Raw genomic sequence first — 57,671 nt, forward strand, 5'->3', positions numbered from 1 at the left:
GCGCCCTACGGCGGCATCGCCGGCTTCAAGGCCCTGGTCCGCCGGTACGAGCAGGCGTACGAGCAGGAGACCCTGGCCATCGCGCGGGTCATGCTGGACCAGTACGAACACACGCTCTACGAGCAGGCGCAGCGCTACCAGACCACCACCGCCGACACGCAACTGCACCGGGCGGTCGCGGTGACCGGGGCACGGCAGCACTACGAGGAAGCCGAGCGCGAGGCACGCACCAGCATGGCGTACGGCGGCTCCGTGCCCGAGAGCCCCACCATGGACGACCTCGCGCTCGAGCACGCGTCGCGTTCGGCGACGGCACACCAGCAAGGCGAGACAGCGGTCCGCAGCATCGCGGGCACCCACCCCCTGGTCGCCAACGCCGACTTCGACCGGGAACGGCTCGCGCGGGCGGAGCCGGGCGAGGCCGGGCCGATGATGCGCGAGTACATCGCCGCGCGCCGCCGCGACATCGCCGAGACCCGGCGCAACCTCGCCGACCGGCCCACCCTGATCTACCAGCTCGACGCGCTGATGACGGCGTCGTACCAGTCCCAGCGCATCGCCCCGGACTCGGTCTACGACCTGATCATCCGCGACCACGCCCGGGACGTGGCCATCCGCGAGGCCATCCCCGACATCGTGCTGGCGGTCGTCGCGATCGCGGCCGGACTGCTGTCCGGCGGCACCGGCACGGTCGCGGTCGCGGCGGCCGGTACCGCGCTGGGCATCGGCGCGTACCAGGCGGTGGAGGAGTTCCGCCGCTACGAGACGCGCTCGGAGGCGCACGGCGCCCAACTGCTGTCCGACGACCCGACCTTCGCGTGGGTCGTCGTGGCACTGATCGGCGTCGGCCTGGACGCCGCGGCGGTGGCGTCGCTGCTGCGCGGCGGCGGCGCGATGCGCCCGGCCGTCGAGGCGTTCAACCAGACCGGCGATGTGGCAGCGTTCCGCCGACAACTGCTCGCCAACCCCGCGCTGGAGGAGAGCATCCGTACCGCCGCCACCCGGGCCGCCGAGGCGGAGGCGGAGGCGCGGGCCGCCTGGCGGAGCATCCTCCGGCCGACGCAGGACGTGCTGTACGCGGTGCCGATCCCTGGCACAGTGGAGTTCGGCAAGCTCGTCTACGCGGTGTATCTCAGCATCCGCCGGGGCATCCGCGAGTTCGAACTGTTCCTGCACACTAGGCAGGCGGCCGAACTGGGCCTCGACGCGGCACGGTTCGCCGCGCCGGAGATGGCCCAGGACCTGGCGACACTGAAGAACTCCTACCTGCGCGCCATCGCCGACATGGACACCGTCCGAGCGCACGCCCAGACGCTGGGGCTCGGCGAGCGGGAGACCAACGCGTTCCTGCGGATGTGGGGCGAGCGCCCGACGCCGATGACTGCCGAACAGGTGGCCCAGGAGATGGACGCCTGGAACACTATGCGGCAGCAGGGCTTGCCGTCCACAATGTCCTCCGCCGAGGAAACCGCTCCGGTGACGCTGAAGGCCAGCGTCCTGCCGCACTACTCCTCGAAGCCGGCGTTCATGGAGGCCATGCGCAGACGACTGCTGGCCCAACGGGCCTCGGGAAAGCCGTCACTGCTCGACTTCCTGCTCGACGCGGACGGTCAGTGGCAGAAGGGTTCGTTCGTCGCCCGCTCCGGCCGGCCGATGCGCGGCCGCTACGCGCTGTCCGATCCCAACCGGCAGATCGTCCAGGCGGGGCACATGCAGTCGGACTGGTACGCCAAGGTCATGTCGAGGCGGGAGTACCTGATGCTTGAGGACGCGGACCTGAACTGGATGACCGGGTCCGCCGAGGCGGCCGGGTCGGTGACGAGCAAGCCCGCGGTGCTCATCGAGAACTATCCGGTGGACATCCCCACGGCCCGGCTGTGGGAGGCCCACGGCAAACTGCCGGCGGGCACGGTGTCGGCCGCACCCGTCGTCGAGCCTCCTGCCTTCTGAAGTGGCCCAGTCCGTGAGTCGGGAAAGGGCAATCGACCCACCGTCCCGACTCCTCGCTACCGCAAATGTCGGAAGCAGATCGGTCACGGTCATGGGACGCCGGCGTGCCCGCCCCTGATGAGTGCGGTCGGCGCCTCCCGCTCGGACAGCACCCCTGCGTCGGCGACCGCGATGCCCAAGCGGGCACGGAGGGAGGTCACTTCCTCGCCCGCGTCGTCCGGGGAGCCGGGAGGAACCGCCGGTGGGCCCCGTGGACACCACAGGGTCCAGGGGCCACCGAGGTGCGCGGGATCAGCTGATGCAGACCAGCCCGAGCAGGCAGAGCCCTGACGGCGAGGAGGAGTCGGACGGTGAGGTGGTCGCCGACGAGGTGTCCGTGCTTGAGGTGCCGGTGCCATCGGTGGCCGAGGGCGTGGGCGAGGCCGTCGTCTCCGTAACGGTCTCCGCGGCATCGGACACCGTGGAGGCGGCCTGCGACTCGGCAGAGGACGCCGCCGTCGCCAGGGGAGTCGTGCCGCCGGCCCGCTGGATCGCCTGGGTCGTCGGCGTGGCCTGGGGCGCTGCGGAGGACTGCTCGCGCGGTGCGTTCGCCGTGGAGGAGCGCGTGGCGGACGACGTGCGCTGGGACCGACGCGTGTCGGTCGGCGTCGATGGGGCCGGAGTGGGCTCTGTGGCCTGCTCCTCCGCGATCCCCATGGCCTCCCTGTCAGGCGCGGATGCAGCCTGCGTCCGATCCGTGGACTGCCGCTCCATCGAGGAGACGGTCAGGCCGCCGCCGACCAGGGCGACCGCGGTGGCCACCAGGGCTCTGCGCTGAGTCTTCCTCCAGCGCTCCCGCTGGCGACGCCGTGCCGCCCGGCCCATCGGCGTCGGGGAGGGGGAGTCAGGGCCGTCGTACGGGTACTCCTGCGGTGCCTCGCCGAATTCCTCGGCGCCGGGCTCCGCGTCGTGCCACAGGTGGGACGGGGCCTGCCACGCCGCTGCGCCCGGCGCGGGCGTTCCGTCGGCGAGGGGAGCGATGTCCGGGGCGTAGGCGCCGCAACCGGGGCACACCAGGGCGCCGTTGAGATGCCGGCGGCACGTGGAGCAGTAGTCCATCTGCGATCTTCCTGTGTTCACTTTCGCACGGGGGAGCGAGTCGCGAGCAAAGGTAGCGAGGCTTTCGAATGGGTGTGTGCAGCCTGTGTGACACTCCTGCGCAGATGTGTCCCGGGCGTGGCCGCTGGCCGACGCATCCGCGCGCCATATCCGTCGGTTGCACGACTTTGGCCCGCTTCTCGGTCGGACCGGTGCTGTTCAACAGATGTGCGGCCACGGTGGGCGGCGGGACCGGAAAACTGTGCCGTCAGCGGGGTTCGGGAAAGCCGGGCAGGCGCAGTGGGACGGGGGCGGGCTCGGCGTCGGTTGCGGCGGAGAGGCGGAGAAGCCGGAAGTGTTCTCCGTAGGCGGGCCGAACGATCAGCCGCTTGCCGTCGGCCTGTCCGGCGTTGAGGGCTTTGAGGATCTGGTCGCTGTTCTCGGCGACGACGCGAGGTTGGAAGAGCACCACTGGGCCGAGGTCGAGGCGGCGCTCGTCGACGGCGAGGGCGAACTCCTGGCACACGCCGCGGACGGGACGTGGCCCGCCGGCCAGGAGGGCTCGCAGGGAGGGGGAGTCCTGGCCGTTCAGGGTGCAGCTGATGCGGGGCAGGAACCGGGAGACCGCGCAGTGTCGTCCGGGGACTTCGTGCCCGCGCTGGAGTAGTTACTCGGCTCGGCGGCGGCGGTGCAGCCACGGGACGCACCCCGGGGTTCTTCCCGGGTGCATCGTGTACTCCATCGGCCTAACGTGGAGATGTAGGTGGCACGGGGTTGACACTGCAGCAAGCTGCCCAAGGACGGGCACTTCGCCGCCTGGGAGCAGCCGGAACTCCTCGTGGAAGAGTTGCGCACGGCCTTCCGCTCCCTCCGGTAGACCGTGCCCGACCGACGACACATGCCCTCACGCGGCGGGGCGTCAATACCGAGCCGCTCGGCCGCCCAGAGCTGCGCGGTCACGTCGTCCTCATGGATTTCTGGGCATCGGGCGCAGGAGAACGATATGAGCACTCAAGAGCAGGGCGGCGCACAGAGCGGCGTCAAAGAGCCGACCGTGGATATGAAGATCGAGGTCCACATTATCCCCGTCGCTGACGTCGACCGTGCCCTGCGTTTCTACCAGAGCCTGGGATGGCGGCTCGATGCGGACTTCGAGGCCGGCCCAGAATTCCGGATCGTTCAGTTGACGCCGCCTGGGTCGGAGTGCTCGATCATCTTCGGCCGCGGGGTCAGCTCCGCGGCGCCTGGATCCGCAGAGGGCTACCTCGTGGTCTTCGACCTCGACAAAGCCCGCGCCGACCTCGCCAGCCGCGGTGCTGAGGTAAGCAAGATCTTCCACAAGGTCTACGACACCGGCGCTGAAGTACGGGTCGACGGCCGCGATCCAGACGGCCGCAGTTACTCCTCCTACGCCTCGTTCAGCGACCCGGACGGAAACGGGTGGGTACTGCAAGAGGTGCAGGAGCGACTACCTGGACGGTGACGACTCAGGAGGCTTTTGCCGTGGACGTAGCCGAGTTGACAGAACTTCTGCACGAGACGGAGGAGCACCATGGCCCGTACGAGGCATCCGCCCCCGAGCACCACTGGTGGGACTGGTATGCCGCGTATATGGTCGCCCGCGAGAACGGCCGGACACCCGATGAGGCGTCCGACGACGCCGCGCGCCACATGGAAGCACTATTGCAATAGGGTGCGGCTCTCCTGCAGGGACGTTCCTGATCAGGCCGTGAGGCCGTAGTTGTGCTGTTCGGGGGTGGAGTAGAGGCGTTCATGCTTGCGGGCGAGGTGAAACGCCCGGTAGATGTTGAAGTCGCTGTTGTGGTTCAAAGCCAGGAGTTTGAGGACGCCCTTGGCGCCCTTGAGGCCTCAGCGACTGCCGGTGCCCACCGGCGCCCACCTGTTGTGGCGGGTGTCCGCGAACCGGGTCCTGGCCATGCAGGACCGACTGCCTGATGGTTCCTGGCTCAGCCGTCTGCATGCAGGCACCGACGGCCCGTCGGCACCCAGGCGCCCCGGGCGGCGAACAGCCCTGGCTCCAACTCCGCGATCCAGTCCCGTTCCACCAGCCGTTTCAGCTTCGAACGGAACCCCTCCACCGTGCTCTTGTCGGTCGGCAGCCCGAGCGCGGCGCACAGATGGTGCGCCCGCCTCGGATGCACCGCGTCACCAAGGACCTCCACGGTGTCCCGGTAAGAGGACGGCAACATCCCCGCGTCCAACTCCGTCGACCAGGTCGGCACCAGCCGCACCCCCACCGGCGACCCCGCCCCGGCCAACGGCCCGTCCGCCGGCTCCGCCGCACCGCCATCATCGGTCCCGGGACCGGTCACCGGCCTGTCTGCGGACAGGATCTCGCTCATGGTCTCCCGCGTGATCTTCAACCGGGACGCCACTCCTTCAGGCTCGACCAGAAGGGCCGTCAACTCCTCGATCTGCCCGCGCAGTTCAGCGATCCGATCCCGTTCAGCAGCCTCCCGCCGCTCCAGTTCCTCCAGCCACGACACCATCGCAGCCTCCCAGCCCCGAACCCTGGACACGACGATCCGGCAAACGATCCGCGGCAGCAACAACCCACCAGGACGATCTCACTCAGGGAGAGCTACGCCCTTCTGAATTCAGGGCACCGATAGGCTGATCAACATGGAGACCGAGACGGCCGGAGGGCCGGTTGGAGTGGTGTGTCCGGGTTGCGGCGGCGCCGAGGTGCGGACGGTTGAGCAGGCGCGCGGCGGTAAGGGCGCGATGCGTGAAGACTTGTACGGCCGGTTGGCACCCGGACCGGACAAGACCGGCGACGGATGTATGCATTTCGCGGAGGGCATGGTCCTGACCGGTATCGGTATCGCCCTCACGTACACGGGCGTCCACCAGGACAAGCCGCTGTACACGATCGGCGGTGTGCTGCTCGCTCTGGTCTGCTTCGCTGGGACCTTCGCGGTCGTGCGCGGTGACGGGCGCGAGAAGACCGCCGCCGAGGCCGGGGCTTCGGGTGCGGAGCGCCTGTGGCGGCCGGCGCGCTACTGCTCCGGCTGCGCCTCGGTGTTCTGCCCGGGGGGCACCCCGTGGCAGGGAGTCCTTACCCCGGAGCAGTTCAAGAAGTTGGTGTGGACCGAGGCCGGCTACGCCGACCAGCTCCTGGCGGGGGACAAGGCGAGGGATGCGGAGATACCGGCGGACGTGCTGCCAGAACGGTTGTAGGACCCCGGTTGGCCAGGGAGGCCTTCACGGGGTTCTTGCAGTGATCACCCGGAGCCGCCATGGAACGTTACTGAAGCAGGATCATCTTGCGGAGTGGTGTCGGCGTACTGGCTCATCTGCAGAGCGAAGTACTGGCTCATCTTGTCAGGCCACATTCGGGTGTACGCCGACAGGCCGGGCCACATCCTGGTTCTCACCCCCGCTTCGATCAACTCGGCGGCGGCGAACCGCACATGCTCACGGCGGGGCCCCGTTCCTCAGTAGTACGCCCACGGCCATCGGGATACCTCACACCTCCGGCATAGTGCCCCCGTCAACCGTCACCAGGCCGAGAACCCCACCATCAGTGACCTCTAGCTGTAGCGCTCAGTCCGCCAACTCAAGAGCTCACCCGCCAAGTGAAGGTTCTGACCGCGCCTCAGCGGGGTCTCGTGTCAGGTACGTAGTGCGAGCGGGCCGATGTCCGTCGCCATCAAGGCATCGCGGTCACAACCAAGTAGCACGCTCAGTTGCGCGAACAGCGTGGTAAGTCCTGTCGCCCTGCCGATGAGTACCCGTACTCATGCCTGAGCGTGCTCCCCGGTCCATCGTGGAGAGCACAACCCGGACCGACTTGAAGGAATCCGCGATGCCGAGTGCCTCCCACCCGCGCCGCCTCCCGCGCCTACGCCGGCTCCTTGCGCTCGCCACGGACAACTGGCTGGCCCGGGGATATCTGGCTGTCCTCGCCGCCTCCGTCGCGGTCATGTTCCTCTTCCCGGAGAGCGGCTTCGCCTCGAGCCCTCTGATGCTCACGGCGCCCCTGTCCTTCCTGGGTGTGGTCCTCCCCTTCGGTCCCGGCACCGAGGGTGGTGGGGCAGTCGAGGTGCTGGCCATCGGCTTCTGGGCTGTATGGCTTCTCCTGTGCGCCTTCGTGAACGCCGCCGTGCTCGGCGCCCTCGTCGCGAGGTCCGCGACCGCCGCATCGCCCGGCGCGCGTGAGCCCCGCTCGCGTGTCTCGGACCCCTCTGAACAGGAGGGAACCGCCATGGCGCGTCCTGCGAGCCCCCGCCGCCAAAGGACTCGGGCTCTGCTGGCGCCCGCGGTGGACAACTGGCTCGCGCGTGGGTATCTCGCCGTGGTCGCGGCGTCGCTGGGGTTCTTCCTGTGCGCCGTGTACGTGTTGCCGGACCCGGGGTTCGCCGGGATCTGGCCCCTGATGGCCACGGCGCCGCTCAGCATCCTCGCCCTCCTGGTGCCGACACCCGCGCAGGACTCCTCGCTCACCTGGCTGACCCCGTTGATCTTCTCCGCCGGTACAGTCCTGTGCGGGCTGTTCAACGCTGTGCTGCTCGGCCGGCTCGCACACAGGCTGCGGGCGCCGGAACCACGCCCGACCACCTGACCACCTGAGGAAGCCGCCGATCAGCCGACCGGATCCAGGACGTGACGGCTGGGCACCCCCTTGCCGTCCGTAGCCCCTGGACCTGATCAGACGCAGACCGTGCCGCTGGGCCTCCGGACGACAGTCGTGCCGGCCATCCACCAACCGGCACCAGGTGGGTGGAGACCTCGTACTCGGATCAACGAGCGGCGAGTGCGCCCGCGCACGCCGATGAGAATGTTGCCGCTCCAGGCGGACCCTACGAGCTACTGGATGCTCCAGCGGTGCGGATGGCCGGGATCGGTGGGGCAAGCGAAGACGTTGAGCTCGCCGGAGCGGCCCACGGTGCTCGGTGGGGGTTGCGGACCGAAAGGCGGGCAGGTCTCGGTCCTAGCGGCCGGCCGTCGGCGTGGCCGTCGGGTGCCACTCGCGGCGGAGGAGGCCGAAAACCCAGGAGTCGGAGACATCCCCGTTGACGACGCAGTCCTCTCGGAGGGTGCCTTCGCGGACGAAGCCGAGCTTCTCCAGGATCCGGGCGGACGCCACGTTGCGGGTGTCGGTCTCGGCCTGGACGCGGTTCAGGTCCAGGGTGTCGAACGCCCACCGCACGACGGCGTGCGCGGTCTCCGTGGCGTAGCCGTGGCCCCACGCGGCGGCGTCGAAGACGTAGCCCAGCGACGCGCTGCGGAAGTCCGGGTTCCAGTTGGTCAGGCCGCACCAGCCGATGAACGCGCCGTCGGAGACGCGGTCGACGGCCACCCGCGCTCCCGTGCCTTCCTCCTCGATCGTCCGGCAGGTCGCGATGAAGCGCTGGGCGCGGGCCGGTTCGGTCCACGGCGGGGAGTCCCAGTAACGCAGCACGTGGGCGCTGCTGTGCAGCGCGTAGAGCGGCGCCGCGTCGGCGTCGGTGAACGGCCGCAGTCGCAGGCGGGCGGTGTGCAGCTCGGGGGCGGGCAATGTCATGCGGAGCATCCTGCCGCGTCACGCTCGCCCCCGACCATCCGTTTATCCGGACGGACGGGGGCGCGTACGTCCCCGGTGACGCCGGACGCGCCGCATGGGCGGTGAGTCCGCAGTACCGTGCCGGTATGGCGAGCAAACGGCGGCCGTACTGGCGCACCCTCGGGACGCCGACCTTCTTTGTCGGGGACCAGTTGGACGCTGCTGTGCGCCTAGATGCGGGCTTCGCTGAAGCGGCGCTCCCAAGCGGCGGGCGTATCGCTGCCCGCCGCCGGATCCTCCGGTCTGTGAAGGACGACCTTTTCCAGAGCCACGAAGCCGTCGTTCAACTTGTTGGCCAGCGCCTCCTTCTGGTCCTCGCTTCGGATGCGGCGGCTGTCTTTCAGCGACGCGCGGTTCAGGTACACGCCGCCCAGGCCGACGGCGGCACCAATCCAGGCGACGCCGAGGGCGGTGATGTAGGAGAGGTTCATGACGGCCAGTCTGGCCATACGAACGGGTCCAGCGACACCGGCTCAACACCACGACGCCGTGGGCCGTAGTAGCGAAGGGCTGCGGCGTGCGGTTGAACGACGATTGGATCCGAACGCTCGGCCTTGCTGACAGCACGAGACTCCGGGCCTCAATGGGTCCGGGGTTCGGCGAGGCGGGGAGTGGTCAGAGGATGTCCCAATCCTCGTCCAGCCATGAGCTTCATAAATTTTCGTGGCGCTGCTCACCATAAGTGCGCCCGATGTGACAAAGGTGCAGGTCAGGGAGGGCTTTGAGTTGCAGGCGATGGAGCGAGGTCTGGCAGCCGCCCTGTTCGCAGTCGCCGAACGATGGGTTTGGCGTGGCGGCTTCTGACGGACCGGTTTTCATTTGCCTGCGCCCGCATCCCGAGCGCCAGTGCTGAACAGGTCACAGCAGGACTGGACATGTCCACGGAGCGTCCGTGTTGGGACGACAGTCGGAGAAGCCACTTTTCGCGTATGGCAGCTCTGTGTCAGATCATCCCCTTCAATTCCGCAGCGGCCCGAATCCGGGACCCATGGGCGGAAATGTGGGGCACACTCTGCGAGCTCTTCCGAGGCGCGCACGCTGTGACCGCAGGCGGTAGGTGTCGGGGCTGCCAGCAGATTCTTAATCTGCTGGCGGTACAGCCCTGGCATAGCCCTGACCGGCGCGAATGCGTCGGCTATCGGGCCTGCGCAAACGGCGAGGCGACGGTCGGCTGCTCGATGGCCTCGTCCAGCCGCGCGCGGCGGGCATCGGTGCTGAGCAGGGTGTCGAAGGCCTCGTCGAAAGCCGACTGCACGCCGTGCCGGTCTGGACGTTTCCTCGCCAGGCCGTCGTACTGCTGGCCGCCCTGCGCCCGTTCATGGGCTCGCTGGGCACGGCACCGGTGAGTGCCATTACGGAGCCGTCCGAGCAGCGGTGCGCAGGCGGGCGACGGCGTCGGCGAGCATGCGGCGGCAGAACGCGAGGTGCGCGGGGCCGAAGCCGCGGGGCCCGCACTCGACGACAAGCAGCAGGTCTAGGCAGAGCTGGTAGAGGCCAGCATCGACGGCGTCGGCGAGGAACCGCGCCGAGGGCGGGGCCCCGCAGGGACCCCGCCCTGACTGTCGGGTTCAGGCCGGGTACGGCAGACCGGCCTCCGAGGTGCCGGCGGGCCAGGTGTACACGGTTGCGTTCGGGCCGCCGATCCGCAGCTGCCACGGGTGCGGGCTGTCGGTGGTCACGTGCAGGCGACCGCCCCGGCGGCGCAGGTGGAAGTGGGCCGTCTCACCGGGGCCGTCGGTGCGGGGGATCACCACGGTGTGCTCGGCGCCGTCGGCGAAGGCGTGCACCCGCAATTCGACGCCGTCCGCCCATGCGGAGACCGGGTGCTGATCGTCGGCGGCCATCGGGATGACCGAGTCCGGGCGGGCCAGCAGCGGCAGGGTGTGGAAGCCGTGCTGCTCACGGGCCCAGCGCGGACCGGTGACCTGAGCACCCGTCAGCACATTCGTCCATGTGCCTTCCGGCACGTAGTACTCGACTGTGCCGTCGTCGGTGAAGACCGGGGCGACGAGCAGGTCGTCACCGAGCATGTACTGCCGGTCGAGGGTGGCGGCGGTCGGGTCGTCGGGGAACTCCAGCACCATGGCGCGCATCACCGGGACACCGGTGGTGCGCGCCTGCTGCGCGGCGCGCTGGAGGTACGGGGCGAGGCGGTGCTTGAGCAGGGTGAACTCGCGCGTGACGTCGACGGCCTCCTCGCCGTAGTCCCACGGCACGCGGTACGACTTGCTGCCGTGCAGGCGGCTGTGCGAGGAGAGCAGCCCGAACTGCACCCAGCGCTTGAACACGGCCGGGGTCGGGGTGCCCTCGAAGCCGCCGATGTCATGGCTCCAGAAACCGAAGCCGGACAGGCCGAGGGAGAGTCCGCCGCGCAGTGACTCGGCCATGGCGCCGAAGTGGGACTCGCAGTCGCCGCCCCAGTGCACCGGGTACTGCTGACCGCCCGCCGTGGCCGAGCGGGCGAACAGCAGCGCCTCGCCCTCGCCACGCTCTTCCCGCAGCAGCTCGAAGACCGCCTGGTTGAACAGGTGGGTGTAGTAGTTGTGCATCCGCTCGGGGTCGGAGCCGTCGTGCCAGACGACGTCGGTGGGGATGCGCTCGCCGAAGTCGGTCTTGAAGCAGTCCACGCCCTGGCCGAGCAGCGTCTTCAGTTTGCCGGTGTACCAGTCGCGCGCGGCCGGGTTGGTGAAGTCCACCAGGGCCATGCCTGCCTGCCACAGGTCCCACTGCCATACGCTGCCGTCGGGGCGGCGTACGAGATGACCCTCGCGCATGCCCTCCTCGAACAGCGGGGACTTCTGCGCGATGTACGGGTTGATCCAGGCGGAGATCCTGAGGCCCCGCTCCTTGAGCCGCGCCAGCATGCCTTCGGGGTCGGGGAAGGTCTCGGAGTCCCAGTCGAAGTCGCACCACTGGTAGCCGCGCATCCAGAAGCAGTCGAAGTGGAAGACGCTCAGCGGGATGCCGCGCTCGGCCATGCCGTCGACGAAGCGGTTGACGGTGGCCTCGTCGTAGTCGGTGGTGAAGGAGGTGGTCAGCCACAGGCCGAGCGCCCAGGCCGGAGGCAGAGCGGGACGGCCGGTGAGCGCGGTGTAGCGCGCCAGGATCTCCTTCGGGGTCGGGCCGTACACGACGAAGAACTCCAGTGACTGGTCCTCGACGCTGAACTGGACCTGCCCGACCGACTCGGAGCCGACCTCGTAACTGACCTTGCCGGGGTGGTTGACGAAGACGCCGTAGCCGCGGTTGGTCAGGTGGAAGGGGATGTTCTTGTAGGCCTGTTCGCTGCTGGTGCCGCCGTCGGCCTGCCAGATGTCCACGGTCTGCCCGTTCTTGACGAACGGGGTGAACCGCTCACCCAGTCCGTACACCGACTCTCCTACGCCCAGGGAGAGTTGCCCGAGCATGAAGTGCCGGCCGGTGGCGTCGGTGACGAAGCCGGTGCCGCGCTCCTCCACGGAGGTCAGCTTCCGCCCGCCGGCGGTGAACTCCAGGTGCCACGGCTGGGAGGTGTCCACCCGCAGCGACAGCTCACCCGCACTGAGCTCGACCACCGCGCCGTCCCGGCGAACCTTTCCCGCGTCCGGTTGCGCGCCGGGCAGCGCGAACTCCGGCGCCCGGCGTACCGAACCTGCGTGGTGGGTGGCACGTACCCCGATCACGCCCTCGGCGGGCGACCAGCACTCGACCGTCAGCAGCGCGCTGTTGAGGATGCCGGCGCGGCGGTCGACGTGCTTCACCGGCGCGTAGAGGGTCATCCGGTGCTCGTCGGCCCGGACGTCCGCGACCTCGGTGGCGTAGCGCGCGGTGACGCCCGGACGCATCAGCCAGTAGCCGTCGGTGAACTTCATGGGGTGGTTTCCTCCGTCCGCGCGCGATGCGCGGTGATCAGGCCCCGGTACCAGTGGTAGCTGTCCTTGGGCGTTCGGGTCAGCGTGTCGTAGTCGACGTGGACGAGGCCGAAGCGCTGGTCATAGCCGCGCGCCCACTCGAAGTTGTCCAGCAGCGACCAGGCGTAGTAGCCACGCACGTCCACCCCGGCGGCGACAGCGGCGGCGACGGCGGCGAGGTGGTCTCTGAGGTAGTCGATCCGCTCGGTGTCGTGGACCCGGCCGTCGGGACCGACGGTGTCGGTCTCGGCTGAGCCGTTCTCGGTGATCCAGACCGGCGGAAGGTGCGGGTAGCGAGCGCGGAGTCCGCAGAGCAGCTCGGTGAGCGCCTCCGGGACGACGGGCCAGCCCATGGTGGTGTGCCGGGTCCCGTACGGGTCCAGCTCGGTGACACCGATGTCCACGGCGGTGCGCACTTCGGGGTCGGCCTCGCGGTGAGGGGCGGCGGCGACCGTCACGGGGCGGTAGAAGTTGACGCCGAGGAAGTCCAGCGGGCCGCCGATCAGTTCCAGGTCGCCGGGCAACCGCCAGGCACCGGCGGCGAGGCCGCCCCAGGTCTCGTCCTCGTGCTCCGGGTAGCGTCCGGCGAGGAGCGGCTCGGCCCAGACCTCGTTGTGGAGGACCTCGGCCCGGCGCAGGGCGGCCCGGTCCTCGGGGAGGTCGGAGGCGGCGTGGATGCGGTCGAGGTTGAGGGTGACTCCGATCTCGCGGGCACCCGCGGCGCGCAGCGCACGTACCGCGAGGCCGTGGCTTACCAGCAAGTGGTGGGCGGCGGCCAGCGCGCCGCGGCCCTCTTCGGCGCCGGGTGCATGCCGCCCCTCGGCGTAGCCGACGAAGGCGGAGCAGTACGGCTCGTTGAGGGTGATCCAGCGCTCCACCCGGTCCCCGTAGCGCTCGGCCGCGAGGGCCGCGTACTGCGCGAACGCCTCGGCGGTCTCTCTGACGCGCCAGCCACCGCGGTCCTCCAGGGCCTGGGGCAGGTCCCAGTGGTAGAGCGTGACGGCGGGGGTGACACCGGCGGCCAGCAGATCGTCGATCAGCCGGTCGTAGAAGTCCAGGCCCTTGACGTTGACCGGCCCGGTGCCCTGGGGCAGCAGCCGGGGCCAGGCGATCGAGAACCGGTAGCCGTCGACGCCGAGCCCGCGCAGCAGGCCGATGTCCTCGCGGTAGCGGTGGTAGTGGTCGCAGGCGGTGTCACCCGTGGCGCCGCCGAGGGTGTGGCCAGGGGTGTGGCTGAAGGTGTCCCAGATGGACGGGCCGCGGCCGTCCTCATCGTGGGCGCCCTCGATCTGGTAGGCGGCGGTCGCGGCTCCGAAGCGGAACCCGGCGGGCAGTTCGGGGAATGGGCGCACGGCGGGACCGGATGTGTCGGACAGGGTGTTCAGAGCTCCAGCGCCGGGCCGCGCCGGTGCGGCCAGGCAAGTCGGGCGGGCGGGTTGGTGACCCATGAGGAACCCATGGGAGGGACACCTCAACGAGCAGGAGGGACATCAGTAGGTGAAGCGCTTCGACGCTGTCACCACCCAAGATGTGATGTCAATGCCCAGCGAGGAAGAGGGTTCCATTGTCTATTGCCCCTTGCTTCGCCAGAAATTCCTCATTAACTTGCGTGATCAGGTGAAGCGCTTCGACGATCGATGAGGGGGCGGCGCCGCCCTCACCCATCACGTGACCAAGTCCGGTACGTCCGTGACCGGTTCGACCTCCGGACACCCACCACCTCCCGTCCCGGCCGCCGGGATCCACGACCGGATTCCGGCGGCCGGGACCCTTCCGTCTCCTTGAGGGCTTCGCATGACTGATCTGCCCGCGCGCGTCCTGTTCGGCGCCGCCTACTACCACGAGTACCAGCCGTACGAGCGGCTCAAGACCGACCTCGATCTCATGGCGGAGGCGAAGTTCACCGTCATCCGCGTCGGCGAGTCGGTCTGGTCCACGTGGGAACCGGAGAACGGCCGGTTCGAGCTCGACTGGCTGCAACCCGTCCTGGACGGAGCCCACGAGCGCGGCATCTCCGTCGTCCTCGGCACTCCCACCTACGCGGTGCCGCCGTGGCTGGCCCGGCAGTACCCGGAGATCGCCGCCGAGGACGCCACCGGGCGCCGCGCCGCGTGGGGCGCCCGGCAGGAGGTCGACTTCACGCACCCGGCTTTCCGTTTCCACGCGGAGCGGGTGATCCGCGCGATCGCGGCCCGTTACGCCGACCATCCCGCGGTCATCGGTTTCCAGGTCGACAACGAGCCGGGCCCGCGACTGCCGCACAACCACGGAGTCTTCCAGCGCTTCGTGGACGACCTGCGGCAGCGCTACGGCGACGTGGAGACCCTCAACCGGGAGTGGGGGCTGGTGTACTGGTCGCACCGGCTGTCCACCTGGGCCGACCTGTGGAAGCCGGATGGCAACGCGCAGCCGCAGTACGACCTGGCCTGGCGGGCGTTCCAGGCCCGGCAGACCACCGAGTTCATCGCCTGGCAGGCGGGCATAGTGCGCGAGTACGCGCGGCCCGGCCAGTTCGTCACCACGTGCCTCGCCTACGGGTCTCCCGGCCTGGAGGACGACGAGCTCACCGACAGCCTGGACATCACCGCGGGCAATCCGTACTACGACATGCAGGACAGCCTCACGATGCCCGAGCCGCCGCGCGAGAAGCTGCCGCAGCAGTGGATGGCGTACGGGGCGTGGGCGCTGCACCAGAGCGCCGACCGGATCTACTCCTCGCGCCAGGAGCCGTTCCTGATCACGGAGACCAACGCCCAGGCCATCGGCGGCACTTCGGACAACCGGCCCGCCTTCGACGGGCAGTGGCGGCAGGCCGCGTGGGCGCTGGTCGCGCGCGGGGCCCGCATGATCGAGTACTGGCACTGGCACACGCTGCACTTCGGCGCCGAGACGTACTGGGGCGGGATCCTCCCGCACAGCGGACGACCGGGCCGCGCCTATGGTGAACTCGCCCGTCTGGGGGCGGAGTTCGAGCGGGCCGGGGACCTGGTCGCCGGGATCACGCCGGACGCGGACATCGCGATGGTGTACTCGGCGCCGAGCAGATGGCTGATGCAGAAGTATCCGCCGCTCGCGGGCCCCGACGGCGGTCCGGACGGGGGTGCGTACGAGGGCATCTTCGAGCCGTTCTACCGGGGCGCGTTCGAGGCGGGGCGCCAGGTACGGATCCTGCACGCCCGTCAGTTGCACGACCCGCGCGGCGAACGCCCGGGGCTGACACCGGAGTCGGCGGCCGAGCTGCACCCCGTGCTCATCGCTCCCGCGCTGTACGTGGCGGACGACGGGATGCTCGACTGGCTCGGCGCCTACGCGGAGGCGGGCGGCCATCTCGTCCTCGGTCCCCGCACCGGCTACGGCGACCATGAGGCGCGGGCACGCCACGAGGTGACACCGGCGCGACTGGTCCGGGCCGCGGGCGTCCGGTACGACGAGTTCAGCAACCTGCACGCCGACCTGCCGCTGCGCACCGCGCCGGACAGCCCGCTCCAGCTGCCTGCCGACGCGGTGGCCACCCGTTGGGTGGAGGGTCTGGCCGTCGAGGACGCCGACGTCCTGGCCGAGTACGACCACCCGCACTTCGGGCGCTGGCCCGCCGTCACCACCCGCCGCCACGGCGCGGGCCGCGTCACCTGTGTGGGCACCGTGCCCGGCCGTGATCTGGCCCGCGCGCTTGCCACGTGGCTCGCGCCCTCCCCGGGCAGCGGCTGGCAGGGCCTGCCGGACTCGGTCACCGTCGCCACGGGTACCGCCCCCGACGGCCGGCGCGTCCATGTCGTCCACAACTGGAGCTGGCAGCCGGCCACCGCCCAGGCCCCGGTGGACCTGACCGACGCCCTGGACGGCAGCGTGGTCCCGGCCGGTACGCCCGTGCGGCTCGGTGCCTGGGACGTCCGCGTCCTCGCCGCCGCACCGGGGTCTGTCGCGGCGGTCGAGTAGAACGCGGGCCAGAAGAGGCCGAGTCCGGCACCGAAGCCTTCCGGTGCCGGACTCCCGTGCACATGGACGGGGTCGATGCGGACCTCAGACGGAGAAGGCGACGCGCGCGAGCCGCACCGTGCCACGCAGCCCGAGGCGGACGTCGTGCACACCGGCCGGCACGGCAACGGGGGCGCTCACCGTGGCGTAGTCGTAGGGCCCGGCCGTACCCGGGGACAGCGTGAGCTCTGCCAGTACCGGACCGTCACCCAGCGAGAGTTCGACCGTGCCCTCACCCGCGGCCTCCACCGTGATCCCGGCAGCCCCCTTTCCGAAGTCACAGTCGCGGAGTACCAGTTCGCCCCTCCGGCCGGCCACAGGGGCGACCGAGTCACCCGACGTCTTCGCGCGGTCCACGATCTCCGTGTCGCTCTGTTCGTCGAAGTTCACCGCGTCCAGGCCGCCCACCATGACCGGCCGGGGGACGGACGGTTCGCCGTCGAGGTCGACGGTCCGGGCCAGGCGGATGTCCTCGCTGGACGCTCCGACGAGGATCTCGTGGAGGCCCGGTGCCACCCGCTGACGTCCCTGAGCCACGTCCCAGAACGCGAACGCCGACACAGGCACCCGGAAGGCGATCTCCGTGACCTCGCCGGGCGCGAGCGTCAGGCGCTGGTGCGCGGCCAGTTCCCTGCGGGGCCGTGGCACCGACGACTCCATGGCCCGGGTGTAGACCTGGACGACCTCGTCCGCGGTGACGTCACCGGTGTTGCCGACCGTGAAGGACACGTGCAGTGTCCCGTCCTCGACGCGAGTCGTGAGGTCGTCGTAGAAGAAGGACGCGTACGACAGGCCGTGGCCGAACGGGAAGAGAGGCGTGCCCTCGAAGTAGAGGTACGTCTGGCGGCTGCCGATGACGTCGTAGTCGAGGAGGTCGGGCAGGTCCTCGTCGGCGGCGTACCAGGTCTGCGGGAGGCGGCCGGCGGGGGAGACGTCGCCGGCCAGGATCCGGGCGAGTGCGGTTCCCGCGGCCTGGCCGCCGTGTGCTGTCCAGAGGACGGCGGGGAGGTCTGAGGGGTCCACCGTGTACGGGTATGCGGAGACCAGCGCCAGCACCGTGTTCGGGTTGGCCGTGCGTGCCGCGTGCAGGAGGCGCTCCTGGTGGGCGGGGAGGGCCAGGGTCGTACGGTCCTCGGTCTCGCGTCCGTTGATGTGCGGATCGTTGCCCGCGACCACCAGGACCACGTCCGCCTGCGAGGCGACCCTGTTCACCGCGTCCTCGCCGCGTTCGACGACGACGACCTCGAAGATCTCTCCGTTCCCGTCGGACACCTTGAGGCCGTCGGGGGCGGTGGAGAGGGGGCGACCCGTACCGATGTGCCGAAGAATGTGCCCGTTCTCGTGCGGTTCGAGGCGGAAGGTCTCCTGGACGACCCAGCCTCCGGGCTGGTCGGCGGAGGCGCGGACATGGCCGTCCTCGGCGACCGAGAGATAGCGGCCGTCGGGGGCGCGCAGGGTCAGCACGCCCTCGCCCCAGTCGACGAGGGAGAGTTCGGTGCCGGTCGCGTCGGTGGTGAGCGGGGGCAGGTCGGTGCGGCCCGCGAGCAGGGCGGGGTCGAGGGCGCCCTCGGCGCCGCGCACCTCGTCGTCGGCGTCCGCCTCGGGGACGTGCAGGAAGGTTCCGGCCGATGTCTTCAGCCGGATCCGGTCCACGCCCTCCGCGAACTGCACGTGCTCGGCGCCGAAACGCTCGCGCAGGCCCTCCAGCGGGGTGGAGCGGTGCAGGAGCGTGCCGCTGTACCAGTCGCGCTTGCACTCGTCGGCGAGCAGGCCGACCACGGCGACACGGGTGCCGGGCGCGAGCGGCAGCAGGTCATCGCTGTTCTTGAGGAGGACGATCGCCTGCTCGGCGGCCTCCTGGGCGAGGGCCCGGTGGGCCGGGGTGTCGAAGTCGTCGGTGGTGGCGTACGGGTCGTGCTGCGGGTCGAACTCGCCGAGCCGGAAGCGGACCGAGAGCTGGCGGCGGACCGCCGCGTCGATGTCGGCCTCGGTCAGCAGGCCCTGTTTCAGGGCGCCTTGGATGCGTGCGGTTATTTTCGAGCTGTCGGTGCCGTGGTCGGTGAAGCTGTCGACGCCGGCGAGGATCGCGGCCGCGGTGGCCTCCTCGTGGGTGTCGAAGTAGTGCTCGGAGTCGACCAGGTTGGAGGGGGCGCCGGCGTCCGAGCAGACCAGCAGTTCCTGGTCGGTCCAGGTGCGCAGGTGCTCGCGCAGGTACGGGGAGACGTGGTTGGGGCGGCCGTTGACCAGGTTGTAGGCCGGCATCACGCCGGCCACCGTGCCCGCCTCGACCGTCTCGCGGAAGGCGCGCAGGTCGTACTCGTGCAGCACGCGCGGGCGGACCGAGGAGGAGGTGACGTCCCGGCCCGTCTCGTTGTTGTGGGCCAGCCAGTGCTTGAGGACGGGGGCGGTGCGCCAGTACGTCGGGTGGTCGCCGCGCAGGCCCCGGGTGTAGGCGGTGGCGATGGCGGAGGTCAGCTTCGGGTCCTCCGAGTAGCCCTCCTCGTTCCGGCCCCACAGCGGGTGGCGCAGCAGGTTCACCGTCGGGGCCCAGACGTTGAGGCCGACGCGGTCGTCGCGGGCGCGCATCGCGCGGACCTCCTTGGACACCGCCTCGCCGACCCGTCGTACGAGATCCGTGTTCCAGGTCGCACCCAGGCCCACCGCCTGCGGGAACACGGTCGCCGGACCCATCCAGGCCACCCCGTGCAGCGCCTCCTGTCCGGTGCGGAAGGCGGCGATGCCCAGACGCTCCACGGCGGGCGCAAACTGGTGCAGCCATCCCATCTTTTCGTCGAGCGTGAGCCGCGACAGCAGGTCGTCGACGCGTTTCGCGAACGGCAGTTGCTGATCGCGGAAAGGCGGTGGAGTGTGCGGCGTGCGTGCGGACACGTGGGATCCCCTTGATGTGGAGCGGTGAGTGCTTTCGAAGCGCTTCGATGCTGATCAACACCGGGGTGAGTGTCAAGAGATCAAGACCGTTACATCAAGCGGGGTATACAGAAAGCCTCCCCCCTGCACCTTGGATGAATCTTGGTAGCGACCCTTGTGCGTCCATAGGCGTTCACTTAACCTCACTGCAACATCGAAGCGCTTCGACTGCGAATCACGTCGCAGTGATTGGATGTCCGCTTCAGTTCAGCCAGTTCCACTCGTGACACACGGCCCACCGCCGGGTGTCCAGGTGCGCCTTGAAGGGTTGACGCAATGACGCTGAATGCCGCCTCCTCCGGACCTAGTCGGAGAAGCTTTCTCGCCTCCACGGCGGTCGCCACCGCAGCGGTGGCCGGGGGAATGCCACTGCTCACTGCCTGCGGCGGTTCGGACAGCGGGAAGCGAGAGGGTGCCACGTCAGGCAAGGCCGCCGACAAGCTGATCCCGACATACGTCCCCAGCACGGTCGCCAAGCCGGACATTCCGTCAAAGAACGGCTCGTCGGCCGGCTACACCGGCAAGATCGCCCTCGCGGCCCTCGCCACCTCGGTCCCGGACAAGCTCGGCACCGGCGCCCCCCTCAAGATCATGTCCCCCCTCTGGGGCACCCCGCCCAAGCCCGGGTGTGCGTACTACAAGGCACTCGACGCGGCGGCGGGCACCAAGGTCACCTGGCAGAACCAGGACGGCAACACCTACGGCCAGAAGCTCGGCGCCATCCTGGCCTCCAGCTCCATACCCGACATGGTGGTCGTGCCCAACTGGGAACTGGTCGGCAAGATCGGGAACGCGGTCACCGCGAAGTTCATGGACCTCGGCCCCTACCTGCAGGGCGACAAGGTCAAGAAGTACCCGAACCTGGCAGCGATCCCCTCCGACTCCTGGCGCATGGGTATCTTCGGCGGCGCGCTGCGTGGCATTCCGATGCCCGCCGCCCCCGCGAGCTTCGTCATGCCCTACTACCGCAAGGACATCTTCGACAAGAAGGGCTACTCCGTACCCAAGTCGGCCGATGAGTTCCTCAGCTGGGCCAAGGACGCCACCAGCGCCAAGGCCAAGGTGTGGGCCTGCGGTGACATGGCCTGGGTCTCGGGGAGCATCTTCGGCAACTTCGCCGGCTGGAACATCTGTGACGACGGCAAGCTGAGGTACGGCATCGAGCAGCCCGAGTACCTCGAAGCCCTGGAGTGGACCCGCAAGCTGTTCGACGCCGGTGTGGTCCATCCCGATGACAGGGCACGCTCCGGTGACGCGGGCCAGCGCTTCACCGCCGGACAGATCCTGACCTGGGTCAGCGACTCCTCCGCCTGGTATGTGAAGACCGCCGAACAGGCCAAGGCCAACCCGGACTTCCAGATCGAGGCCATGGACATCTTCGGCGCCGACGGCGGCAACCCGACGCTGTACGCGTCCTCGCCCGCCAACATCTGGTCGATGATCCGCAAGGGCACCTCGAAGGAGACCGTGCAGAACGCGCTGGCCGCGGCCGACTTCGCGGCAGCCCCCTACGGCACCAAGGAGCGGATGCTCGTCGACTACGGCGTCGAGGGAACCCACTACACGGTCAAGGGCGGCGTCCCGGTCAAGACCGACCAGGGCAACTCCGAGGTGATCAACGCCTGGACGATGCTGGCGGCCCCGGCTCCCTACTTCGCCCACCCCGACTTCCCCGATGTCGCCCGCAAGCAGGCCGAGTGGCAGCAGCGGATGGGCGCCTTCATGAAGAAGACGTCCACCTACGGCATGAAGATCATCGAGCCGACCCGCTACGCCAACCTCGCCAGCCAGCACGAGCAACTGCAGATCGACTACGTGCGAGGCAACAAGAAGCTGTCCGACGTGCAGGCCGCCATCTCCACCTGGAGGTCCTCCGGCGGCGACAAGCTGCGCGACTGGTACAAGGAACTGCTCGACAAGAACGGCAGCGGCAACTGATGTCTCTCACGGCCGGGAGAAGGCCCGACGGGACTCGTCCCCCCGCGGCCGTCGAGGAGCCGACGGCCGCGGTCGCCACCGCGGGGACGAAGGTGCGGGCGCCGCGCAGGACGAGCAAGGCCGGCAAGGTTGCGTTCCGGATCCGGCTGCGCCGTGACCGCGCCCTCATCTTGATGACGCTGCCCGTCATCGTGCTGCTGTTGATCTTCAACTACATCCCGCTGCTCGGCAACGTCGTCGCCTTCCAGGACTACGACCCGTACGTCTCCAGTAACGGCATCACGGCGATCTTCCACAGCCCGTGGGTGGGCGTGGATCAGTTCTCGCGGGTGATCGACGACCCGCTGTTCTGGAGTGCCGCGAAGAACACCATCGTGCTGTTCGTGCTCCAACTGGTGCTGTACTTCCCGATCCCCATCGTCCTCGCGCTGGTCATCAACAGCGTGATCAGGCCCCGGGTGCGGGCCGTGGCGCAGGCGATCATGTATCTGCCGCACTTCTTCTCGTGGGTCCTCGTGGTCACCGTGTTCCAGCAGATCTTCGGCGGCGCGGGCATCATCGCCCAGACCCTTGAGGACCACGGGTGGAACGGCTTCGACCTGATGACCAACGCGAGCCTGTTCAAGTACCTGGTCACCGCACAGGCCGTGTGGAAGGACGCCGGCTGGGGGATCATCGTCTTCCTCGCCGCGCTGGCCGCCGTCAGCACCGACCTGTACGAGGCCGCCGCCATGGACGGCGCGGGGCGCTGGCGACGCATGTGGCATGTGACGCTGCCCGCGCTGCGCCCGGTGATCGCCCTGCTGCTGGTGCTCAGGGTGGGCGACGCACTCAGCGTCGGATTCGAGCAGTTCCTGCTCCAGCGTGACGCGGTCGGCGTGGGAGCCAGCGAGGTCCTCGACACATACGTGTGGAACATGGGTATCCAGAACGGCGACTTCAGCTACGCGGCCGCGGTCGGCCTGGCCAAGGGACTCATCGGAGTCGGTCTCGTCCTGGGCGCGAACAAGTTCGCGCACCTGCTGGGCGAGCAGGGGGTGTACAAGAAGTGAGCCTCAACACGCAGCTGATCCGCAGCCTCAAGGCGCCCGCCCGCCCCGTGTGGGAGGAGCCGCCGAACAAGGCAGGACTCACCGCCAAGAGCGGCCTCCTCCTGCTCTGCTGCCTGGGCGTGCTCGGTCCGCTGTGGATCGTGATCGTCACCAGCCTCTCTCCCAAACCGGTGATCGACAAGGCCGGCGGCCTCGTCGTGATCCCTCAGGGCATCACCTTCATCAACTACACCGAACTGCTCGGCGGTGGCCAGGTCAGCCGGGCGATCATGGTCTCGGTGGGTGTCACGCTCTTCGGCACGTTGTTCTCGATGACGGTGTCGGTGCTGGCGGCCTACGGCCTCTCGCGGCCGGGGAGTCTGGGCCATCGGGTCTTCCTGATGACCATGATGGGGACCATGTTCTTCGGGGCCGGGCTCATCCCGACGTACCTTCTGGTGCAGTCGCTGGGCCTCACCGACACCTATCTGTCGCTGATCCTTCCGAGCGCGGTCAGCGTCTTCAACATCCTCGTCCTGCGGGCCTTCTTCATGGGGATCTCACCCGAACTCACCGAGTCCGCCCGCATCGACGGGGCCAGTGACCTGCGCATTCTGCTGACCATCATCATGCCGCTGTCGCGCGCGGTGCTGGCCGTCATCTCGCTGTTCTACGCGGTCGGCTACTGGAGTGCCTGGTTCAACGCCTCCATCTACCTCACCGACCAGCAGATGATGCCGCTGCAGAACGTGCTCATCCAGCTTGTGCAGAAGAACACCGAGGCGCCGACCGGCCTCCAGCAGGCGGTCCGCACCGGCCAACTCTCCTCGCTGGGGCTGCAGATGGCCGTCATGGTCCTCGCGCTGATCCCCGTCGCGATCGCCTCCCCCTTCGTCCAGCAGCACTTCAAGAAGGGCATGCTCACCGGAGCCATCAAGGGCTGAAGCCCTTTGGTCCGAGTCCCGCCGAAGTGCCTTCCGCCGTATGTCCGCGGCTCCGCCCGAGTGATCGCGCCCACGTGGCGGTGCCGCAGCCAGGACTTCTTCCGGTGACGCGCAGCCGATCGATTTCGTCGCCGGAGAGGACCACGTCCTCAGTCAGGAGCGTGGTAACACCCCCACAATTCCCCCCACCCGTGGAAGGGACACCATGGTAAATAGCGCGATACGCAAGGTCAGCATGGCGGTGCTGGCGCCGGCGATGGCTCTCGGAGCCACCGTCGGCCTCGCCTCCGCCCCTGCCTCCGCCGCCGTCTGGAGCACGTGCGACCAGTACGGCAGCACGAACCTGAACGGCTACACGCTCTACAACAACATCTGGGGCTCCGGCGCCGGCAGTCAGTGCTTGTGGGCCAACTCCGGGACCGGCTGGGGTGTCTGGGCCAACCATCCCAACACCGGCGGCATCAAGTCCTACGCCAACTCAACGAAGTCGATCAACAAGTCGATCGACTCCCTCGGCTGGCTCACCAGCAACTACGACGTCAGCGTCCCGTCGTCCGGCGCGTACAACACGTCGTACGACATCTGGGACAACCACCACCAGTACGAGATCATGCTCTGGGTCAACTACAACGGATCCGTCGGCCCGATCGGCACCTACCAGGCCAATGTCACGCTCGGCGGCCACAACTGGAACGTCTACAAGGGCACCAACGGGTCGAACCAGGTGTTCTCGTTCCTGCGGACGTCCGACTCCAACTCCGGCACCGTGGACGTCAAGCCGGTCCTCAACTGGATCGCGTACACCAAGGGCTGGATGCCCGGCAGCGAGGTCATCGGCGATGTGCAGTTCGGCTATGAGATCACTTCGTCGTCCGGCGGTCTCAACTTCAACACCAACAACCTGACCGTCAGCGGCGGCTGACCCGACAGCAGTGACATGAGGGCCGAGGTCGGTCCGCGTCCCTTCTCAGGCGCGGTCGACCTCGGCCCTCAGTGCGTTGCAGTCCGCGAAGATGTGGTTTCGACGTCGGCCTTGGGCGGGCGGTGGGATCAGTGTCGGGCGAACTGGACCTGAGTGGGTTGCACGACGTTCGGCCGCACCGCGAGTCCGTTGACGGTCAACCGTTCGCCGTAGATGTCGGTGAGTCTGATCGCGCTGCCGCACCCGCTGCCGTCTGCGGAGATGAAGTAGTTGAAGGAGGTGCGGGGCAGTCGCCGCCAGCCGCCTGTGGTGCGGACCTCAAGCCTGGCGACCGGGTTGCGGTGGCCGATCGCCTGGATGCCGCACCAGTAGCGGCTGGAGCCGGTCTTGTACCGGATGGAGATCTTGTTGGAGATGCTGGGGCTCACCAGGCTCCAGGTGATGGGGATCCGGCCGACCTTGAGGTCGGCCAGTTTGGCGAACGCCTGTTGGCTGAGGTCGAGTTGCCCGGGTGCACAGGGCAGGGGGCATTCGTTGGTGATGCGTACCGTGATGGATTTGCCGTTGGCCGCGTGTACGAGCACGTAGGCGCCGCACGCCCTGGACGTCTCGTAGTCGGTGGTGTTCATGGCCGCGATCATGAGGTCGGGGCTGGGGCCGAACAGACAGGCGCCGTTTCCGTCCGCGGCCTCGTAGGCGGTGGCGACGCCCCGGTAGCTGGTGTGCGGCTGAATCCGTCCTGCCTGCGCAGTTGTTGTAGCGGGCTTTTGCTTGGGCTCCGGGGTGTCAGTGGGTGACGGTCGCGCCGACTTGGTGGTCGCGGTACCCGTCGGGGTGGGGGAGCCTGTCGGGCTGGGCGAGCCGGTCGGGCTCGCCGTCGCGGCCGGGGTGGCCCTCTCGCCGCCGGCGGCGGTGGCTTTCACCTGGGTGCTGGCGAGGGGGGTGGCTGCGGCAGGCCCTGCGTCGACGTTGCGGTCGGGGACCAACGCCATGACCAGGTAGACGAGAACGCCCGCGGCGATCAGTGCCGATGTGCCGCCCAGCATGAGCCTGCGTCTTTGTCTGCGCTGCCGCGCGGCCTGCCTCGATGTGTTCATTTCCCGTCCGTTCGCAAGATCGAGCCGATGGTGCACTACTGAGTGGCCACAGGAAGCGCAAAGGTTGCCAACGATTTCTCACCGGAAGTGGCTCACGTACGAGCACGGGTGTGCCGCGGCGCCGCAGAGACGTCGATGCCCTGGTTGCCCGGGAGGTGGGCAACCAGGGCGAGGGTCGGTCGGTCAGGATTCGGTGACAGCCGTACCGGTGACGGAGTCCCCGGACTTCGTGACCTTGTACTTCACCTTGGCGCCGCTGTGGAAGTGGAAGGTCAGCGTCGCCGCTTCGCCGTCACGCAGTGCCTTCAGGAAATCGGGGGTCAGGATGATCGTGCCGTTCGGGTAGTCCGGCGAGAAGGCCGCGTTGAACTCCTGGTACGGAGTCCAGCTGGTCTGGCCGGCGTTGCTGCCGTCGGCGTACGTGGACTCCATGGTCGCCAGCAGGTCGCCCTGGTACTTCGTGGGAAGGGTGAACGAATCGGGTGTGCCCGTGGCGTTCGAGAGCACCGGGGTGTCGTAGGTGACCACGTCGATCTTCCAGGGCAGGCCGCGGGAGAACCGGGCCTGGAGCGTCGCGTTGACCCCGTAGTCCCGCTCGCCGGTCAGCCGGGTCAGCGCCTGCGCCGTGAGGGTGAGCCGATCCTTGAAGACGGTGTAGTCCTTGCCCGAGACAAGCTTGGTGTCGCCGTTCCACAGACCCTGGAACTTGGTGCCGTTCAGGTTCAGTGTGAGCGACTGGGCCGTGATCCGGCTCGACTTCGCCACGAAGACCTTGTCGAAGGAGGCGGTTCCCGAGCGGGTGGTCCAGCTCGACTTGATCCAGGCGAACAGGGCGGGGTCCTGCCACTTCAGGGTGTCCCGGTTCAGGTAGGCGAAGGTTCCGGGGTCCCACAGGGCGGTGGTGACGCCGGCCTGGCGCGCCGTGTATCCGAGCTGCTCGAAGTACTTCAGTGCCTCACCTCGCTCGACGCGGTCGGGATGGTTGTGGTCGGGCCAGGCCAACAGGCCGTACTCGCCGAGGTAGACGGGGATGCCCCTGGCGATGAAGGTGTCGTGCATGCGGGCGAAGGCGTCGGTCAGGTCGTTCTGGGCGGCGGCGTCGTACCGGGTGCCGCCCGCGATGTTCACGCTGAACGGGTAATAGCTGTAGTAGTGCACCGTGGCGACCAGGTTGCTGTCGTGCAGCGCGCTGATCGTCGTGTACAGGTCGTCCATGAGGTCCTGTGAGGGGGTGCCGCCTTGTGTGGTCAGGACGAGCAAGCGGCCCTTGTTCGCGCCGCCCGAAGAGCGGACGATCTTGTGGAACGAGGTGTTCAGCTCGTTCATGAACTGGGTCTTCTGCGCCGCTGTGGCGTTGTCGAAGCCCGGTTCGTTGATGCTCTCGAAGAGCAGGGTGCGCGGCTCGTCCCGGAACGTCGCGGAGATCTGGGTCCACAGGGCGTCGTAGCGGGCGAGCACGTTGTCGTGGTCGGTGGAGATCTTCGAGACCCACTGCCATGAGTCGTGGTGGACGTTGAGCACGACGTAGAGGTTCTCGGCCTGTGCCCAGTCGACCACCTCCTTGACACGGCTCAGGTACGCGGCGTCGACGGTGTAGGGCGCGGTGGTGGACTGGTGTGCGCTCCAGGTCACCGGGAGGCGGACGCTGTGGAAGCCCTGCGCCCGGATGGTCTTGAACAGCTCCCTGGTGGCCTTGGGGTTGCCCCAGGACGTCTCGTCCGGAATCGCGTCCAGGGTGTTGCCCAGGTTCCAACTGGGCTGCATCGCGGCGACGGCGTCCTTGGCACCGGCCGGAACCTTGACCGTGGCGCTTGCCTGCTGTGCCGTGCCGTCGGTCGCGGCGAGCGCGGTGCTGCCGGACAGTCCCAGGACGACGAGCAGCGCCATCAGCAGGCCGGCCAGGCGTCCGGATCCGCGGCTGCGATGGTGCGCGGGTCTCCGTATGTCCTTCATGTGTCATGCCTTTCGGTCGGTGGTGCGGGTGATCCGGTCCGTGGCCGGGCAGCGAGCAGGCGCCACCGTCGGCTCATGGTGAGTAGAGGGAGGCTGAGGGATGCAGAGGGATGCAGAGGGAGGGGCCTGGTTCAGCCGTCGAGGGGCTCGTAGTCGAACCAGTCGAAGTGGACGGTGCCTGCCGCGGCGTACATGCCGATGACCCGACCGGTGAAGCCGCCGGCGACCTCGGTCGACAGGTAGCGGCCGTCTAGGGTCGCGAGCTCGGTGAGCGTGCCGTCGGGCTGCTCGACGCCGAGGGAGACGACATCGGGTCCCGTGCACGGCCCGTGCGGAGACGGCGGTTCCGTGATCGTGACGGCGAGGACCACCGGCCCGGCGGGCACGGACTGTTCGGCCACGACCGTGCGCAGGGAGCCGACGCGCGCGACCACCTGCACCCGCGTGCCGGACACCTCGATTTCGTAGTGGTGCCGCTCGTCGATCCGCACGGCGAGGCCACCGCTTCCCTCCGCGGCATCGACCAGGGTGCGCGCCCGGCACGTCAGATGCCGCTGGCGTCGGCCGGTGAACACCGCGTCGGGCTCGTCCAGGGAGCCGCCCCGCGCGCGGAGCGTCAGCCATCCCGGGCGCTCCTTGGTGGTGACGTGTTCGGCGGGCCGGTCGCGCAGGGAGATCCAGGCCGGCCGCAGTTCGGCGAGCTCGAAGTCGTCCCGGTTCTCCTCGACAGGGCCGGGGGAGAGCGGCCACGGGAGCTCGGGCAGGTCCAGGGTGACCTCGCCGACGACCGGCCAGTCGTCCACCCAGGTCACGGGGGCCAGGAAGGTCTCCCGGCCGAGCACGTGCCAGCCCGGCGTGCCGCCGCCCGGTCGGACGCCGAGGAACACCATCCACCAGGAGCCGTCGGGGCCCTGGACCAGGTCGGCGTGCCCGGTGTTCTGGACGGGGTGGTCGGTGCCGCGGTGGGTGAGGATCGGGTTGGCCGGGCACGGCTCGAACGGGCCGGCGGGCGTACGGCCGCGGGCGATCGACACAGCGTGGCCGCGCTCGGTGCCGCCTTCGGCGATGAGCAGATACCAGTAGTCGCCGATCCGGTACAGGTGCGGCGCCTCCGGGGCCTTGGCGCCGGGCCCGCTGGACCAGAGCTTGTGTGGTGTTCCGTACGTCTGCCCGGTGGACGGGTCGAGACGGACCTGCGAGACCCCGGCGACCGTGCACCAGCAGGTGCCGTCCTCGTCCCAGACCAGGTCGGGATCGATGCCGGGGACACCCGGTGCCCAGATGGGGTCCGACCATGGTCCGGCGGGGTCGGTGGCCGTGACGATCAGGTTGCCGCCGCCCTCGCTGCAGTTGGTGACGATCAACCAGAAGCGGCCGTCGTGGTGGCGCAGGGTGGGGGCGTAGATCCCGCCGGAGGACCAGGCGTCCGACAGACGCAGCTGCTCCGGCCGGTCCAGGGCGTTGCCGATCTGCGTCCAGTGCACCAGGTCACGGCTGTGGAAGAGGGGCACCCCAGGGAAGTACTCGAAGCTGGAGCAGGCCAGGTAGTAGTCGTCGCCGACGCGGCAGACGCTGGGGTCGGGGTGGAAGCCGGGGATCACGGGGTTGGTCAAGCGTCCGTCCGGCTGGTGCAGAGGGGGCACCCGATAGGTCCTCTCGTCGATGCGTGATGCGTGATGCGGGCGTGGGGTGGGGTGGGGTGGTTCAGGGAGCGCCGGGGTCCGTGGCGGTGATGCGGAGCAGGACGGCGGACGGCGCGGTGGGCAGGGTCAGGCTCAGCTCGGCCGTGTCGGGCGTCCAGGCGGAAACGGCCCGACTGGCCCAGGGGTAGAGCAGGTCGACACGGACAGCGGTGCCCCGCAGGTGGGGCAGGTGCAGCGTCGCTGTGGTGTCGGTTCCGGGGCGGCGCCAGGCGGTGAGGTAGGTGGTGGCCGGGGTGCGCAGGGCCAGGGCGATCCAGGGGGCGTCCCAGCCAGGAAGGCCCAGGGGCCAGGACGGTACGGCCCCCGGCAGGTCGGCGCGGATGGCCTTGTACGCGGCTATCGCCTCGTGGACCAGGGCGCGGGCCTCCGGCTCGAGTTCGGGAAGGCGGCCGGAGAGATGGATCCGGCCGAGGAGCGCGTTGGCCATCGTGAAGGCCACCTCGTCGAGGGAGTCCTCCGGCTGGGGGTACGCCCAGACGGCACCCTGTTCGGGGGTGACGGCGGTGGGCGCGGAGGCCGCGATGGGCGCGTAGAGGTGGAGGTTCTGCTGATCGCTGGTGGACTGCAACTGCATCCGGGACAACAGGGCGTCGTCCCAACGCATGCCGCCGGAGGAGCAGTTCTCCAGCACCAGGTGCGGGTAGCGGTCCAGGACGCCGTCGAGCCAGTCGAGGTGGGCGCGGTTGTGGCCGAGCAGTCCGGCGCCCGGGGTCTCGCCGGGGTGGGCGCTGGTGCCGGAGCCGGGGTCGATGTTGTGGTCGAGCTTGAGGTAGCCGACGCCCCACGCGCCGACCAGGCGGTCCACGACCTGGTCCAGGTGGGCACGGGCGGCCGGGTGGCGCAGGTCCAGGTGGTGCCGGCCGGCCTCCGTGACGCGGATGCCGTCGCGGCGGAAGAACGCCTCGTCGGGCAGGGACTTGGCCATGGGGCTGCGGACGCCGATCACCTCCGGCTCCAGCCACAGGCCGGGGACCATGCCGCGCTCCCGGATGCGGTCAAGGACCTCGTGGATCCCGCGCGCCCCGGGGAACCGGGAGGCGGCGGCCTCCCAGGCGCCGACGCTGTCCCACCAGCCGCCGTTCTCGCCGTCGTACCAGCCGGCGTCGATGACGAAGTACTCCGCGCCCGCGTCGGCTGCCGCGTCGATGTGCGGCAGCAGCTTCTCGGTCGTGGGGTCGCCCATCAGGCAGTTCATGTAGTCGTTGAAGATGACGGGCAGGCGCTGGTGGTCGGCGTGCGGGCGGCGCTGGGCGCGGCGGTAGCGGGTCAGTGCGGCGAACGCCTCGTCGGGGCCGCCGTCGTCGCTGAAGGACAGGGCGGCGGGTACGGTGCGGAAGACGGTGCCGGGTTCAAGGGAGTGCCGCCAGCCGTGGTGGGTGTCGGTGGGGCCGAACAGCGCCGCGTAGGCCGCGCTGTCCCGCTCTTCGCATTCCCAGCGCCAGCCCCCGCCGTTGTGCTCGATCTGCCACACCCAGGTGCGGCCGGTACTCCGGTCCGTCAGGCCGCCCATGGGGAGGCGTCCGCAACTGGACCAGGTGCCCTGTCCGTTCAGGGCGAAGCCCCCTCTGCCGTGCCCGTAGTTCACGCGTCCGCTGAGGGACGGTGTGGTCAGGCGCATCGGCTGTCGCTGCCAGCGGCATTCGGCGAGCCAGTCGTTCTCCGCCCACAGCAGGTCCACGGTGTCGATGGCCGCCGGGTCCTGCGGGGTGAGGCAGCCCACCGTGAGCGAGCTGACCGACTCCAGGTGCAGCGTGGTCTGCCCTTCGTTGCGCAGGGTCACCTCGCTGCGGAGCACGGGGACGCCGTCAGGCGAGCGGTAGGTCACCTCCGCGACCAGCCCGGTTTCGGGGTCGTGGAGGTGCACGGTCAGCGTGTGCCAGTCGCCGTCGCGGGTCGCGCGGTGGGCCCGGTGGCGCAGACGCCCGCCGAGATCGGTGCCCACGAGGCGGTTGCCCGACCAGCCACGGCCGTGACCCGCGGCCGTCACCTCCACCAGGGGCAGGGACGCACCGGGGATCCTCCGCTCTTCGTCGGGCAGTCCGAGGTGAGTGAGGCGCGGGCTGCCGTCGTCATCGAGGACGATTTCGAGGTGAAGGGCCTCGTGCCCCCAGTGGAAAGGCCCTTGTTTCTTGGTCATGTCGGCTGTTCCTTGGTCATGTCGGCCCTTTCGAGGTCAGTGCCCGCGCAGTACCGCGCAACCGCCGGGCGGCAGTTCGGACACCGAGCCGTCTGTGAGCAGGTCGTGGGCGGGCTCGGGCAACGAGACGGGTTCGGCGCTGTGGTTGATCAGGAAGCGCCAGTTGCGGCCGTCCGGGGTGCGTCGGGTGACGGCCTCGACCTGCGGGGGCAGGCCCGGCATCTCGGGGCCCACTCCGGCCTCGTCGAGCAGCCGGGCGACCAGGCCGCCGTAGTCGGCGTCGTCGAGGTGGGTGGAGAGGTACCAGCCCTGCCCGGTGCTGAAGCGGTGACGGGTCAGCGCCGGGCTGCCGGTGAGCATCCCGTGGGTGTAGGTGGCGAGCGTCTCGGCGCCCTCGGTGCGCAGGGACTCGCTCCAGGCAGTGCCCTGTGTTCCGTCCGACAGGGTGATCCGCTCGCTGCGCCGCAGTGGCCGGTACTCCTCGACGCGGATGCCCAGTGCCTCGCGCAGGGGAGCGGCCGGGTAGCCACCGAGGTGGGCGTGCAGGCGCTCGTCGACGTAGCCGCTCGCGTGCTGGACAAGGAGCGTCCCGCCGTCGGCGACGTATCGGCGCAGCTTCTCGGCCACCGCGTCGGAGAGGAGGAACAGGGCCGGTGCGACGACGAGCGGATAGCGGCCCAACTCGTGTTCGGGGTGGGCGAAGTCGACCGTGACGCCGGCGTCCCACAGTGCGCGGTGGGCGCGGCCGAGTGTCGCGTGGTAGTCGAGCTCCGGGGAGGGCAGGCCGTCCACGCCGAGTGCCCACCAGGCGTCCGGGTCGTGCAGGACGGCCACTGACGCGGAGACCGTCGATCCCGCCAACTCGGCGAGGCGGGCGACGGCCTCCCCGGTCTGTATGACCTCGCGGAAGATCCGGCTGTCGGGTCCGGCGTGCGGCACCATCGCCGAGTGCCAGGTCTCGGCGCCGGCCGGGGACTGCCGCCACTGGAAGAAGAGGGCGCCCTCCGAGCCGCGCGCGATGTGGCCGAGGGAGTGGCGCAGGATGTCACCGGGGTCCTTGGCGAGGGTCCGGCCGCCGTCGTAGACGGTATTGGTGCCCTGCTCCATCAGCAGCCAGGGACGGCCGCCACCCAGGGAGCGGGCGCGATCCGCGTGGAAGGCGACGTCGGCGGCGGCGGCCAGGCCGGGCGCGCTGGGGTACTGGTCGATGGTGACCACGTCGAGTTCCCGGGCGAGGGCCCACACGTCGATGTTCTGGTACGCGGGCAGCATCAGGTTGGTCGTCACCGGCCGGTCGCTGTGCGCGCGGATCGCGTCACGCTGCTCGCGGTAGGCGGCGGTGACCTCGTCGGCCCAGAAGCGGCGGAAGTCCAGCTCCTGGCCGGGGTTCTTGTGCCAGTTCGTCGCACGCGGCGGCAGCACCTGTTCCCAGGAGGTGTAGCGCTGACTCCAGAAGGCCGTTCCCCAGGCCTCGTTGAGGGCGTCGAGCGAGCCGTGGCGGGCGCGCAGCCACACCCGGAAGGCGGCGGCCGTGTGGTCGCAGTAGCACAGGGTGGCGTACTCGTTGTGCACGTGCCACAGCGCGAGGGCGGGGTGGTCGCCGTAGCGTTCGGCCAGCGCGGACGCGATCCGGCGGGCGGCGTTGCGGTACGCGGGCGCGGTGAGGCAGTACGTGTCCCGGCTGCCGTGGACGAGTTGGGTGCCGTCGGGCAGGACCATCAGCGCGTCCGAGTGGGCCAGGGTGAACCAGGGCGGCGGGGAGGCGGTGGGGGTGGCGAGGTCGACGGCCACGCCGTTCGCGTGCAGGCGTTCGATGTGGGCGTCGAGCCAGTCGAAGTCGTAGCGTCCCTCCTCCGGTTCCAGCAGGGCCCACGAGAAGACGCCCACCGTGGCCAGGTTGACCCTGGCCCTGCGCATCAGCTCGTCGTCCTCCTTCCAGACCGGCTCGTCCCACTGCTCGGGGTTGTAGTCCCCGCCGAAGGCCAGGCCGCCCAGGCGGTCGGTGATGCTGCGAGTCGTCATGACGGTTCCTCGGGTACGGAGAGTTGAATCGTGTTCCTGCGGCGACTGTCGAAGCGCTTCAATCCCAGGCGCAAGTTAACGGACATGTTTCGTGCGAAACAAGAGCCGCTACAAGAGGGACTCTTTCTTTTGCTGGTCCATTGGCAGCCCATCAGGGAGAATGCTGGTGTCGAAGCGCTTCGACATTGATGCTTCAGGGACGGCCCCACACTCAGCTTCCGAGGGGTGCGCGACTCCAGGCACGGCGGGCGCCGCGTCCGGCACTGCCCGCCACCGATGTGCTCCCGGGACCGTTCGTCTCCCGGCATCGTTGTCGCCCGGGACCGAAGCCCGCAGAGCGGCTCAGGTCCCGGAAGCGGGGGTCATCCGGCGGGCAGAGTGGTCCACTTCTGGTTGGAGCTGCCCTGGCAGTCCCACAGCACGAGCTGCGTGCCGTCGGCCGTGGAGAAGCCCGGATCGTCGAGGCAGCGGCCGGAGGCGGGGTTGCGGTAACCGCCGTTGTGGGGCTGCCAGACCTGGTTGGAGCCGCCGTGGCAGGCCCAGATCTGCACCTTGGTGCCGTTGGCGGTGCCTCCGCCGGCGGCGTCGAGGCACTTGCCCATCGAGCGCAGGGTGCCGTCGGTGTAGGCGGACCAGAACTGGTTGGCACCCTCGCCGCAAGCCCAGATCTGGACGGCGGTCCCGTCGGCCGTGCCGGCGCCGTTGACATCCAGGCACTTGCCGGCGATGCCGGACTCCATGCGTGCGGCGGCGGGGGCGGGGTTCCTCAGCCACCCGGCGCTGTCCGCGGCCTGGATGCCGCGGTGGAAGGCGTCCGCCATCTTCCGGTAGCCCGAGTCGTTGGGATGCAGGGTGTCGGCCAGGTCGGCCGTGGTCAGGCTGCTCATGTCCACATACGCGACATGCTTGCCCGTGGCCTGGGCCTCGCTCACGATCTGGGGGATGGCCTGGTTGTACGCGGCACGGTACTGCTCCACCGAGCCGCTGGTGGACACGACCAGGGAGGCCACGAGGACGGTCGCGTCGGGGGCGGCGGCGGTGATCTGGTTGACCAGCGACTTCAGCCGGGCGCTGGCAGTGGTGGGCTGGTAGCTGCCGTTGAGGTCGTTGGTGCCGATCTCCAGCGTCACGACGTTGGGCCGGTAGCGGGTCAGCGAGGCGTCGGCGAGGGTGGCGATCTGGTCGATGCGGTATCCGGAGTGGCCTTCGTTGTCGGGGTCGGACATCGAACCGCCCCGCAACGTGCCGACGAAGTCCAGCGGATGGCCGTCCGCCGCAAGCTTGTCCCACAACGGACCCCGGTACCCGTTGCCCGTACTGCTTCCTTCACCCCAGGTGATCGAGTCGCCCAACGGCATGACCCGCAACGGCGTGGTCGAGGCGGCGGCGGCAGGGGTCGCACCAACCGCCGTCACCTCGAGCGCGGCAGTGACGAGAGCGATGAGGGATAGAGTGCAAGACTTTCTCATGCGGGCGTCCTCTCATGACGAGTGAATGCTGATCAACGGGGCTGCATCGCCGTTCGAGTCAGCAACTCGGCCGTCGTGCCGCCCTGTTGACGTCGACGGCCGGCTGATGAAACGTCAGAACGGCGTGGTGGAGAGCCTCTTGTGCTGTGAGTGATGGCAACATCGAGCCATCCGGCGGCGTCCCGTGTGCCCCGGCCCTCCTGTGCGGAGCGGGTTCGACTCTGGCCGACCCCCTCAAGCGCACTCGTACAGATATTACGCAGATCCCTGGCTGGACATCCCATGGATGCCAGAATTCAGGGATCGGCGACACAAGGGTGAGTGCTGCGTGGTTTCGTCCCGTCGCCGCTGTTCCGGCGGCTCCGGCGGTCTGTTCGCCGCTCTCTCCCTCTCCTGCGCTGATCCTTCAACATCCCATGTCTGGTTGCTGGAGTTCGACCCTGCCGATCGCGCCCGGCCCGGGATCGGCTTCCCGCCGAGGTGGCCTGGCCAGGCCGTTGGGCGGCAGACGTCGCCAGGTCCAAGATCACCGCACTTCACCGAGTGCCCACGAGAAGTTCAGTTCCCGCGCTCCGAGGCAGGCCGATACTCTCGCCATGATCGATCCGAACAACCCGCGTTCCGAGACCGACTTGAACGTGGGTGATGGATCAGTCGATTCGACAGGGAGAGGGCAATGACCGTTCTTGACGGGATCCTCGCGGGAGTTCGCGAAGATCTGGAACAGCGCAAGCGTGCGACGCCGTTGGCGGAGCTGCGCTCCCGCGCAGCGGACGCGGCACCCGCGCTTGACCCCCTGCCCGCCTTCCGGGCGCCCGGGGTGTCCATCATCGCCGAGGTGAAGCGCAAGAGCCCCAGCAAGGGCGCGCTGGCGGACATCCCCGATCCCGCGTCCCTCGCGGCCCGGTACGCGGCCGGCGGTGCCGCTGCGATCAGCGTGCTCACCGAGAGCAGGCGTTTCGGCGGCTCCCTCGCCGATCTGGACGCCGTACGCGCCCGGGTCGACGTACCCGTGCTGCGCAAGGATTTCATCGTCGACCCCTATCAGCTGTGGGAAGCCCGCGCCCACGGCGCCGATCTTGCGCTTCTCATGGTCGTGTCGCTCGACGACGGCCGGCTCACGGACTTGATGGGGTTGTGCAAAGAGTTGGGTCTCACGCCGCTCGTGGAGGCGCACACGGTTGACGAAGTGCGGCGCGCTGCCGCCGCAGGAGCTGAGCTCCTCGGCATCAACGCGAGGGACCTGACAACGCTGGACGTGGACCGCACCGTGTTCGCGGACCTCGTGAAGGATGTCCCCGAAGGCGCGGTCCGGGTCGCGGAATCAGGAGTGACGGGCCCGAAGGACGTCGCGGAGTACCGAGGTTGGGGAGCCGACGTGGTACTGGTCGGCGAGGCACTGGTCCGCTCTGGAGACCCGACCACCGCCGTGCGCGAGTTCATCGGGGCCGCCGGGGCGTGATGGCGTACGGCTCGGCCAGTGGCACGCCTGGAAAGTGGCCGAGCCTCTCACCGCCGGACCACAGAGCTTCGTAGATCACCTCGTGTGAGATCCGGGAGCCCGGCGACGACCCCGGGCTCGGATCTCATCGCGGCTCGGGCTCGGGCTCGGTGAGGGTCTGTGCGCACCAGATCGTCTTGCCGCCGGTGGTGTGCCGGGTACCCCACCCCTGGGTGAGCTGGGCGACGAGCAGCAGGCCCCGGCCGCCCTCGTCGAAGGCGCGCGCCCGGCGCAGGTGCGGGGCGGTGTTGCTGGCGTCGGAGACCTCGCAGATCAGGGAGGTGTCGCGAATCAGCCGCAGCCTGATCGGCGGCTCGCCGTATCTGATGGCGTTGGTGACCAGCTCGCTGACGACGAGTTCGGTGACGAATGACGCCTCCTCCAGGCCCCAGGCCTCCAGCTGGTCGACGGCGAACTTCCTGGCGCGCGGCACCTGCGCGGGGTCGGGCTCGACGTCCCAGTCGGCGACATGGTGGGGATCCAGCGCGTGTGTGCGGGCGAGCAGCAGGGCGGCGTCGTCGGTGCGGCGTTCGGGAAGCATCGCGGTCGTCACCGTGTCGCACAGGGCCTCCAGCGAGGCGGCCGAGTGGTTCAGGACCTGCTGCAGTTCGGCGATTCCCTGGTCGACGTCGCGCTCGCGGCTTTGTACCAGTCCATCGGTGTAGAGGGCGAGCAGGCTGCCCTCGGGCAGTTCGAGTTCGGTGGCCTCGAAGGGCAGCCCGCCGATGCCGAGCGGTGGTCCCGGCTGTGCTGGTGCCGGGGTCCTGGTGCCGTCCGGGGAGATGATGAGCGGCAGCGGATGGCCTGCGCTCGCCAGTGTGAAGCGGCGGGAGACCGGGTCGTAGACGGTGTACAGGCAGGTGGCCCCGAACTCGCCGGTCGGCTGGAAGTGGCCGGCGGGCTGGAGGTCGCTGGCGAGGTGGATGACCAGGTCGTCCAGGTGGGTCAGCAGCTCGTCCGGCGGCAGGTCCACGTCGGCGAGCGTGCGGACCGCCGTGCGCAACCGGCCCATGCTGGCCGCGGCGTGCAGGCCGTGACCGACCACATCGCCGACGACCAGGGCGACCCGGGCACCGGAGAGCGGAATGACGTCGAACCAGTCACCACCCACTTCCGCGTCGGTCCCGGCGGGCAGGTAGCGGGATGCCACCTCGACCGCCTCCTGGCTTGGCAGCCGTTGCAGCAGCAGGCTGCGTTGCAGGGTCAGCGCGGTCGTGCGCTCGCGTGAGTACCGGCGGGCGTTGTCGATGGCGACGGCTGCCTTGGCGGTCAGCTCTTCGGCGAGGATCAGGTCGTCGGCGGTGAAGGCCTCGGGCCGGTCGCTGCGGGAGAACGCGACGACGCCGAGCAGCACGCCGCGGGCCCGGAGCGGCACGGTGATCCGGCCGGTCAGCCCCTCCGCGGTGATGGTTTTGTCGATCAACGGATTGCCCGGCGGCCAGTGGGCCGGATCGGCGGCGAGCCCGGGCCCGAAGGCCCATTCGCCGCCGTGGCCGGGTTCGCCCGCGAGCTGAACCGTGGACCTGCCGGTGGCCATGCAGCGGGCGGCGACGGAACCGGGAGCGTGACTGACCGGCACCGGGGGCCCAGCAGCCCGGTCGGTGTCACACTTCGCGCTGTGCTGGGCGGCGCGGCTGAGCGCGATGGCTTCGCCGGAGACGGAGGCGGGGGAAAGAGGCGGTTCCTCTCCGCGTAGTACCTCGTCGAAGAGATCTACGGTGACGAGGTCGACGAACCCCGGCACCGGGGTCCTGGCCAGTTCCTGGGCGGTGCCGATCACGTCGAGCGTCCGGCCGATGCCACGACTGGCCTCGTTGAGCATGAGCAGGCGCTGCCTGGCCCAGTACTCGGCGCTCATGTCGAATCCCCAGTTGGCGACCGCGCGGACCCTGCCCTCGGCATCCCGGACTGGCCAGATGCTGGTGGCCCAGGCGTTGGCGTAGTCGCTGCCGAGCGGGTGGAAGACGGTGATGAGACGTGCGGGTTTGCCTGTCCTCGCCACTTCGGAGAGCTGGTCGGTGTAGGGCTTGTCGTCCCTTTCGGGAAACAGCGAGCGGTCGAATTCGGGAAGCACCTCGCGGTACTTCTTACCGAGCACTTGCTCCTCGGAGTGCGCGATCACCCGGCCCGAGGAGGCGTTGATCCACAGAAACCGCAGATCGGGGTCGTAGACGCCCAGAGCGAAGGGGCACTGTTCGAAGGCCAGATCGGCGATCACCGGGCGGCTTTCCCAGCGCTGGACGGTCACCGCATGGCCCAGCGCCCGGCCGTCGGCGCCGAACAGCGGGTGAGCCGACACCAAGGCGTCCACCGTGGAACCGTCCCGGCAGCGCAGGGCGATGAGCCCCGTGTGGTCGGGGCCGCTGCCGTAGCTCTCAGGGAAGCCGGGTGGCGGGGGAGCGGCCAGCAGGTCGGTCACGGGGCGGCCGACGGCGTCCTCCACCGTCCAGCCCAGCAGCAACTGCCCGCTCTCGCTCCAGCCGCTCACCACGCCGTCCGGGCCCACCACGAGCGCGGCAGTGCGGGCATCCTGCTTGCCGGCCGCGTCCACGCGCTACGCCTCCGTCCTGACAGCTGTGTCCGTCAGGGCTGGATTTCAGCCACGGCTTCCAGCGTAGGTCCGCTTCTGCTCCACGGCGCCCCGGCCGGTGCGTTCCTGACCGCCGGGTGCGGGGCTGAGCGGGGCCGGCGCCTGCGCGCCCCGCTCGACGACCACCGCGGCACGTCCGCCGATGTCCCGTAGCCGGACCTGTGGTGCTCCTGGGTGGTCGGTGCCGTCACCAGCCTGTCGGCAGTCCGGCGATGAACGAGGTGAGCCGGTCGGCGATGAGGCGGTCGTCGTGGGCCGAGTAGTGCCAGTCGCAGCCGAGGAAGTCCAGGCCCGAGTCGTCGAGGGACCAGGAGCGGACCCGGCTGTCGCCGGCGTCGTTGCGGGCCTTGACGACCTGCTGGACGTGTTCGGCGTACGGGCCGGCGCCTACTGCCACGATGGTGGTGGTGGCCCCGTAGCGCGTGCGCAGCTTCTGGAGGAAGTCGCCGTAGGCGCTGCGGTAGGCGGCCGCGAGGCTGTCGGGTGTCCACGGCTCGCCGGGGTTGATGGCGGTCGAGAAGTCGTTGGTGCCCAGGTTGACCACCACGACCTGGGGGCGCCAGGTGCCCGGGTTCTGCCAGACGTCGCCGGACACGTTCAGCAGGGCACGGTCGTAGAAGGTCCGGTACGTGACGTCCGTCCGGCCTCCGTTGTAGTTGCGCACCATGCCGAGGCCCGAGTAGCCGTTGATCTGGTAGTCGGCGTTCAGTTGCCGGGCGGTGAGGGCGCCGTAGCTCACGTCGGTGTTGGTGTTCCGCTTGAGCTGGTCCGAGGTGCAGGTGCGGGAGGTCGAGAGGTTGCCGTAGCCCACCGTGAGGGAGTCGCCGATGAACTCGATCTGGCGGTTGCGGGCGGCCGGTTTGCTCAGTACGGCACCGCCGGGCGCGGCGACGAAGCCTCCGAACGTGCTGGTGTCCCCCGGGGTGTCGTTGCGCTTGACGAGCCGGACGGTGTGCGTGCCGTTCGGCAGGCCGTTGATCCGGTGCGTGGTGTTGCCGGGCGTGACGAGCGTGGCGATGGTGGCTCCGTCGATCTGGACGTCGTAGTCGGCGGCCGAGTCGCCCAGCACGATGCCCACGCCGGTGCCGCTGACCGTGCCCTCGAAGTACACGCCGGGCCAGCTGTACTGCACGGTGTTTCCGGCGTCCTTGACCCGCCCAGCGGTGTGCACCTGTGCCAGTACTCCTGTCGCGCGGACCAGTTGCCATTGCTGGTTGGCTCCGCCCCAGTCGGTGAACTGCACGACTTTGGCGCCGTCCGCGGTGGAGGCGTTGTCGACCTCGACGGCCTTGCCGCTGTTGCGGTTGATCAGCCGGACGTAACCGTCCGAGGAATCGGCCAGCCGGAACTGCTGGTTGGTGCCATTGAGGTCGCTCCACTGCACGATGTCCGCATGGTCGGCGCCGGAGTAATTCAGCACGTCCAGCACCTTGCCGGAGTGCTGCGCCTTCAGCCGGTAATAGCCCCCGCCCGAGTCGACGAACCGGAACTGCTGGTTGGCACTGCCGGTACGCGTCCACTGCGTGAGACCCGCTCCGTCGGCACTGCTCGCCCCGGCCACGTCCAGCGCCTTGCCGCTGCCACGGTTGACCAGCACATACGACACGGTCGTATCCACCGTGGACGCCCGCGCCGTCCCCGCGGCACCAAGTCCCGTCAGGAACGCCGCCAGTAAGGCGGTCACCGCGGTCAGCACCCCCGTACGCCGCCCGCGTCCCCACCACGACGCGCCCAATGTCATATGCATGCCATCTCTTTGCATTCGTGTCCCTTTCGGGTGTGCGCCGCCACGTCAGCGGTAGCGGGCTCTGCCGGCTACAGCGCGGTGAAGGTCCACAGCAGGTTGGTGCTGCTGCCGTAGGTCCACTGCTTGGTGATGGAACCCGAGTCGACGTTGCCGCCGCCGTCGAGGGCCAGGCCGGTGGTGCGGCTGGTGATGGAAAAGTGGTCGCCGCCGCGGTGGGTGATCGTCCACTGCTGGTTGGTGCCATCGTTCCAGGCGGCCTGTCTGGCGGCGGAGCCGTCGGCGGTGGCGCCCCAGCCGTCGGCGACCATGCCGTTCGTGCGGTTGACCAGCCTGTAGTAGCCGCCTCCGACAGCCTCCGCATGCCACTGCAGGTTCGAACTGCCGTCCCAGGTCCACTGCTTGAGGTTGGAGCCGGAGGCGACGTTGCCGCCGCTGTCCAGGGCGAGGCCGTTGGTGGCGTTGGTGATCCGGAAGTACGTCGCCGGGTTGAACTGGACCTTAAGTGAGGTGATCTGGTCGTTGTTGCCGGTGACCCTGAGGTCGGGGTTGTCGGCGGTGAAGGTCCAGGAGGTACCGGCGAAGTTGTCTCCGGAGTAGCCGATCACCTGGTAGCCGGGGGCCGGCCGGAGGGAGGAGAGGGTGCGTGGGCCCGGTCCGGCCGCGGTCAGGTCGGCCGCGGTGTAGTCGCCGACGGTGAGGACGGCGGCGTCGCCGGTGTAGTTGACGTCCGTGAAGGCAATGGCGCCGGCGAGCGGCCGCAGGCCCGGGATCGTGCCGGAGAAGGTGAGCTTCAGGGCGTAGGCGCCCGCGCTGTACGGCGCCGAGGACGGCAGGGTGACGGTGAGGCCGGAGGAGTTCTGGGCCGGCGTGGGCAGGTCGATATAGGTGCCGGCGGTGTTCCCGAGAAGCTTCACCGAGGTGAGCGAGGAGAGGTTGATCCGGTCCGAGCTGAGGGTCTTGATCGTCAGGGAGCTGCCGGGCCAGCCCAGGACGGTGGCGTACAGGACGTTGTCGGCCTTGTTGCGAGTGAAGCGGATGTCCTGCGGCGTGCCGGCGTGCGGGGTGGTGAACGCACCGCCGCCCATCTTCGTCGGGCCTTCGCCGTATGCCGTCCAGGCGCGGGTCGCGTACACCGACTCGCCGAAGCGCTTCAGGTGGTCTCCGATCCCGAGCAGGATGTCCTTCTGCGCCTGGGGGATGGTGCCGTCGGCCATCGGCGCGATGTTCAGCAGCACGTTGCCGTTCTTGCTGACCCGGTCGATGAACGAGTGCAGCATCTGCTGGATGGTGTAGTAGCCGATGCCCTGGGTGTAGCACCAGCTGGAGCTGGAGATGCTGTCGTCGGTCAGCCAGTACGGGGTGGTGATGTCGGCCGGGCCGCCGCGTTCGTAGTCGAAGACCTCGCCCTTGCCGTTCATGCCGTCCTTGTAGGTGGCGACGACTTCACGGCCCCAGCTGTTTGCTTGGTTGTAGTAGTACGCCAGGAAGTTCAGGCGCTGTGTCTCGTCGACGGCGTCCATCTTGAAGTCCTGCCACAGGATGTCGGGTTGGGCGCGGTCGATGACCTCTTTGAGCTTGTCGAACCAGAGTTGGTTCTCCGCGGATGAACCCAGCTGCCCGTAGAGCTTCTTGAGGCTGGGGTCCGTCTGGGCGGGGACGAATTCGTAGAAGCCGTTGTAGTGGTACGCGTGGTGCATGGCCACCAGTAGCTTCAGGCCCTTGGCGCGGATGGCCGTGGAGAACAGCCGCAGCAGGTTCAGTCCCGGACCCTTGTCCACCGAGTTCCACTCGTTGACCTGGCTGTCCCACATGGAGAAGCCGTCGTGGTGCTCGGCGACCGGGCCGGCGAACCTGGCGCCGGCGTCGACGAACAGCTGCACCCATTCGTCGGGGTCGAACTTTCCGCCGGCCGACTTCAGCTTCGGCGCGAACTTCACGGTGTTGCCCGCCAGGTCCTTCGCTCCGTTGATGAAGTTGTGGTAAGGCCATGCCGATGGCTGGCCGTAGGTCGCGATGTGGTGCTGGTTGGCGTTGCTGCCCGCCTGGTACATGCTCCGCGGGTACCACTCGTTGTCGTAGGCGGGGACGCTGAAGGCGCCCCAGTGGAAATAGATCCCGAACTTCGCGTCCTGGAACCACTCCGGGGCCGGAGGGTGCTGGTCGACCGAGTTCCAGTCGGGCGTGTAGGTGCTGGGCGCCGCCTCGGCGACACCGGCACTGAACACACCTCCGGCAACGGCCGCCGTGGCCACGCAGGTTGCGGAGGCCAGGAACTGACGTCTGTTGATCGAGCTCGACATGGACACATCCCTGATGCGGAAGGGGACAGGGGGAATACAGGGCCACGCATGAAGGTCGGCCATGCCGCCATGGGATGTCAACCAGCGTGCAGGGATGAAAGTGACCAATGCTTCGGGCGAGATGATGGATTTGTCTTGATCTGTTGTGCATTGCGATCACGTAAACATGGCATGTCTTGCAGTGCTTCATGGTCAGCCGTGAGCCATCAAGGGGCGACGATTGATGGGATGGATACTCCCCTGTGGATACCCCTCCTGTACTCGCAGGCGTCTACGAGCTGGGACTTCATCGTGAATTGTACAGAGGGGTGGACAAGCGGCCGAAAGTCGCTCTATAAACATCCCATCTCTACTGCGCGGCGATACATGGATGTCGTCGAAGCGAAACCTTCCCACTACGGGACCGGCGCGAGGAAGCACCGATGAGACTGAGAACCGCCCTCTGTTCCACCGTCTCCACCCTGTCCGCGCTCGCGCTGCTCAGTGCGTGCAGTAGCGGCTCCACGTCGGCGTCGGCGGGTGACGCGCCGCTCGTGGGCGTCGACTACCCGCGCTCCGACACCGACTTCTGGAACTCGTACATCAAGTACACGCCGGAGTACGGCAAGAAGCTCGGCCTCTCGCTCAAGACCACCAACTCGCAGAACGACGTCGCCAAACTCACCGCCAACGCACAGACGTTCATCAGCCAGGGCGTCAAGGGCATCGCGATGGCCCCGCAGGACACCGCCGCCATCGCACCGACCCTGGCGCAGCTGGAGTCGAAGAAGATCCCAGTCGTCACCGTGGACACCCGTCCGGACACCGGCAACGTCTACATGGTCGTCCGCGCCGACAACCGGGCCTACGGCGAGAAGGCGTGTCAGTACCTCGGCACCAAGCTCGACGGCAAGGGCAAGGTCGTCATGCTGGAGGGCGGCCTCGACTCCATCAACGGCCGTGACCGCACCGAGGCGTTCAACGACTGCATGAAGAAGAACTACCCCGGCATCAAGGTGTTCGGCGAGGCCACCAACTGGGACGGGGCCGTCGCCGCGCAGAAGCTGCAGACCGACCTGACCGCCCACCCGGACATCAAGGGTGTCTACATGGAGGCCAGCTTCGCCCTGTCCGGCACGCTCCAAGTCCTCAAGCAGAAGGGCCTGTTGGTCGACCCAAAGGACAAGAAGCACGTCTTCGTCGTATCCAACGACGGCATCCCCGAGGAGCTCAAGTCCATCGCCGCCGGGAAGATCGACGCCACGGTCTCCCAGCCTGCCGACCTCTACGCCAAGTACGCCCTGTTCTACCTCAAGGCCGCGATCGATGGAAAGACGTTCAAGCCCGGCAAGACCGACCACGACAGCACCATCATCAAGGTCCGTGACGGCGTGCTGGAGGACCAGCTCTCCGCCCCGCTCGTCACCTCCGACGGCGCCACCTATGGCGGTGTGCCCAGCGTCAAGAGCGACGACAAGTCGCTGTGGGGCAACAACCTCGGCTGATCCCTCCTCCGGCACGCAACGGCTCACGAGAACAAGGCGGTTGAGATGAGCGACGGGGAGCGAGCGGTCACCCCCGTGCCCGCCCCGGCGGACGACGGACGGGCCCCCTCGGACCCGCCCGTCGTCGAGGCGACGGGCATAGTCAAACGATTCGGTCCGACGGTGGCCCTGAACGGCGCCCGGATCACCATCAGGCCCGGCGAGACCCACGCGCTCGTCGGCCGCAACGGGGCGGGCAAGTCGACCCTGGTGTCAGTCCTCACCGGCCTTCAGACCCCCGACGAGGGAACGGTCACCTTCGGCGGCGAGCCGGCTCCCCGGCCCGCCGACCGGGACGCCTGGCGGCAACGCGTGGCCTGCGTCTACCAGAAGTCCACGATCATCCCCACGCTGACCGTCGCCGAGAACCTCTTCCTGCACCGGCACGACCACGGACGCAGCCGGCTCATCAGCTGGCAGGCCACCCGTCGCCGCGCCCAGGAACTGCTGGCGACCTGGTCGGTGGACGTAGACCCGTACACCCCTGCGGGCGAACTGAGCGTCGAACAGCGGCAGTTCGTCGAGATCGCCCGCGCGCTGTCCTTCGGCGCGCGGTTCATCGTCCTCGACGAGCCGACCGCCCAACTCGACGGGGCAGCCATCAACCGCCTCTTCGGCCGAATCCGCGACCTGCAACGCCAGGGCGTGACCTTCCTGTTCATCAGCCACCATCTCCAGGAGGTCTACGAGATCTGCGACATGGTGACGGTCTTCCGCGACGCCCGGCACATCGTGACCGCGCCGGTCGCGGAGCTCCCCCGCGTCGAACTCGTCGCCGCCATGACCGGTGAGGCGGCAGCCGGCCGGCGCGAGGAACGGGCGAGCACCCTCGCTCCCGGCGCCACGGCCGCACTGAGCGTCCATGCTCTGCGAGGCGACGCATACGACGACGTCGGCTTCCAGGTCGGGGCCGGTGAGATCGTCGGCCTCGCGGGCGCCGCCGGCAGCGGACGTACCGAGGTCGCCGAGACCGTCGTAGGGCTGCGGGCGGCAGCTGCGGGCGAGGTGGAGATCGCCGGGCGGCAGCCCCGGCCGGGCAGTGTGCCCGCGGCGCTCGCCGCCGGTGCCGGGTTCGTTCCGCAGGACCGGCACCACCAGGGCTTCGTGCCCGACATGTCCATCGCGGACAACGCAACCCTGTCCGTACCGAAGCGCCTTGGCTCGAACGGGTTCCTCAGCCGCAGCCGCCGGGACCGGCTCGCCGAGGGCATGATCGAGTACCTGGCGATCAAGACCCCCGGTCCCGAACTGCCCGTCTCCGCCCTGTCCGGAGGCAATCAGCAGAAGGTCGTCATGGCCCGCGCCCTGGCGAACGACCCGCGTCTGCTGGTCCTGATCAACCCAACCGCGGGCGTGGACGTGCGATCCAAGGAATTCCTCCTCGGCAAGGTCGAGGAGACCGCGGCCACCGGCACCGGAGTGCTCATCGCCTCCGACGAACTCGACGATCTGCGCATGTGCGACCGGGTCCTGGTGATGTTCCAGGGCCGTGTGACCTCAGAGATCGCCCGCGGCTGGCACGACCACGACCTCGTGGCCGCGATGGAAGGAGTGGACCTCAATGCCTGAAACCGTCCTCGCGGACACCGCGGCCCCCAGGGAAACGGTAGCGAAGCGAACCACGCTGCTCGGCGGCCGGATACCCCTGGCGCGCCTACGCGATCTCGCGCTCGTCCCTGCCATCGTGGTCATCGCGATCGTCGGCCAGATCGTCAACCCGGTCTTCCTGCAGGCCGACAACCTCATCAACGTCCTGCAGACCATGTCCGAGATGGCCCTGCTGGTCCTCGCCCAGGCGATGATCCTGATCGTCAAGAAGATGGACCTGTCCCTTGAGTCCACGATGGGCCTCGCGCCCGGCGTGGCGGCCTGGCTGGTGGTGCCGACCGGCGCGGGACACGGTCTCGGGTTGCTGTCCGGCGCCTGGGCGATCCCGGTCACGCTTGCCGTGGGCGCGCTGGTCGGCGTGATCAACGCTCTGCTGATCATCCGCTTCGGTCTCAACGGCTTCATCGTCACCCTGGGCATGCTGATCGTGCTGCGCGGTGTCCTCACGGGCATCTCCGGCGGCCAGACCTTCTTCCAACTGCCTGATTCGATGCTCTACCTGGGCACCGCCGAATGGTTCGGGATGCCGGCCTCCATCTGGATCTGCCTGGTCCTGTTCGCCGTCGCCATCGTCGTCCTCGGCTGGACCAGCTTCGGCCGCTCGCTGTACGCCATCGGCGGCAACGTCGACGCGGCGAAGGCGGCCGGCATCCGCACCGACCGGGTGCTGTGGATCGTCATCGTCACCGGCAGCGTGCTCGCCGCCCTCGCTGGGCTGATGCTCTCCGGACGGCTGGCCTCCGTCGCCTCCGCACAGGGCAACGGCTACATCTTCACCGTCTTCGCCGCCGCCGTGATCGGCGGGATCAGCCTCAACGGCGGCAAGGGCACCATGTTCGGGGCGTTCTGCGGCATCCTGCTGCTCTTCATGATCCAGAACGTGCTCACCCTGGGCGGTGTCCCCGCCCAGTGGATCGGCGCCCTCAATGGCCTGATCATCCTGGTCGCCCTCGCCATCTCCCGCATCACGGGCGGCAAGGTCCAGGAGTGAACAGGGCGGCCGTTAGGGCCGCCCGACACCCTGCGCCGCCCCATTTCACGTCGCAAGGGCCCGTATTGCCCCTGCTCTCACAGGAGTTGCCGCCATGTCATCCGCCCTGCCCGCTTCCCCGGCTTCTGCCCGCATCACCGCCCTGGACGTCCTGGACGTGCGCTTCCCGACGTCAGAGCACCTGGACGGGTCGGACGCGATGAACCCCGAACCCGACTACTCCGCCGCCTACGTCGTCCTGCGCACCGACGCCGGTGACGAACTGGAGGGCCACGCCCTGGCGTTCACTACCGGCCGCGGCAACGATGTCCAGGCGGCGGCCATCGCGGCCCTCGCCCCACACGTGGTCGGCCTCTCGGTCGAGGAGGTCTGCGGCGACCTCGGTGCCTTCTCCCGCTCCCTGGTCCACGACCCCCAATTGCGCTGGCTCGGCCCGGAGAAGGGCGCCATCCACATGGCCACCGGCGCGGTCGTCAACGCCGCCTGGGACCTGGCCGCCAAGCGCGCCGGCAAGCCCGTGTGGCGCTTCCTCGGCGAGATGTCGCCCGAGGACCTGGTCGCACAGGTCGACTTCCGCTGGCTCAGCGACGCCCTCACCCCCGAGGAGGCCCTGGAGATCCTGCACCGCGCCGAACCCGGCCGCGAACAGCGCATCGGCGACCTGCTCGACCGGGGCTACCCCGCCTACACCACCACCCCCGGTTGGCTCGGCTACTCCGACGAGAAACTGGCCCGCCTGGCCCGCGAGGCCGTCACCGACGGCTTCACCCAGATCAAGCTGAAGGTCGGCGCGGACCTGGAGGACGACGTACGCCGCATGCGCACCGCCCGCGAAACGGTCGGCGACGCCATCCGCATCGCCGTCGACGCCAACCAGAGATGGGACGTCCAGCCCGCCATCGACTGGATGCGCGCCCTGGCCCCCTACGACCCGTACTGGATCGAGGAGCCCACCTCCCCCGACGACATCCTCGGCCACGCCGCCGTCCGCAAGGCCGTCAGCCCTATCAAGGTCGCCACCGGCGAGCACATCGCCAACCGGGTCGTCTTCAAGCAGCTCCTCCAGGCCGGCGCGGTGGACATCGTGCAGATCGACTCCGCACGGGTCGGCGGCGTCAACGAGAACATCGCGATCCTGCTGCTCGCCGCCAAGTTCGGTATCCCCGTCTGCCCGCACGCCGGCGGCGTGGGCCTGTGCGAGATGGTCCAGCACCTGTCGATGTTCGACTACGTGGCCGTATCCCGCACGGTCGAGGACCGCGTCATCGAGTACGTCGACCACCTGCACGAGCACTTCGTCGACCCGGTGCGCATCGTCGACGGCCACTACCTGGCGCCGACGCTGCCGGGACTGAGCGCGCAGATGCGCCCCGAATCCCTCAAGGAGTACACGTACCCCGACGGCCCGGTCTGGTCCGCCCGTGTCTGACGTGTCTGACGTGCCGGACCGCTGCGCCGCCGCCGTCGGAAAGAAGGAGGGGACGCTCCCGTGCTCCTGACCGAACTACTGCATCCCGGCATCCTCGAATCCCTGGCCGGCGCCGGTCACGGTGCCCGCGTCCTGCTCGCGGACGGCCACTACCCGGCCGGCACCGCCACCGGTGAGCGCGCCAGGACCGTCCACCTCAACCTGGCGCCCGGCCTGTTGGACGTCACCACCGTGCTCGACGTCCTGCTGCGCGCCCTGCCGGTCGAGGCGGCCCACGTGATGGTGCCGCCGGAGGGCGAACCGGAGCCGACGGCCATCGCCGAGTACCGCTCGATGTTGGCACCCATCCCGGTCGACACGCTCGGGCGCTTCGAGTTCTACGACGCCGCCCGCTCGCCCGACCTGGCGCTGGCCATTGTCACCGCCGACACCCGTACCTACGCCAACCTGCTGCTGACCATCGGTGTCCGCGCTGAAGGGACCCTGACGACACGATGACTCTTGCCGTCCGTTACGTTTCCGCCCGCACGCTGGACACCGCGGTCGTCCAGGCTCCCGAACCCGGTCCGGGTGAGGTGGAGTTGGCGCCGGCTTTTGTCGGTATCTGCGGTACCGATCTGCATATCTTCCACGGTGACATGGATGCCCGGGTGTCCGCGCCCGCCGTCCTGGGACACGAGATGTCCGGCCGGATCGTCCGGGTCGGTGCGGGTGTGGAGGGCTGGGAGCCCGGGGACGCGGTCACGGTGATGCCGCTGCGCTGGGACGACACCTGTCCGGCCTGCCGCGCGGGCCATCAGCACATCTGTCAGCACCTGGACTTCATCGGCATCGACTCCCCGGGCGCGATGCAGCAGCGCTGGACGGTGCCGGCCTCGACGCTCATCAGGCTGCCCGATTCCGTTCCCCTGGAGCGGGCCGCGCTCGTCGAGCCGACGGCGGTCGCCGTGCACGACGTCGGCCGGGCCGAAGTCACCGACGGCGAGAAGGTCGTGGTGGTCGGCGGTGGACCCGTAGGCATCCTCATCGCCCTGGTCGCGCGGGCCCAGGGCGCTGAGGTGCGGGTGGTGGAGCTGAGCGCCCACCGTCGGCTGCTCGCTGAGCAGTTGGGGCTGGCCACCTGGGACCCGGCCGCCGTAGATGTACCCGAGATGGTCGGTCAGTGGACCGCGGACGCGGGGGCGGATGTCGCGTTCGAGGTGTCCGGCGCGGCGGGCGGCGTGGACACGGCCGTGGACGTGCTGGGTGTGCGGGGCCGGTTGTGTCTGGTCGCCATTCATCCCCGGCCCCGGGAGGTGAATCTGCACCGTTTCTTCTGGCGTGAACTCACATTGGTGGGCGCACGGTTGTATGAGCGCTGCGACTTCGAGAAGGCGGTGGCCCTGGTCGCCGACGGCACCATTCCGGTCGAGCGGCTGATCAGCAAGGTCGTCCCGCTCACCCAGGCGCCCGCCGCGTTCGAGGCTCTGGAGGGCGGCGGCGACGTGATGAAGATCCTCGTGGACTGCACCGACGACAGCACCGAAACCGACACCACCACCGACACCGAGGGAGTGGCCGTATGACCGCCTTGGACCTCACCGGGAAGCTCGCGGTCGTGACCGGGGCCCGGCGTGGCATCGGCCGGGCCATGGCCCGCGCGCTCGCCGAGGCCGGCGCGGATGTCATCGGCGTCAGCGCCACACTGGAGGCCTCCGGCAGTGCGGTCGAGAAGGACGTGCGCGCCGCGGGCCGTTCGTTCGAGGCGATCCGCACCGACTTCGCCGACCCGGAAGCCGTCCGGGCGCTGGGTGCGGAGCTGGCCGGGCGGGCACGGCCGGTGGACATCCTGGTCAACAACGCCGGCACCATCCGCCGCGCCCCGGCCGCCGAACACACGGATGCGGACTGGGAGTTGGTGCTCCAGGTCAACCTCACCGCGCAGTTCGCGCTGACCCGGGCGGTCGGGGCGGCGATGGTGGCCCGCGGCCGGGGCAAGGTCATCTTCACGGCGTCGCTGCTCAGCTTCCAGGGCGGCATCACGGTCCCCGGCTACACCGCCGCCAAGCACGGCATCGCCGGACTGACCAAGGCGCTGGCCAACGAATGGGCCCCGCACGGCGTCAATGTCAACGCCCTCGCCCCCGGCTACATCGCCACCGACAACACCCAGGCCCTCCAGGACGACCCGCAGCGCAGCAAGGCCATCCTGGAGCGCATCCCGGCCGGCCGCTGGGGCACCGCGGACGACCTCGCCGGCGCCACCGTCTTCCTCGCCTCGAACGCCGCCGCCTACATCCACGGCGTCACCCTGCCCATCGACGGCGGATGGCTCGGCCGATGAACCACCCCGACCCGGCCACCATCCTGGCCGGAGCCCGCCTCCTGCCCGTACTGACCGTCCCAACCGAGGCCAGCGCCGGCCCACTGGCCGACGCACTCACCGCGGGCGGTGCCCGGTGCGCCGAGGTCACCTTCCGCACCCCGAGCGCCGAGCGGGTGCTCAAGGCAATGGCCGCGCACGGTGGCCTGGTCGTCGGCGCCGGCACCGTAATCACCCCAGAGCAGGCGGAGCGGGCTGTGGCGGCCGGGGCCCGCTTCGTGGTCTCGCCCGGCTTCGACGAGGAGGTCGTCGCGAAGTGCCGCGAGCTGGGCGTGCCCGTGGTGCCCGGCATCGCCACCGCCACCGAGCTGATGCGCGCCCTGAAGGCGGGCCTCGACATCGTCAAGCTCTTCCCCGCCGAGCAGCTCGGCGGCCTGCGGACACTACGCGCGCTCGCCGCCCCCTTCCCGCGGATGCGCTTCGTACCGACCGGCGGGATCGACGCTTCCCGCCTGGCCGCCTACCTCGCCGACCCGGCGGTCCTTGCCGTCGGCGGTAGCTGGATGGCCACTGCCGACCACCTTCGGCGGGGCGACTACGACGAGGTCCGGCGGCTGACGGCCGATGCGGTGGAGAGGAGTACGACGTGATCGACGTGGTGGCCCTCGGCGAGGTGATGCTGCGCTTCGACCCGGGCGAGGGACGGATCCGCACCGCCCGCTCCTTCCAGGTCTGGGAGGGCGGCGGCGAGTACAACGTCGTCCGGGGGCTGCGGCGCTGCTTCGGCCTGCGCACAGCGGTCGTGACCGCCCTCGCCGACAACGCGGTGGGCCGGCTCGTCGAGGACCTGATCCTCCAGGGCGGCGTCGACACCTCGCTGATCCGCTGGACAGCCGACGACGGCATCGGCCGCACCGCCCGCAACGGGCTGAACTTCGTCGAACGCGGCTACGGCATCCGCGGCGCGCTGGGCGTCAGCGACCGCGCCCACACCGCCGTCTCCCAGCTGCGCAAAGGGGACGTCGACTGGGACACGGTGTTCTCCGGCGGGGTGCGCTGGTTCCACACCGGCGGCATCTTCGCCGGCCTGTCCGACACCACGGCGGACGTCGCGGACGAGGCCATGGCCGCGGCCCGCCGCCATGGCGTCACCATCTCCTACGACCCCAACTACCGTCCCAGCCTCTGGGCCGGCCGAGGCGGCGCCGACGCCGCCCGTGAGGTCGACCTGCGGCTCGCCCGGCAGGCCGACGTCGTGGTGGGTGCCCTGGGCCTGGCCGGGACGTACCCCGGACAGGCGCGCGTCGGGGCCGACGAGGTGGCCGACGCGCTCGCCGAGGTGGCCGCCCTGCTGCCCGAGGCGACCGTCCTGGCGACGACCCTGCGCGAGGTGCCCTCGGCCGGGATCAACGACTGGTCGTCGGCCGCCTGGTCCGCCGAAACGGGCTTCGTCACCGGCCCCCGGATGCCCGCGCTGCATGTCCTGGACCGCATCGGCTCCGGCGACGGCTTCGCCGCCGGCCTGATGTACGGACTGCTCAGCGACACCGGCCTGGAGCGCGCCCTGGCCTACGGCACCGCCCACGGTGCGCTCACCATGACCACGCCCGGCGACGTCTCCATGGCCTCGCTCGCCGAGGTCGAGGCGCTCATCGCGGGCGGGTCGGCCCACGTCAGTCGCTGACCGGCGCCCCGTCGCCCGTATCCCAGGAGCACGTCTTGCACCAGCGGAAGATCCAGAACACGTCCGTCTCCGTCACCGAGCTCGGCTTCGGGGCGTCCGTGATCGGCAACCTCTACCGGGTCACCCCGGCCGGTGAGGCGGCAGCCGCCGTCGACGCGGCGTGGGAGGCCGGAATCCGGTACTTCGACACCGCACCGCACTACGGCCTCGGTCTTTCCGAGCGTCGTCTGGGCGCCGCGCTGCGGGGCCGCCCGCGTGACGAGTACGTCATCTCCTCCAAGGTGGGCAGGCTGCTCGTGCCCAACGAGGAACCGCGCGGTGTCGACACCGAGGGCTTCGTCGTACGGGACGACCTGCGCCGGCAGTGGGACTTCAGCCGGGACGGCGTGTTCAGCTCCATCGAGGACACGCTGGAGCGGACCGGCCTGGACCGGCTGGACATCGTCTACCTGCACGATCCGGACGCCCACTGGCGGCAGGCGGCCGAGGAGGCCATGCCCGCGCTGGCGGAGTTGCGCGACCAGGGTGTGATCGGGGCGATCGGCGCCGGCATGAACCAGTCGGCGATGCTCGCCCGCTTCCTGCGCGAGACCGCCGCCGACGTGGTCATGCTCGCCGGCCGCTACACCCTCCTCGACCAGTCCGCGCTGGACGACGTCCTGCCCGCCGCACAGGAACACGACAAGAGCGTCGTCGCGGTCGGCGTCTTCAACTCGGGACTGCTCTCCCGCGACCGGCCCGCCCAGGGCATGAAGTACGACTACCAGGACGCCCCGCCGGCCCTGGTCGCCCGCGCCCGCGCGATCGCCGAGGTCTGCGCAGGCCACGGGACCACGCTGCCCGCCGCCGCGATCGCCTTTCCGCACACCCATCCCAGTATCATCAACGTCACCCTCGGCATGCGGACTGCGGAACAGGTCGGACGGAACGTGGAACTCCATGATCAGCACGTCCCGGACGGCCTCTGGGACGATCTCCGCGCTCAGGGGCTGATCAGGTCGGACGTGCTCATGGGGCACGGTGGGGGGGATGTGCGGTGTCTCTGACGGACAAGGCCATTGAGGAGCTCCGTGAGCTGATCCGGTCCGGTGCCCTACCTCCGGGTTCGAAGCTTCCACCGGAGCCGGACCTGGCCGCTCAGCTGGGCCTGTCCCGCAACCTCGCCCGCGAAGCGGTCAAGGCGCTGGCCGTCGCGCGGGTTCTGGAGGTCCGGCGGGGCGACGGCACGTATGTGACCAGCCTGCAGCCGAGCCTGCTGCTGGAGGGGCTCGGCGGCGCGGTGGAGCTGCTGCAGGGCGATTCGGTCGCGCTGCAGGACCTCATGGAGGTACGGCGGCTCCTCGAACCGATGGCCACGGCTCTTGCCGCCACCCGGATCTCGGACGGCCAACTTGCCGAAGTGAAGCGGCACTTGGACGCGATGCGCGAGGCCCGCGAGGACGTCGAACAGCTCAACGTGCACGACGCCGCGTTCCATCGCGCCGTCGTCGCGGCCACGGGCAACGAGACCCTCCTCACCCTCCTGGAAGGGATCTCCGGCCGCACCCTGCGCGCCCGCATCTGGCGCGGTCTGGTCGACGACAAGGCCGCGGGCCGCACCCTCGCCGAGCACGAGGCGATCTTCAACGCGCTGGCCACCCGTGACTCCGCCCTCAGCCAGGCCGCCGCACTGCTGCACGTGAGCAACACCGAGCAGTGGCTGAGGGAACACCTGCGCTCCGGCGAACCCCTCCCCTTCGGAACGGCAGCGCGGGAGTGACGGGCGGGCGCTGCCCGCCACGGTGCCGGCTCGCGTTACCGTCCCTCAGTGTGTGGGGCCCGTGGCGCGCCTCAAGCAGCGAGCACGGCAGCCCCGCAGCATCGCGGGGAGGCCGTGCTCGCTCGAAGGCCGGTGGTCACGTCAGCGCAGCAGGCGTACTTCGCGCAGCCGGATGGTGGTTGCGGGGCCAACCGCTTCGAACCGGATCTCGGCGGTCCCGGCACGACGGTTTGCGTCCAGCGGGAGTACCTGGGAGATTTCCTCGCCCTCGGGATGCGACAAGGGCGTGAGCGTGCCCAGCACATGGCCGTCGACCAGCACACGGGTCGATCCGGCAGTCGGGTCCGAGAGGTGGGTCACCTGTAGGCCGGTGGCGGTGCCGTCCGGGTCTGTCAGGCGGTAGGACCACCATCCCGTGGCGGCCCGCCACGTCAGCCCGTCGGTGAGGCCCGACCATGTGTCCCGCCCCGTGAACCGGTAGTCACTTTCGGGCTGTTGCTCGCCGGCGGCAACGGGGTCAACGGTTCGGTCGTGCAGCGCGAGTGCCGCTTCGTCGGCCGCGCGCAGCTCCGCCCGCCGCTCGTGGAGCCGCTCCGGTTCCGCCAGGGGAAGCAGAGGTGGTAGCGGGATTCGTGGATACCGGCGAACGGTACGAGGACGACGGACTCACCCGGTCGCGCGTCCACGTGCTCCAAGGTGAACTCCAGCCGGTCCGGGGCAAGTTGACGTACGCCGACCGCCGGATCGGAGGTGCTCCGGGTGAGTACGACGGGCAGGTGCTCCAGGGGGCGCAACGGGCCGTCGGCGACATGTCCCATCCTGGACTCGTCGGCGAAGTGCCCGACCAGGTCGCCCCGGTCGCACTCGGCCGCGAGGACGGTGGGCCCGAAGCGGAACGACACCCACGGCGAGCCGTCAGGGAGCAGCTCGGCGCTGATGCGCGGGGGGAGACGCACGGTGATCGTGTCCCCTGCGCGCCACTGCCGCTCCAGACGCACGTATGTCACGGGCTGTTCGCCTGCCCCGCGGCGCGTCGTGAGCGGGGCGGGGCCATCCTCGGGCGGTGCGCCCTTGATACGGACCTGCGGCGTCCCTTCGTGCCAGGTGGGGACGCGTATGTGGATCGCCACAGAGGTGGCGGGAGCCCCGCTCAGCACGAGGTTGACCTCGTTGTCGTAGGGGGCCGTTCCGGTCTGCTCCAGCACCAGGTTCTGTTCGGGCAGGCTGAGCCGGGAGGCGATGAAGAGATTGACAAACAGGTCGCCGCCCTCGGCGGTGTACACCAACTCGCCGTACTTCGCATGGCTTTCCAGCCCAGTGCCGACGCAGCACCAGAAACAGTTCTGGGGCGTCGACACCACGCGGTAGTGGCCCGGTCGCACCGGCGTGAAGTACACCAGCCCGCCCTTGCGATGCAGGGACGACAGGATGTGGTTGACCGTCGCGCGCTCGTACTGATCGAGCACCTCGGCGTCCGGCTCTTCGAGGAACAGCGCGCGGCTCAGTTTGAGCATGTTGTACGTGTTGCAGGTCTCGGGGCCCTCCGGCGACTGGAGCGCGGAGCTGAAGTCGTCGCGGGGGTGCAGGTGTTCGCGTACGGAGTTGCCGCCGAAGGAGAACGTCCGGCGCCGGGGCATGGTCTGCCAGAAGAACCGGGCGGCGTCCCGCAGGCCGGGGGCGTCGGCGACCTCACCGAGCCGCTGGTATCCGAAGGCCTTGGCGATCTGGGTGTTGGCGTGCATCCCGTCGAGGACGTCGCGGTGGTGGCGCAGCGGGCCGAGCAGGGCCTGGTCGAGGAAGCGCCGCGCCAGGGCGGCGTACCTGTCTGTGCCGGTGACGTCGGCGAGGTCCGCCAGAACCTCGCACATCCCGCCGAACTCCGTGCGGAGCATGGCTTGGTGGGTGTCGTCGTCCATCCCCGACGCCACCTGGTCCCACCAGTCGGCCAGCCGTCGGACGGCGGTCAGCGCCAGGTCCGAACCGGTGTGCCGGCGTCCAGCAGGCAGGCGAAGAGCTTGTGCAGGTTGTACCACGGCACCCAGGCGCCACCGAGCTCGAACGAGTCCCGCTCCACCTGCCCCGCGGCGACCCGCTGCAACAGCCGCACGCCGTCGGGAATGCGCCCGACATAGCCGGTGCCCAGAGCGTCCTGGCATTCGACGACGCCCTGGACCAGACGTTCGACCATGGCTTTCGGCCGGGGATCGTCCTTCACCGCGCTCATGAGCGCGGCACCTGACAGCGCGTGCCCGACGGTGTGTCCGTCGAGACCCGAGTTCTCCCAGTTGCCGTAGGACTCGGCGACCGGTGGCAGTCCGGCCTCACGCCGCAGGGGCGCGAGGAGCCGGTTGGTGTCGAGGGAAAGGAGGTAGTCGAGAGCGATGGTCTGCGCGTCCAGGAGCGGGCCGGGGAGAAGGCGTACCGCGCTGCGGGGGAGGGACTGCATGACTGCTCGTTTCTTCGTTCAGACGCTTCGGCCCTGCGGGGAATGGTGGTTCAACAATCGCTCTCGTGCCCGCCGCGCGCACTCAGTAGCCGGTCGTATTCCTCCTGCGTGAGAGGGAGCACCGAGCCGTGCTTGGCCTCAGGGGGCAGTCGGTAACTCGTGGACGGGATCCACTTCCCGGAGTCGAGATCGGTCGTCTCGCTGGGCCGATGCGCCTCCGTGGGCTCCGGTGAACACCCGCCCGTTCAGCACCACGGTGGTCACCCGCACCGGGGAGCGGCCGGTCCCGGCCTCCGATGCCGGGTAGGCTGAGTGATCAAGTTCTTAACCACAAGCCGTTCTGCGGTAGTTGGGGTGCGCATGATCAGCTCGCGCTCCTGGCGGCGTCCCACGCTCGGCGCCGTGGCCGCACGGGCAGGGGTGTCCACGGCCACGGTGTCGAACGCACTCAACGGCACCGGACGGCTCTCCGAGGCGACCAGGCAGCGCGTGCTCGCCGCGGCACGCACCCTCGCCGACGCCGACGCCGACGCCGACTTGGCGCTTTACGCGCTCAGGGGCCGGTCGTAGATCTCCAGGCTGCGGATCGAAGCCCAGGTGCCGCTGGGAAGCCCGGTGACGGTCACCCGCACATACCGTGCCTGCGCGCGGAAGACGGACACCTGCACCTGGCTGGTGCCGGTGGTGGCGGTCAGGTCGGCCAGGGTGGTCCAGTTGGTGTTGTCGGTGGAACCCTCGATCCGGTAGCGGTAGTTCGTGGCTGCGAACTCCCAGGCGATACGGGTGCCGGTGAGCGACCTCTCCGACCCCAGGTCCACTTTCAGCCACTGTCCCGTGTTGCCGTTGTTGGCGCACCAGCGGGTGGCGGTGGAGCCGTCGAGGGCCTTGGCCGCGGTGTTGCCCTGGGAGGTCTCCTCGCTGCTGGCCGTGGCTGTCTTCCCGGCGGCGATGGAGGCCGGCTGCACCGGGCGGTCCAGCGTGACGCCGACGACGCTGTCCTCGGGGATGCGGGTGCGGTTGACGCCAGTGACCGTCACTCTGCCGTCCGAGCCGACGGTGAACGACAGGTCGGCTCCCGTCGCCACGTCGAAGACGCGGGTGACCTGCGCGTCTCCGGTGGACGGGGTGGTGAAGGAGGTGCCGCTGTAGCCGGGCAGCAGGTGGACGTAGAAGGTGTTGTCCTTGTACG

At 69.4% G+C, this 57,671-nt stretch carries 44 protein-coding genes and 2 pseudogenes (2 of these 46 cut by a window edge); 24 read left to right on the forward strand and 22 right to left on the reverse strand.

Annotated features, from left to right (window positions below; all coding sequences use genetic code 11):
• Positions 1-1,950 carry the 3' portion of a polymorphic toxin type 5 domain-containing protein gene (locus OG975_RS46805; RefSeq protein ID WP_406335902.1) on the forward strand. The gene continues 1,134 nt to the left of window position 1, outside the view, so the window shows 1,950 of its 3,084 coding nt (coding positions 1,135-3,084); its start codon lies beyond the left edge, outside the window; its stop codon occupies positions 1,948-1,950.
• A 291-nt stretch (positions 1,951-2,241) separates the two neighbouring features.
• Here OG975_RS46805 and OG975_RS46810 read toward each other — a convergent pair whose 3' ends face one another.
• Positions 2,242-3,069, reverse strand: coding sequence for a hypothetical protein (locus OG975_RS46810; RefSeq protein WP_406335904.1), 828 nt, complete (start codon positions 3,067-3,069; stop codon positions 2,242-2,244).
• Between the two features lie 226 nt (positions 3,070-3,295).
• Entirely contained in the window at positions 3,296-3,553 is a 258-nt protein-coding gene (locus OG975_RS46815; RefSeq protein ID WP_406335905.1) for a hypothetical protein, read from the reverse strand.
• A gap of 477 nt (positions 3,554-4,030) precedes the next feature.
• Between OG975_RS46815 and OG975_RS46820 the strand changes: the two genes are divergently transcribed.
• On the forward strand, positions 4,031-4,510 hold the full coding sequence (locus OG975_RS46820) for a VOC family protein (protein WP_406335906.1): 480 nt from the start codon (positions 4,031-4,033) through the stop codon (positions 4,508-4,510).
• 20 nt (positions 4,511-4,530) lie between these two features.
• Entirely contained in the window at positions 4,531-4,719 is a 189-nt protein-coding gene (locus tag OG975_RS46825; protein WP_406335907.1) for a bleomycin resistance protein, read from the forward strand.
• Between the two features lie 275 nt (positions 4,720-4,994).
• Here the strand turns inward: OG975_RS46825 and OG975_RS46830 are convergent, their stop codons facing one another.
• The gene (locus tag OG975_RS46830) at positions 4,995-5,537 is read right to left on the reverse strand and encodes a hypothetical protein (RefSeq protein WP_406335909.1); all 543 of its coding nucleotides are present in this window, start codon (positions 5,535-5,537) and stop codon (positions 4,995-4,997) included.
• Between the two features lie 133 nt (positions 5,538-5,670).
• On the opposite strand from OG975_RS46830, the gene OG975_RS46835 reads away from it, so the two are divergent.
• Together OG975_RS46835 and OG975_RS46840 are read left to right on the forward strand one after the other, a co-directional pair.
• Entirely contained in the window at positions 5,671-6,228 is a 558-nt protein-coding gene (locus tag OG975_RS46835; protein WP_406335910.1) for a hypothetical protein, read from the forward strand.
• A gap of 628 nt (positions 6,229-6,856) precedes the next feature.
• Complete coding sequence (locus OG975_RS46840; protein ID WP_406335912.1) at positions 6,857-7,612, forward strand: SCO4225 family membrane protein; 756 nt, start codon at positions 6,857-6,859, stop codon at positions 7,610-7,612.
• 369 nt (positions 7,613-7,981) lie between these two features.
• On the opposite strand, the gene OG975_RS46845 is transcribed toward OG975_RS46840, so the two are convergent.
• From OG975_RS46845 to OG975_RS46860, 4 genes are all read right to left on the reverse strand, one after another.
• A complete protein-coding gene (locus tag OG975_RS46845) occupies positions 7,982-8,554 on the reverse strand; it encodes a GNAT family N-acetyltransferase (protein ID WP_406335914.1) in 573 nt (190 codons plus the stop codon).
• A 209-nt stretch (positions 8,555-8,763) separates the two neighbouring features.
• Positions 8,764-9,024 carry a hypothetical protein gene (locus OG975_RS46850; protein WP_406335915.1) on the reverse strand — a complete coding sequence of 87 codons (261 nt, stop codon included), beginning with the start codon at positions 9,022-9,024 and terminating at the stop codon, positions 8,764-8,766.
• Between the two features lie 1,137 nt (positions 9,025-10,161).
• On the reverse strand, positions 10,162-12,444 hold the full coding sequence (gene yicI / locus OG975_RS46855) for an alpha-xylosidase (protein ID WP_406335917.1): 2,283 nt from the start codon (positions 12,442-12,444) through the stop codon (positions 10,162-10,164).
• Positions 12,441-13,835, reverse strand: a complete 1,395-nt coding sequence (locus OG975_RS46860) for a GH1 family beta-glucosidase (RefSeq protein ID WP_406335918.1) — start codon at positions 13,833-13,835, stop codon at positions 12,441-12,443. The genes yicI and OG975_RS46860 overlap by 4 nt, the downstream gene beginning before the upstream one ends.
• Before the next feature lie 145 nt (positions 13,836-13,980).
• Between OG975_RS46860 and OG975_RS46865 the strand changes: the two genes are divergently transcribed.
• A complete protein-coding gene (locus OG975_RS46865; RefSeq protein WP_406335920.1) occupies positions 13,981-14,124 on the forward strand; it encodes a hypothetical protein in 144 nt (47 codons plus the stop codon).
• 153 nt (positions 14,125-14,277) lie between these two features.
• On the forward strand, positions 14,278-16,419 hold the full coding sequence (locus OG975_RS46870; RefSeq protein ID WP_406335921.1) for a beta-galactosidase: 2,142 nt from the start codon (positions 14,278-14,280) through the stop codon (positions 16,417-16,419).
• A gap of 84 nt (positions 16,420-16,503) precedes the next feature.
• On the opposite strand, the gene OG975_RS46875 is transcribed toward OG975_RS46870, so the two are convergent.
• Positions 16,504-19,347 carry a glycoside hydrolase family 3 C-terminal domain-containing protein gene (locus OG975_RS46875; RefSeq protein ID WP_406335922.1) on the reverse strand — a complete coding sequence of 948 codons (2,844 nt, stop codon included), beginning with the start codon at positions 19,345-19,347 and terminating at the stop codon, positions 16,504-16,506.
• A 315-nt stretch (positions 19,348-19,662) separates the two neighbouring features.
• On the opposite strand from OG975_RS46875, the gene OG975_RS46880 reads away from it, so the two are divergent.
• From OG975_RS46880 to OG975_RS46895, 4 genes are all read left to right on the forward strand, one after another.
• Positions 19,663-21,324: an extracellular solute-binding protein gene (locus tag OG975_RS46880; RefSeq protein ID WP_406335923.1), complete on the forward strand. Its 1,662-nt coding sequence runs from the start codon at positions 19,663-19,665 to the stop codon at positions 21,322-21,324.
• On the forward strand, positions 21,324-22,376 hold the full coding sequence (locus tag OG975_RS46885) for an ABC transporter permease (protein WP_406335925.1): 1,053 nt from the start codon (positions 21,324-21,326) through the stop codon (positions 22,374-22,376). The genes OG975_RS46880 and OG975_RS46885 overlap by 1 nt, the downstream gene beginning before the upstream one ends.
• Positions 22,373-23,299, forward strand: coding sequence for a carbohydrate ABC transporter permease (locus tag OG975_RS46890; protein ID WP_406335926.1), 927 nt, complete (start codon positions 22,373-22,375; stop codon positions 23,297-23,299). Before OG975_RS46885 ends, OG975_RS46890 begins: the two co-directional genes overlap by 4 nt.
• Before the next feature lie 205 nt (positions 23,300-23,504).
• Positions 23,505-24,221 (forward strand): glycoside hydrolase family 12 protein, encoded by a 717-nt coding sequence (locus OG975_RS46895; RefSeq protein WP_406335927.1) that lies wholly within the window; start codon positions 23,505-23,507, stop codon positions 24,219-24,221.
• Positions 24,222-24,349: 128 nt separating this feature from the next.
• Here OG975_RS46895 and OG975_RS46900 read toward each other — a convergent pair whose 3' ends face one another.
• From OG975_RS46900 to OG975_RS46925, 6 genes are all read right to left on the reverse strand, one after another.
• Positions 24,350-25,318, reverse strand: a complete 969-nt coding sequence (locus tag OG975_RS46900; RefSeq protein ID WP_406335929.1) for an expansin EXLX1 family cellulose-binding protein — start codon at positions 25,316-25,318, stop codon at positions 24,350-24,352.
• A 183-nt stretch (positions 25,319-25,501) separates the two neighbouring features.
• Entirely contained in the window at positions 25,502-27,271 is a 1,770-nt protein-coding gene (locus tag OG975_RS46905; protein ID WP_406335930.1) for a cellulase family glycosylhydrolase, read from the reverse strand.
• A gap of 131 nt (positions 27,272-27,402) precedes the next feature.
• Positions 27,403-28,884, reverse strand: coding sequence for a glycoside hydrolase family 43 protein (locus tag OG975_RS46910; protein WP_406335931.1), 1,482 nt, complete (start codon positions 28,882-28,884; stop codon positions 27,403-27,405).
• A 91-nt stretch (positions 28,885-28,975) separates the two neighbouring features.
• A complete protein-coding gene (locus OG975_RS46915; RefSeq protein ID WP_406335932.1) occupies positions 28,976-31,111 on the reverse strand; it encodes an alpha-galactosidase in 2,136 nt (711 codons plus the stop codon).
• Between the two features lie 36 nt (positions 31,112-31,147).
• On the reverse strand, positions 31,148-33,133 hold the full coding sequence (locus tag OG975_RS46920) for a beta-galactosidase (RefSeq protein WP_406335933.1): 1,986 nt from the start codon (positions 33,131-33,133) through the stop codon (positions 31,148-31,150).
• A 362-nt stretch (positions 33,134-33,495) separates the two neighbouring features.
• Positions 33,496-34,602 carry a ricin-type beta-trefoil lectin domain protein gene (locus OG975_RS46925; RefSeq protein WP_406335934.1) on the reverse strand — a complete coding sequence of 369 codons (1,107 nt, stop codon included), beginning with the start codon at positions 34,600-34,602 and terminating at the stop codon, positions 33,496-33,498.
• Between the two features lie 676 nt (positions 34,603-35,278).
• Between OG975_RS46925 and trpC the strand changes: the two genes are divergently transcribed.
• Positions 35,279-36,064 (forward strand): indole-3-glycerol phosphate synthase TrpC, encoded by a 786-nt coding sequence (trpC, locus tag OG975_RS46930; RefSeq protein WP_406335935.1) that lies wholly within the window; start codon positions 35,279-35,281, stop codon positions 36,062-36,064.
• Positions 36,065-36,188: 124 nt separating this feature from the next.
• Here the strand turns inward: trpC and OG975_RS46935 are convergent, their stop codons facing one another.
• The 3 genes from OG975_RS46935 to OG975_RS46945 form a co-directional block, all read right to left on the reverse strand.
• Positions 36,189-38,654, reverse strand: coding sequence for a SpoIIE family protein phosphatase (locus tag OG975_RS46935; RefSeq protein WP_406335936.1), 2,466 nt, complete (start codon positions 38,652-38,654; stop codon positions 36,189-36,191).
• A 226-nt stretch (positions 38,655-38,880) separates the two neighbouring features.
• Positions 38,881-40,434 carry an RICIN domain-containing protein gene (locus tag OG975_RS46940; protein WP_406336760.1) on the reverse strand — a complete coding sequence of 518 codons (1,554 nt, stop codon included), beginning with the start codon at positions 40,432-40,434 and terminating at the stop codon, positions 38,881-38,883.
• Between the two features lie 74 nt (positions 40,435-40,508).
• Complete coding sequence (locus OG975_RS46945; RefSeq protein ID WP_406335937.1) at positions 40,509-42,740, reverse strand: alpha-L-fucosidase; 2,232 nt, start codon at positions 42,738-42,740, stop codon at positions 40,509-40,511.
• Between the two features lie 422 nt (positions 42,741-43,162).
• On the opposite strand from OG975_RS46945, the gene OG975_RS46950 reads away from it, so the two are divergent.
• The 11 genes from OG975_RS46950 (at position 43,163) to OG975_RS47000 (ending at position 54,036) form a co-directional block, all read left to right on the forward strand.
• Positions 43,163-44,224 carry a sugar ABC transporter substrate-binding protein gene (locus OG975_RS46950; protein WP_406335939.1) on the forward strand — a complete coding sequence of 354 codons (1,062 nt, stop codon included), beginning with the start codon at positions 43,163-43,165 and terminating at the stop codon, positions 44,222-44,224.
• Between the two features lie 45 nt (positions 44,225-44,269).
• Positions 44,270-45,832 carry a sugar ABC transporter ATP-binding protein gene (locus OG975_RS46955; RefSeq protein WP_406335940.1) on the forward strand — a complete coding sequence of 521 codons (1,563 nt, stop codon included), beginning with the start codon at positions 44,270-44,272 and terminating at the stop codon, positions 45,830-45,832.
• Entirely contained in the window at positions 45,825-46,862 is a 1,038-nt protein-coding gene (locus OG975_RS46960) for an ABC transporter permease (RefSeq protein WP_327426910.1), read from the forward strand. The genes OG975_RS46955 and OG975_RS46960 overlap by 8 nt, the downstream gene beginning before the upstream one ends.
• Positions 46,863-46,956: 94 nt before the next feature.
• Complete coding sequence (locus tag OG975_RS46965) at positions 46,957-48,291, forward strand: enolase C-terminal domain-like protein (protein WP_406335941.1); 1,335 nt, start codon at positions 46,957-46,959, stop codon at positions 48,289-48,291.
• Positions 48,292-48,351: 60 nt separating this feature from the next.
• Positions 48,352-48,789 (forward strand): RbsD/FucU domain-containing protein, encoded by a 438-nt coding sequence (locus OG975_RS46970; RefSeq protein WP_327426908.1) that lies wholly within the window; start codon positions 48,352-48,354, stop codon positions 48,787-48,789.
• On the forward strand, positions 48,786-49,856 hold the full coding sequence (locus OG975_RS46975; RefSeq protein WP_406335942.1) for a zinc-binding dehydrogenase: 1,071 nt from the start codon (positions 48,786-48,788) through the stop codon (positions 49,854-49,856). Before OG975_RS46970 ends, OG975_RS46975 begins: the two co-directional genes overlap by 4 nt.
• Positions 49,853-50,614, forward strand: a complete 762-nt coding sequence (locus tag OG975_RS46980; protein ID WP_406335943.1) for an SDR family oxidoreductase — start codon at positions 49,853-49,855, stop codon at positions 50,612-50,614. Before OG975_RS46975 ends, OG975_RS46980 begins: the two co-directional genes overlap by 4 nt.
• Positions 50,599-51,243 (forward strand): bifunctional 4-hydroxy-2-oxoglutarate aldolase/2-dehydro-3-deoxy-phosphogluconate aldolase, encoded by a 645-nt coding sequence (locus OG975_RS46985; RefSeq protein ID WP_406335944.1) that lies wholly within the window; start codon positions 50,599-50,601, stop codon positions 51,241-51,243. Before OG975_RS46980 ends, OG975_RS46985 begins: the two co-directional genes overlap by 16 nt.
• Entirely contained in the window at positions 51,240-52,277 is a 1,038-nt protein-coding gene (locus OG975_RS46990) for a PfkB family carbohydrate kinase (RefSeq protein ID WP_406335945.1), read from the forward strand. Before OG975_RS46985 ends, OG975_RS46990 begins: the two co-directional genes overlap by 4 nt.
• A 35-nt stretch (positions 52,278-52,312) precedes the next feature.
• On the forward strand, positions 52,313-53,323 hold the full coding sequence (locus OG975_RS46995; protein WP_406335946.1) for an aldo/keto reductase: 1,011 nt from the start codon (positions 52,313-52,315) through the stop codon (positions 53,321-53,323).
• Positions 53,314-54,036, forward strand: a complete 723-nt coding sequence (locus tag OG975_RS47000; protein ID WP_406335947.1) for a FadR/GntR family transcriptional regulator — start codon at positions 53,314-53,316, stop codon at positions 54,034-54,036. Before OG975_RS46995 ends, OG975_RS47000 begins: the two co-directional genes overlap by 10 nt.
• Before the next feature lie 141 nt (positions 54,037-54,177).
• Here OG975_RS47000 and OG975_RS47005 read toward each other — a convergent pair whose 3' ends face one another.
• The 4 genes and pseudogenes from OG975_RS47005 to OG975_RS47020 all read right to left on the reverse strand — a co-directional run.
• Positions 54,178-54,573 carry a DUF6805 domain-containing protein gene (locus tag OG975_RS47005; RefSeq protein WP_406336761.1) on the reverse strand — a complete coding sequence of 132 codons (396 nt, stop codon included), beginning with the start codon at positions 54,571-54,573 and terminating at the stop codon, positions 54,178-54,180.
• On the reverse strand, positions 54,468-55,397 hold the full coding sequence (locus OG975_RS47010; RefSeq protein ID WP_406336762.1) for a DUF4986 domain-containing protein: 930 nt from the start codon (positions 55,395-55,397) through the stop codon (positions 54,468-54,470). Before OG975_RS47010 ends, OG975_RS47005 begins: the two co-directional genes overlap by 106 nt.
• Positions 55,383-56,482, reverse strand: a pseudogene (locus tag OG975_RS47015) (beta-L-arabinofuranosidase domain-containing protein); the annotation flags it as partial. The gene OG975_RS47010 and the pseudogene OG975_RS47015, both read right to left, overlap by 15 nt.
• A 77-nt stretch (positions 56,483-56,559) precedes the next feature.
• A pseudogene (locus tag OG975_RS47020) lies at positions 56,560-56,688 on the reverse strand (1,4-beta-xylanase); the annotation flags it as partial.
• A 154-nt stretch (positions 56,689-56,842) separates the two neighbouring features.
• Between OG975_RS47020 and OG975_RS47025 the strand changes: the two are divergent.
• Positions 56,843-57,052 (forward strand): LacI family DNA-binding transcriptional regulator, encoded by a 210-nt coding sequence (locus OG975_RS47025; RefSeq protein WP_406335948.1) that lies wholly within the window; start codon positions 56,843-56,845, stop codon positions 57,050-57,052.
• On the opposite strand, the gene OG975_RS47030 is transcribed toward OG975_RS47025, so the two are convergent.
• Positions 57,028-57,671: the 3' end of an alpha-L-fucosidase gene (locus OG975_RS47030; protein ID WP_406335949.1), read on the reverse strand. 1,276 nt of this gene lie beyond the right edge of the window; only the last 644 of its 1,920 coding nucleotides appear in the window; its start codon lies off the right edge, out of view; its stop codon occupies positions 57,028-57,030. The genes OG975_RS47025 and OG975_RS47030 overlap by 25 nt on opposite strands.

The sequence above is a fragment of the Streptomyces sp. NBC_00203 genome (assembly GCF_045206325.1).
Taxonomy (GTDB): Bacteria; Actinomycetota; Actinomycetes; order Streptomycetales; family Streptomycetaceae; genus Streptomyces; species Streptomyces lutosisoli.

Excerpts from the sequence above, each read along its gene's own strand:
- OG975_RS46820 (WP_406335906.1), top strand. The coding sequence starts at position 4,031 with ATGAGCACTCAAGAGCAGGGCGGCGCACAGAGCGGCGTCAAAGAGCCG.
- OG975_RS46830 (WP_406335909.1), bottom strand. The coding sequence starts at position 5,537 with ATGGTGTCGTGGCTGGAGGAACTGGAGCGGCGGGAGGCTGCTGAACGG.
- OG975_RS46835 (WP_406335910.1), top strand. The coding sequence starts at position 5,671 with ATGGAGACCGAGACGGCCGGAGGGCCGGTTGGAGTGGTGTGTCCGGGT.
- OG975_RS46840 (WP_406335912.1), top strand. The coding sequence starts at position 6,857 with ATGCCGAGTGCCTCCCACCCGCGCCGCCTCCCGCGCCTACGCCGGCTC.
- OG975_RS46845 (WP_406335914.1), bottom strand. The coding sequence starts at position 8,554 with ATGACATTGCCCGCCCCCGAGCTGCACACCGCCCGCCTGCGACTGCGG.
- OG975_RS46850 (WP_406335915.1), bottom strand. The coding sequence starts at position 9,024 with ATGAACCTCTCCTACATCACCGCCCTCGGCGTCGCCTGGATTGGTGCC.
- yicI (WP_406335917.1), bottom strand. The coding sequence starts at position 12,444 with ATGAAGTTCACCGACGGCTACTGGCTGATGCGTCCGGGCGTCACCGCG.
- OG975_RS46870 (WP_406335921.1), top strand. The coding sequence starts at position 14,278 with ATGACTGATCTGCCCGCGCGCGTCCTGTTCGGCGCCGCCTACTACCAC.
- OG975_RS46880 (WP_406335923.1), top strand. The coding sequence starts at position 19,663 with ATGACGCTGAATGCCGCCTCCTCCGGACCTAGTCGGAGAAGCTTTCTC.
- OG975_RS46885 (WP_406335925.1), top strand. The coding sequence starts at position 21,324 with ATGTCTCTCACGGCCGGGAGAAGGCCCGACGGGACTCGTCCCCCCGCG.
- OG975_RS46895 (WP_406335927.1), top strand. The coding sequence starts at position 23,505 with ATGGTAAATAGCGCGATACGCAAGGTCAGCATGGCGGTGCTGGCGCCG.
- OG975_RS46900 (WP_406335929.1), bottom strand. The coding sequence starts at position 25,318 with ATGAACACATCGAGGCAGGCCGCGCGGCAGCGCAGACAAAGACGCAGG.
- OG975_RS46905 (WP_406335930.1), bottom strand. The coding sequence starts at position 27,271 with ATGAAGGACATACGGAGACCCGCGCACCATCGCAGCCGCGGATCCGGA.
- OG975_RS46915 (WP_406335932.1), bottom strand. The coding sequence starts at position 31,111 with ATGACCAAGAAACAAGGGCCTTTCCACTGGGGGCACGAGGCCCTTCAC.
- OG975_RS46920 (WP_406335933.1), bottom strand. The coding sequence starts at position 33,133 with ATGACGACTCGCAGCATCACCGACCGCCTGGGCGGCCTGGCCTTCGGC.
- OG975_RS46925 (WP_406335934.1), bottom strand. The coding sequence starts at position 34,602 with ATGAGAAAGTCTTGCACTCTATCCCTCATCGCTCTCGTCACTGCCGCG.
- trpC (WP_406335935.1), top strand. The coding sequence starts at position 35,279 with ATGACCGTTCTTGACGGGATCCTCGCGGGAGTTCGCGAAGATCTGGAA.
- OG975_RS46940 (WP_406336760.1), bottom strand. The coding sequence starts at position 40,434 with ATGACATTGGGCGCGTCGTGGTGGGGACGCGGGCGGCGTACGGGGGTG.
- OG975_RS46945 (WP_406335937.1), bottom strand. The coding sequence starts at position 42,740 with ATGTCGAGCTCGATCAACAGACGTCAGTTCCTGGCCTCCGCAACCTGC.
- OG975_RS46950 (WP_406335939.1), top strand. The coding sequence starts at position 43,163 with ATGAGACTGAGAACCGCCCTCTGTTCCACCGTCTCCACCCTGTCCGCG.
- OG975_RS46955 (WP_406335940.1), top strand. The coding sequence starts at position 44,270 with ATGAGCGACGGGGAGCGAGCGGTCACCCCCGTGCCCGCCCCGGCGGAC.
- OG975_RS46960 (WP_327426910.1), top strand. The coding sequence starts at position 45,825 with ATGCCTGAAACCGTCCTCGCGGACACCGCGGCCCCCAGGGAAACGGTA.
- OG975_RS46965 (WP_406335941.1), top strand. The coding sequence starts at position 46,957 with ATGTCATCCGCCCTGCCCGCTTCCCCGGCTTCTGCCCGCATCACCGCC.
- OG975_RS46975 (WP_406335942.1), top strand. The coding sequence starts at position 48,786 with ATGACTCTTGCCGTCCGTTACGTTTCCGCCCGCACGCTGGACACCGCG.
- OG975_RS46980 (WP_406335943.1), top strand. The coding sequence starts at position 49,853 with ATGACCGCCTTGGACCTCACCGGGAAGCTCGCGGTCGTGACCGGGGCC.
- OG975_RS46985 (WP_406335944.1), top strand. The coding sequence starts at position 50,599 with ATGGCTCGGCCGATGAACCACCCCGACCCGGCCACCATCCTGGCCGGA.
- OG975_RS47025 (WP_406335948.1), top strand. The coding sequence starts at position 56,843 with ATGATCAGCTCGCGCTCCTGGCGGCGTCCCACGCTCGGCGCCGTGGCC.